At 74.3% G+C, this 55,625-nt stretch carries 53 protein-coding genes and 1 rRNA gene (1 of these 54 running past the window's edge); 31 read left to right on the top strand and 23 right to left on the bottom strand.

Annotated features, from left to right (window positions below; translation table 11 throughout):
* Both NUM_RS25470 and NUM_RS25465 read left to right on the top strand, forming a co-directional pair.
* Positions 1–311, top strand: the 3' portion of a protein-coding gene (locus NUM_RS25470) for a DUF4031 domain-containing protein (RefSeq protein ID WP_207127453.1). Its footprint begins 85 nt before the window's first position; only the last 311 of its 396 coding nucleotides appear in the window; its start codon lies off the left edge, out of view; it ends in the stop codon at positions 309–311.
* A gap of 42 nt (positions 312–353) precedes the next feature.
* Positions 354–902, top strand: coding sequence for a hypothetical protein (locus tag NUM_RS25465; RefSeq protein ID WP_207127452.1), 549 nt, complete (start codon positions 354–356; stop codon positions 900–902).
* Positions 903–1,069: 167 nt separating this feature from the next.
* Here the strand turns inward: NUM_RS25465 and NUM_RS25460 are convergent, their stop codons facing one another.
* From NUM_RS25460 to NUM_RS25450, 3 genes are all read right to left on the bottom strand, one after another.
* Complete coding sequence (locus NUM_RS25460) at positions 1,070–1,852, bottom strand: NlpC/P60 family protein (RefSeq protein ID WP_207127451.1); 783 nt, start codon at positions 1,850–1,852, stop codon at positions 1,070–1,072.
* A 140-nt stretch (positions 1,853–1,992) separates the two neighbouring features.
* Positions 1,993–3,642 (bottom strand): DNA repair helicase XPB, encoded by a 1,650-nt coding sequence (locus NUM_RS25455; RefSeq protein ID WP_207127450.1) that lies wholly within the window; start codon positions 3,640–3,642, stop codon positions 1,993–1,995.
* Positions 3,643–4,157: 515 nt separating this feature from the next.
* Positions 4,158–6,554: a M28 family peptidase gene (locus NUM_RS25450; protein ID WP_207127449.1), complete on the bottom strand. Its 2,397-nt coding sequence runs from the start codon at positions 6,552–6,554 to the stop codon at positions 4,158–4,160.
* 81 nt (positions 6,555–6,635) lie between these two features.
* On the opposite strand from NUM_RS25450, the gene NUM_RS25445 reads away from it, so the two are divergent.
* Positions 6,636–6,980 carry a hypothetical protein gene (locus tag NUM_RS25445; RefSeq protein WP_207127448.1) on the top strand — a complete coding sequence of 115 codons (345 nt, stop codon included), beginning with the start codon at positions 6,636–6,638 and terminating at the stop codon, positions 6,978–6,980.
* A 69-nt stretch (positions 6,981–7,049) separates the two neighbouring features.
* On the opposite strand, the gene NUM_RS25440 is transcribed toward NUM_RS25445, so the two are convergent.
* Entirely contained in the window at positions 7,050–9,350 is a 2,301-nt protein-coding gene (locus NUM_RS25440; protein WP_207127447.1) for a helicase-associated domain-containing protein, read from the bottom strand.
* Between the two features lie 106 nt (positions 9,351–9,456).
* Between NUM_RS25440 and NUM_RS25435 the strand changes: the two genes are divergently transcribed.
* The 5 genes from NUM_RS25435 to NUM_RS25415 all read left to right on the top strand — a co-directional run bounded on the left by NUM_RS25435 (position 9,457) and on the right by NUM_RS25415 (position 13,869).
* Positions 9,457–9,639, top strand: a complete 183-nt coding sequence (locus tag NUM_RS25435; RefSeq protein ID WP_207127446.1) for a hypothetical protein — start codon at positions 9,457–9,459, stop codon at positions 9,637–9,639.
* A 309-nt stretch (positions 9,640–9,948) separates the two neighbouring features.
* Positions 9,949–10,749, top strand: a complete 801-nt coding sequence (locus NUM_RS25430; protein WP_207127445.1) for a glycerophosphodiester phosphodiesterase — start codon at positions 9,949–9,951, stop codon at positions 10,747–10,749.
* 83 nt (positions 10,750–10,832) lie between these two features.
* Positions 10,833–12,278, top strand: a complete 1,446-nt coding sequence (gene larE, locus NUM_RS37855) for an ATP-dependent sacrificial sulfur transferase LarE (protein WP_207127444.1) — start codon at positions 10,833–10,835, stop codon at positions 12,276–12,278.
* Positions 12,279–12,720: 442 nt separating this feature from the next.
* Positions 12,721–13,107 (top strand): cold-shock protein, encoded by a 387-nt coding sequence (locus NUM_RS37725; protein ID WP_207127443.1) that lies wholly within the window; start codon positions 12,721–12,723, stop codon positions 13,105–13,107.
* Between the two features lie 111 nt (positions 13,108–13,218).
* Positions 13,219–13,869, top strand: coding sequence for a GNAT family N-acetyltransferase (locus NUM_RS25415; protein WP_225918847.1), 651 nt, complete (start codon positions 13,219–13,221; stop codon positions 13,867–13,869).
* Positions 13,870–13,896: 27 nt separating this feature from the next.
* On the opposite strand, the gene NUM_RS25410 is transcribed toward NUM_RS25415, so the two are convergent.
* The 3 genes from NUM_RS25410 to NUM_RS25400 all read right to left on the bottom strand — a co-directional run bounded on the left by NUM_RS25410 (position 13,897) and on the right by NUM_RS25400 (position 16,080).
* A complete protein-coding gene (locus NUM_RS25410; protein ID WP_207127441.1) occupies positions 13,897–14,724 on the bottom strand; it encodes a 1,4-dihydroxy-6-naphthoate synthase in 828 nt (275 codons plus the stop codon).
* Between the two features lie 66 nt (positions 14,725–14,790).
* Positions 14,791–15,453, bottom strand: a complete 663-nt coding sequence (locus NUM_RS25405; RefSeq protein ID WP_207127473.1) for a futalosine hydrolase — start codon at positions 15,451–15,453, stop codon at positions 14,791–14,793.
* Between the two features lie 153 nt (positions 15,454–15,606).
* Positions 15,607–16,080, bottom strand: coding sequence for an RrF2 family transcriptional regulator (locus tag NUM_RS25400; protein WP_207127440.1), 474 nt, complete (start codon positions 16,078–16,080; stop codon positions 15,607–15,609).
* 63 nt (positions 16,081–16,143) lie between these two features.
* Here NUM_RS25400 and NUM_RS25395 point away from each other — a divergent pair, with 63 nt between their 5' ends.
* A complete protein-coding gene (locus NUM_RS25395) occupies positions 16,144–16,893 on the top strand; it encodes an SDR family oxidoreductase (RefSeq protein ID WP_207127439.1) in 750 nt (249 codons plus the stop codon).
* A 79-nt stretch (positions 16,894–16,972) separates the two neighbouring features.
* On the opposite strand, the gene NUM_RS25390 is transcribed toward NUM_RS25395, so the two are convergent.
* The 4 genes from NUM_RS25390 to NUM_RS25375 all read right to left on the bottom strand — a co-directional run bounded on the left by NUM_RS25390 (position 16,973) and on the right by NUM_RS25375 (position 22,566).
* Positions 16,973–18,592, bottom strand: a complete 1,620-nt coding sequence (locus tag NUM_RS25390; protein WP_225918846.1) for an MFS transporter — start codon at positions 18,590–18,592, stop codon at positions 16,973–16,975.
* Between the two features lie 199 nt (positions 18,593–18,791).
* The gene (locus tag NUM_RS25385; RefSeq protein WP_207127437.1) at positions 18,792–20,408 is read right to left on the bottom strand and encodes a hypothetical protein; all 1,617 of its coding nucleotides are present in this window, start codon (positions 20,406–20,408) and stop codon (positions 18,792–18,794) included.
* A gap of 345 nt (positions 20,409–20,753) precedes the next feature.
* Positions 20,754–21,611, bottom strand: a complete 858-nt coding sequence (sigJ, locus tag NUM_RS25380) for an RNA polymerase sigma factor SigJ (RefSeq protein WP_225918845.1) — start codon at positions 21,609–21,611, stop codon at positions 20,754–20,756.
* Positions 21,612–21,618: 7 nt separating this feature from the next.
* Complete coding sequence (locus tag NUM_RS25375; protein WP_207127435.1) at positions 21,619–22,566, bottom strand: NAD-dependent epimerase/dehydratase family protein; 948 nt, start codon at positions 22,564–22,566, stop codon at positions 21,619–21,621.
* Positions 22,567–22,718: 152 nt separating this feature from the next.
* On the opposite strand from NUM_RS25375, the gene NUM_RS25370 reads away from it, so the two are divergent.
* Entirely contained in the window at positions 22,719–23,522 is an 804-nt protein-coding gene (locus tag NUM_RS25370; protein ID WP_370467054.1) for a DUF3027 domain-containing protein, read from the top strand.
* The gene (locus NUM_RS25365; protein ID WP_207127434.1) at positions 23,515–26,508 is read left to right on the top strand and encodes a sacsin N-terminal ATP-binding-like domain-containing protein; all 2,994 of its coding nucleotides are present in this window, start codon (positions 23,515–23,517) and stop codon (positions 26,506–26,508) included. The genes NUM_RS25370 and NUM_RS25365 overlap by 8 nt, the downstream gene beginning before the upstream one ends.
* Positions 26,509–26,636: 128 nt before the next feature.
* Here the strand turns inward: NUM_RS25365 and NUM_RS25360 are convergent, their stop codons facing one another.
* Both NUM_RS25360 and NUM_RS25355 read right to left on the bottom strand, forming a co-directional pair.
* A complete protein-coding gene (locus NUM_RS25360) occupies positions 26,637–26,903 on the bottom strand; it encodes a DUF2530 domain-containing protein (RefSeq protein WP_207127433.1) in 267 nt (88 codons plus the stop codon).
* 214 nt (positions 26,904–27,117) lie between these two features.
* A complete protein-coding gene (locus NUM_RS25355) occupies positions 27,118–27,276 on the bottom strand; it encodes a hypothetical protein (protein WP_207127432.1) in 159 nt (52 codons plus the stop codon).
* Between the two features lie 34 nt (positions 27,277–27,310).
* Between NUM_RS25355 and NUM_RS25350 the strand changes: the two genes are divergently transcribed.
* Entirely contained in the window at positions 27,311–27,994 is a 684-nt protein-coding gene (locus NUM_RS25350) for a response regulator transcription factor (protein ID WP_207127431.1), read from the top strand.
* A 59-nt stretch (positions 27,995–28,053) separates the two neighbouring features.
* On the opposite strand, the gene NUM_RS25345 is transcribed toward NUM_RS25350, so the two are convergent.
* Positions 28,054–29,340 carry a sensor histidine kinase gene (locus tag NUM_RS25345; RefSeq protein WP_207127430.1) on the bottom strand — a complete coding sequence of 429 codons (1,287 nt, stop codon included), beginning with the start codon at positions 29,338–29,340 and terminating at the stop codon, positions 28,054–28,056.
* Between the two features lie 269 nt (positions 29,341–29,609).
* On the opposite strand from NUM_RS25345, the gene NUM_RS25340 reads away from it, so the two are divergent.
* From NUM_RS25340 to NUM_RS25300, 9 genes are all read left to right on the top strand, one after another.
* Positions 29,610–31,058 (top strand): NCS2 family permease, encoded by a 1,449-nt coding sequence (locus NUM_RS25340; RefSeq protein ID WP_207127429.1) that lies wholly within the window; start codon positions 29,610–29,612, stop codon positions 31,056–31,058.
* Between the two features lie 41 nt (positions 31,059–31,099).
* Positions 31,100–31,555, top strand: a complete 456-nt coding sequence (locus NUM_RS25335; protein ID WP_207127428.1) for a GNAT family N-acetyltransferase — start codon at positions 31,100–31,102, stop codon at positions 31,553–31,555.
* Between the two features lie 164 nt (positions 31,556–31,719).
* A complete protein-coding gene (locus tag NUM_RS25330; RefSeq protein ID WP_030448800.1) occupies positions 31,720–32,175 on the top strand; it encodes a MarR family transcriptional regulator in 456 nt (151 codons plus the stop codon).
* 83 nt (positions 32,176–32,258) lie between these two features.
* A complete protein-coding gene (locus NUM_RS25325; protein WP_207127427.1) occupies positions 32,259–33,569 on the top strand; it encodes an MFS transporter in 1,311 nt (436 codons plus the stop codon).
* An 89-nt stretch (positions 33,570–33,658) separates the two neighbouring features.
* Positions 33,659–34,447, top strand: a complete 789-nt coding sequence (locus NUM_RS25320; protein ID WP_207127426.1) for a maleylpyruvate isomerase family mycothiol-dependent enzyme — start codon at positions 33,659–33,661, stop codon at positions 34,445–34,447.
* 74 nt (positions 34,448–34,521) lie between these two features.
* Entirely contained in the window at positions 34,522–35,088 is a 567-nt protein-coding gene (thpR, locus tag NUM_RS25315; protein ID WP_207127425.1) for an RNA 2',3'-cyclic phosphodiesterase, read from the top strand.
* A gap of 89 nt (positions 35,089–35,177) precedes the next feature.
* Entirely contained in the window at positions 35,178–35,543 is a 366-nt protein-coding gene (locus NUM_RS25310) for a PadR family transcriptional regulator (RefSeq protein WP_207127424.1), read from the top strand.
* Between the two features lie 224 nt (positions 35,544–35,767).
* Positions 35,768–36,592, top strand: coding sequence for an ATP-binding cassette domain-containing protein (locus NUM_RS25305; RefSeq protein WP_207127423.1), 825 nt, complete (start codon positions 35,768–35,770; stop codon positions 36,590–36,592).
* A 148-nt stretch (positions 36,593–36,740) separates the two neighbouring features.
* Positions 36,741–37,433 (top strand): ABC transporter permease, encoded by a 693-nt coding sequence (locus tag NUM_RS25300; RefSeq protein ID WP_207127422.1) that lies wholly within the window; start codon positions 36,741–36,743, stop codon positions 37,431–37,433.
* Positions 37,434–37,502: 69 nt separating this feature from the next.
* Here NUM_RS25300 and sepH read toward each other — a convergent pair whose 3' ends face one another.
* The 3 genes from sepH to NUM_RS25285 form a co-directional block, all read right to left on the bottom strand.
* Positions 37,503–38,732, bottom strand: coding sequence for a septation protein SepH (gene sepH / locus NUM_RS25295; RefSeq protein WP_207127421.1), 1,230 nt, complete (start codon positions 38,730–38,732; stop codon positions 37,503–37,505).
* A 183-nt stretch (positions 38,733–38,915) separates the two neighbouring features.
* Positions 38,916–40,043, bottom strand: coding sequence for a phosphoserine transaminase (serC, locus tag NUM_RS25290; protein WP_207127420.1), 1,128 nt, complete (start codon positions 40,041–40,043; stop codon positions 38,916–38,918).
* A gap of 137 nt (positions 40,044–40,180) precedes the next feature.
* Positions 40,181–41,284, bottom strand: a complete 1,104-nt coding sequence (locus tag NUM_RS25285; RefSeq protein ID WP_207127419.1) for a citrate synthase 2 — start codon at positions 41,282–41,284, stop codon at positions 40,181–40,183.
* 184 nt (positions 41,285–41,468) lie between these two features.
* Between NUM_RS25285 and pdxH the strand changes: the two genes are divergently transcribed.
* Together pdxH and NUM_RS25275 are read left to right on the top strand one after the other, a co-directional pair.
* A complete protein-coding gene (gene pdxH / locus NUM_RS25280) occupies positions 41,469–42,092 on the top strand; it encodes a pyridoxamine 5'-phosphate oxidase (RefSeq protein WP_207127471.1) in 624 nt (207 codons plus the stop codon).
* Positions 42,089–43,405, top strand: a complete 1,317-nt coding sequence (locus NUM_RS25275; RefSeq protein ID WP_370467053.1) for an MFS transporter — start codon at positions 42,089–42,091, stop codon at positions 43,403–43,405. Before pdxH ends, NUM_RS25275 begins: the two co-directional genes overlap by 4 nt.
* A gap of 222 nt (positions 43,406–43,627) precedes the next feature.
* Here the strand turns inward: NUM_RS25275 and NUM_RS25270 are convergent, their stop codons facing one another.
* Complete coding sequence (locus NUM_RS25270) at positions 43,628–44,569, bottom strand: NADP-dependent oxidoreductase (protein WP_207127418.1); 942 nt, start codon at positions 44,567–44,569, stop codon at positions 43,628–43,630.
* A 93-nt stretch (positions 44,570–44,662) separates the two neighbouring features.
* On the opposite strand from NUM_RS25270, the gene NUM_RS25265 reads away from it, so the two are divergent.
* Both NUM_RS25265 and NUM_RS25260 read left to right on the top strand, forming a co-directional pair.
* The gene (locus NUM_RS25265; RefSeq protein ID WP_207127417.1) at positions 44,663–45,100 is read left to right on the top strand and encodes a winged helix-turn-helix transcriptional regulator; all 438 of its coding nucleotides are present in this window, start codon (positions 44,663–44,665) and stop codon (positions 45,098–45,100) included.
* A 46-nt stretch (positions 45,101–45,146) separates the two neighbouring features.
* Positions 45,147–46,058 carry an aldose 1-epimerase family protein gene (locus tag NUM_RS25260; protein ID WP_207127416.1) on the top strand — a complete coding sequence of 304 codons (912 nt, stop codon included), beginning with the start codon at positions 45,147–45,149 and terminating at the stop codon, positions 46,056–46,058.
* 68 nt (positions 46,059–46,126) lie between these two features.
* Here the strand turns inward: NUM_RS25260 and NUM_RS25255 are convergent, their stop codons facing one another.
* Together NUM_RS25255 and NUM_RS25250 are read right to left on the bottom strand one after the other, a co-directional pair.
* Entirely contained in the window at positions 46,127–46,987 is an 861-nt protein-coding gene (locus NUM_RS25255) for a hypothetical protein (protein ID WP_207127415.1), read from the bottom strand.
* A gap of 37 nt (positions 46,988–47,024) precedes the next feature.
* Positions 47,025–47,519 (bottom strand): SigE family RNA polymerase sigma factor, encoded by a 495-nt coding sequence (locus NUM_RS25250; protein WP_207127414.1) that lies wholly within the window; start codon positions 47,517–47,519, stop codon positions 47,025–47,027.
* Between the two features lie 223 nt (positions 47,520–47,742).
* On the opposite strand from NUM_RS25250, the gene NUM_RS25245 reads away from it, so the two are divergent.
* Positions 47,743–48,033, top strand: coding sequence for a type II toxin-antitoxin system VapB family antitoxin (locus NUM_RS25245; protein ID WP_030449988.1), 291 nt, complete (start codon positions 47,743–47,745; stop codon positions 48,031–48,033).
* Positions 48,034–48,108: 75 nt separating this feature from the next.
* Here the strand turns inward: NUM_RS25245 and NUM_RS25240 are convergent, their stop codons facing one another.
* Entirely contained in the window at positions 48,109–48,999 is an 891-nt protein-coding gene (locus NUM_RS25240; RefSeq protein WP_207127413.1) for an alpha/beta fold hydrolase, read from the bottom strand.
* 189 nt (positions 49,000–49,188) lie between these two features.
* Between NUM_RS25240 and NUM_RS25235 the strand changes: the two genes are divergently transcribed.
* Positions 49,189–49,836: a DUF4230 domain-containing protein gene (locus NUM_RS25235; protein ID WP_207127412.1), complete on the top strand. Its 648-nt coding sequence runs from the start codon at positions 49,189–49,191 to the stop codon at positions 49,834–49,836.
* On the opposite strand, the gene NUM_RS25230 is transcribed toward NUM_RS25235, so the two are convergent.
* Complete coding sequence (locus NUM_RS25230; RefSeq protein ID WP_225918843.1) at positions 49,803–50,303, bottom strand: MarR family winged helix-turn-helix transcriptional regulator; 501 nt, start codon at positions 50,301–50,303, stop codon at positions 49,803–49,805. The two genes, NUM_RS25235 and NUM_RS25230, sit on opposite strands and share 34 nt — an antisense overlap.
* Before the next feature lie 45 nt (positions 50,304–50,348).
* On the bottom strand, positions 50,349–51,779 hold the full coding sequence (locus NUM_RS25225; protein WP_207127411.1) for an MFS transporter: 1,431 nt from the start codon (positions 51,777–51,779) through the stop codon (positions 50,349–50,351).
* 195 nt (positions 51,780–51,974) lie between these two features.
* Between NUM_RS25225 and NUM_RS25220 the strand changes: the two genes are divergently transcribed.
* From NUM_RS25220 to NUM_RS25205, 4 genes are all read left to right on the top strand, one after another.
* Positions 51,975–53,345 carry an L-serine ammonia-lyase gene (locus tag NUM_RS25220; RefSeq protein WP_207127410.1) on the top strand — a complete coding sequence of 457 codons (1,371 nt, stop codon included), beginning with the start codon at positions 51,975–51,977 and terminating at the stop codon, positions 53,343–53,345.
* 68 nt (positions 53,346–53,413) lie between these two features.
* Entirely contained in the window at positions 53,414–54,094 is a 681-nt protein-coding gene (gene trhA, locus NUM_RS25215; RefSeq protein ID WP_225918842.1) for a PAQR family membrane homeostasis protein TrhA, read from the top strand.
* Between the two features lie 115 nt (positions 54,095–54,209).
* Entirely contained in the window at positions 54,210–54,629 is a 420-nt protein-coding gene (locus NUM_RS25210) for a hypothetical protein (RefSeq protein ID WP_207127409.1), read from the top strand.
* A gap of 713 nt (positions 54,630–55,342) precedes the next feature.
* Positions 55,343–55,625 (top strand): 16S ribosomal RNA (locus NUM_RS25205); the annotation flags it as partial.

Genomic DNA, 55,625 nt, shown 5'->3' with positions numbered 1-55,625 from the left:
TGCACGCGTTCGCCGAGGCCTGCGGGGTGCCGCGGCGGGCGTTCGAGCGCGACCACTACGACCTGACCGTGGAGGCGCACCGGCTCGCCGTGACGCTCGGCGCCCGGGTGGTGCCGTCCCGCGAGCTGGTCCGGCTGCTGACCGCGGCCGGCCTGCGCCGCCCGAAGCGCCGCGGCCCGCCCCGGGTCGATACCGCGCCGGCGCCGCTCGGTGGCCTCCGGGCGCCGTCGGGTCCACCGCTCGCCGGCTCGCCGGCGCCGTTCGGGCCGCTGCTCGCCGGGGTGGCCGGTCCACCATCCGAGAAATCCTGAATCGTAGGGAACCACCCGCGCCGTCCGCCGCGTCCAACGGTCATGAACGCACGGGCAGCGGCACTGGGAGTGGTCGCGGTCGCCGCGCTCGCCGTGGCCGGCTGCGGGCCGACGGTCACCGGGAAGGTGGCGGACCGCGGGGAGCCGAGCGCGAGCGGTACCCCGTCGGCGAGCGCGACGCCGACGCGGTCCGGCTCGCCCACCGCGTCGCCATCGCCGCGCGAGGGGAGGTCGACGAGCCCGACGACGCCGGCCGGGTCGGTCCGCCTGCAGGTCACCGGCGGGTTCGTGGGCAAGAACGACGTGCTGACCGTCGACGGCGACGGGGCCTGGACCTACCAGGGTCGTTCCGGTACCAAGCACGGCACGCTGACCGCGGCCCAGCACGACCGGCTGACCGCGCTGGTCACCGACCCGAAGCTGGCCAACGAGGCGCGGCTGCGGATGCCGAAGAACATGTGCGCCGACGGCGTCTCGTACCGGCTGACTGTGGGGTCACTCACGCTGACCCGGGTGAACTGCGGTGGCTCGGCCCAGACACCAACCTTCAACGCGATCGTTGAGCTGCTGGGAAAGGCGACACCGATTTGAGGTACCGACACGGGAGATGTCCGATCGGTACCGGACAGACGTGACACCGGAGGTTTCCGGCTCTGAGGGGCGCCGGAAGCCAGCTGCGTCGCCCCGGCCCTGGCGCTGGGGCAAGGGCCGGGGCGACGCGGCACCAACCCGCCGGCTGTGCCGGCGGGCCGGGCGGATCAGTGGTTGGCCTGGAACCAGGGCTCGGTCCAGCCCAGGTACGGCTTGCCCCAGGTGTTCTTGATCTCGGAGATGGTGGTCTCGGTCAGGGTGCCGTTGCCGTGGATGTCGTTGGAGACGAACTTGCCGTCGCCGATGGAGATCATCACGTGCCCGGCGCCGCCGGAGAAGAACGCCAGCCCGCCCGGCGGCACGTTCGTGTCACCGGTGTGCTTGTACTGCGACGGCACCGCGAGCCAGTGGTCGTAGGCGGTGTACGAGCCGCTCGCGCTGAACCCGTAGGCCAGGCCGACGACGTGGTCGCACCGGTTGTAGTAGTCGGCCACGTACGAGGTGGTCTCGTGCGAGACCGCCCAGGAGACCGCCTGCGCGCAGGTACGCGGGTCGCCCAGGCCGGAGGTCGAGCAGGTGGTGGGGGTACCGGAGCACAGCGGCGCGACGAGGCCGTCCGAGCCGGTGTAGACGTACGTGTCGGTGAGGTAGCCGCCCTTGGCCGCCACGTGGTCCCAGACGTTGCTGGTGCCGTACTTGCCGGTGACGGTGTCGCCGTAGGTCTGGCAGTCGATCGAGATCGTCTCGCCGTTGGCGACCGAGCCGACGGCCGAGTCCGAGGTGTGCGGGCCGGACCGGACGGTCACGCTGACGCCGCTGTCGGTGTGCACGGTGCCGCTGGCCGCGGCCGACGCCGGCCCGGCGAACGAGACGAGGGCGAGCATGGCGCCGCCGGCGATGGCGACGGCCACCCGGGCCCATCTCCGGGTGATGACGGGAACTACGGACATCTCCGCTCCTCTCGTAGAAGAGAGCTATGTCGGAGATTGTCGTCGTCGTCCGCTCGCTACGCTAGAGAAACTTTCCGCCTTTTGGGTACTCGGCTGAAAAATCTTGCCAACAGTCGCGGGCGCAGCCAACGTTCCGCGGGTCAGGTCGCCGAGCCGAGCACGTCGTCGGCGTCCAGGATCGTGTACGCGTAGCCCTGCTCGGCGAGGAACCGCTGCCGGTGCGCCGCGTACTCGGCGTCCAGGGTGTCCCGGGTGACCACGGTGTAGAAGTGCGCCTGCCGGCCGTCGGCCTTCGGCCGTAGCACCCGGCCGAGCCGCTGCGCCTCCTCCTGCCGGGAGCCGAACGTGCCGGACACCTGGATCGCCACCGCCGCCTCCGGCAGGTCGATGGAGAAGTTCGCCACCTTGGAGACCGCCAGCACCCGCAGCTCACCGGACCGGAACGCGTCGAACAGCCGCTCCCGCTCCCGGGTCGTCGTCTTCCCCTCGATCACCGGCACCTCGAGGTCGGCGGCCAGCTCGTCGAGCTGGTCCAGGTACGCCCCGATCACCAGCACCTGCTCGCCCGGGTGCCGGGCCACCAGCGCCTCCACCACCGGCACCTTGGTGTGCACGGTCGCGGCGAACCGGTAGCGCTCGTCCGGCTCGGCCGTCGCGTACGCCATCCGCTCCGCGTCGGTGGGCGTCACCCGCACCTCGACGCACTCGGCCGGCGCGATCCAGCCCTGCGCCTCGATGTCCTTCCACGGCGCGTCGTACCGCTTCGGGCCGATCAGCGAGAACACGTCGGCCTCCCGGCCGTCCTCGCGGACCAGCGTCGCGGTCAGCCCGAGCCGCCGGCGCGCCTGCAGGTCGGCGGTGAACCGGAAGATCGGCGCCGGCAGCAGGTGCACCTCGTCGTAGATGATCAGGCCCCAGTCACGGGCGCCGAACAGGTCGAGGTGGGTGAACGCGCCCTTCCGACGCGCCGTCAGCACCTGGTACGTCGCGATCGTGACCGGTCGGATCTCCTTGCGCTCGCCGGAGTACTCCCCGATCTCGTCCTCGGTCAGCGTGGTCCGGGCGACCAGCTCGCGCTTCCACTGCCGGCCGGCGACCGTGTTCGTCACCAGGATCAACGTGGTCGCCTGGGCGTGCGCCATCGCGGCGACGCCGACCATCGTCTTGCCGGCGCCGCACGGCAGCACCACCACGCCGGAACCGCCGGCCCAGAACGAGTCGGCGGCCTGCACCTGGTACGCGCGCAGCTGCCAGTCGGTGTTGTCCAGCCCGATCTGGTGCTTCTCCCCGTCGACGTAGCCGGCCAGGTCCTCGGCCGGCCAGCCCAGCTTCAGCAGCGCCTGCTTGAGCCGGCCGCGCTCGGACGGATGCACCACCATGGTGTCGTCGGCGACGGTCGCGCCCAGCATGCCGGCCAGCTTCTTCGACTTCGACACCTCGACCAGCACCGCGCGGTCGAGCCCGCGCAGCACCAGGCCGTGCGCCGGGTCGTTCAGCAGCTGGAGCCGCCCGTACCGGTCCATCGTCTCGGCGATGTCGACCAGCAGCGCGTGCGGCACCGGGTAGCGGGAGAACTTGATCAGCGCGTCGATGACGCCCTCGGCGTCGTGCCCGGCGGCCCGCGCGTTCCACAGCCCGAGCGGGGTGATCCGGTACGTGTGGATGTGCTCGGGCGACCGCTCCAGCTCGGCGAACGGGGCGATCGCCATCCGGCACGCGGTCGCGTCCGGGTGCTCGACCTCCAGCAGCAGGGTCTTGTCGGACTGCACGATCAGCGGACCTTCGGGCACGGCACGGCCTCCAGCGAAAACGACGCGGACCCTCTAGTGTGCCTCGCTCCGATGCTGGAGTGCCGGGGCGTGCCTCGCCCGGTGGCGGACGGTCAGGTCCTGGTCACCCGGTGCCGGATGAGATCGGCGGCGTCGCGCGGTGGGCTCGATCGGCCCGGACCGCGGCAGCGCCGCCGGTTGGAATCCAGCCATTGGGAGGAAGGAACGGTCGAACCCGACCGGCGGCCACCGACCCCAGGCCGACCTTGTGGCCAGGCCGACCAGGATCATGCAGCCGGCTCGCCGGTGCCACCGCAATCCTCGCGCCCCTGCGGTGGCACCGGCCCTGCGCCCCTGGATCCCCATCAGGGACGCCGCCGTCACCGTGTCGGATCACTACCCCCAGCGATCCGGCCGGTCGTCGTGCCGGCTGGCTGACAACTGCCACTCTGCCGCCGCTACCTGCGGTGAAGCTGGCCCGAGCCTTGGAGCTTCCTGAAAACGGCAAGAGGAGGGTTAGAGCAGGTCGGAGGCCTTCAGCGGGGAGGTGTCGACACCGGTACGGTGCGTGCCACGACCGCCTCGTCCGCGTCGTGTGCGGGCGCCGGGCTCACGCCGGCCGGTCGCGGCAGGTACCCGGGCAGGCCGGTCAGGCCGTCGCTCTCGTCCAGGATCCGGGCCCGGACCGAGCCCTTCAGCGTCAGCTGCACGGTGATGCCGTTGCTCGGCGCGGCATAGAACGTCACCGCGAGGGCCCATCGCCCGCCGGCCAGCACGCGTACCGGCTTGCCCTGCACCCGGGCCGAGCGCACCGCGGCGCCGTGCGGCAGGTACAGGCCGAGGATCGGAGCGCCGCGCGCCGAACGCAACCGCAACCGCACCGTGGCGTACCCGTCGGCGTCGGGTCGGCCGGCCGCCAGCGCGGTGAGCGTGGGCGCGGGCACGTCCGCCGGCTGCGCCTGCCCGGTGCGCATCGTGCCGTCGGTACGGCCGCCCAGCACCGGGAAGCGGTCGCCGACCTGCTCGGTGCCGGTACCGACGAAGTGGCTCAGCCAGCGCTGCGCGGCACCGCGGCCCGGTGTGCCCGGCTGGGAGCTGGCCCAGATCGCCCGGCCGGTGTCGGCGTCCAGCGCGTACGTCAGGTGCGCCGGCTCCGGGTCGCTCCCGCCGAAGCCGGACCGTGCCACCCCGAGCACCCCCGCCACCAGCGTCAACACCAGCAACCCGGCCGGCAGCAGCACCGGCCGCCGCCATCCCCGCCGGGCCGCCGGGTCGGCGTCCGTTTCCCGGCTGGCGCGGCCGATCGTGTCCGCGACCGGGCCAGCGGTACGGCCGGGCAGCGTCGCCGTGAGCAGCGGGACCAGCGCGAACCCGGCGAGCACCACGAGCAGCGCGCCGGCCGCGCCGGTGGCCAGCCCCAGCGCCGGGAACAGCAGCGCCACCGTCGGCGCCAGGATCAGTACCGCCGGGACCGCGCCGAGCGGGAACGCCACCGGCGCGGCGGCCGGCCAGCGCAGCGCGACCAGCACGCCGGCGGCGGCGAACAGTGCGGGCAGCGCCGCCAGGTAGGACCCGCCCGGTACGAACGCGGCCAGCAGCAGGCCGAGCAGCGCCAGCCAGCACAGCCCGGCCAGCGCCAGCGCGACGCCGCCGATCCGCCGGCGCAGCAGCACGTACCACGACGCCAGCACGGTGACCGCCAGCAGCACGACGGCGAGCCGGAGCAGGCCCGGATGGTACGGATCGCCGGTCAGCATGCCCGCGTAGCCGGGCCGGATCCGGGCCAGCAACGCCCAGCCGAGCTGGGCCAGCACCGCCGACACCGCGATCGGCAGTACGGCCAGCCCGAACCCGCCGGCCAGCCGGGGCAGCGTGACCAGCCGCCGGCGCCGGGCCAGCGCGACCGCCGCGGCCACCGCCAGCGCGGCCAGCGCGGCGAGCGGCCACACCAGCGCGCCCGGGTAGCGCACCAGCAACCCGAGCACCGGGAAGTACGTGTCGTCGCCGGACGCGGTCTGCCGGCGCAGATCGACCGAGCCGAACGCGCGGGTCAGCGCCAGCGCGTTCGCGCCGTGCTGCTGCAGGCTGCCCCGGTCCATCGCGGCCGGCGTGTCCTGCGGTGTGTGGTACACCGCGGAATCGTCGATGTAGGCGGAGTTGAGGCCGACGAAACCGGCCTCGCGGAACAGGGTGAAGTCGGTGTCGTTCGGCAGCCGCCGGTAGATCTCCACCGCGAACGAGGTGCCCACCGGGTACGGCGCGTGCGACCCGAACCGCCGCACCAGCGCGGCGTTGTTCCGCGAGGTCTCGAACATCACCACCGGCCCGCCGCCGCCGCGCGCCTCCAGGTTCAGCACCACCGAGTCGCGCGCCTCGTCCCGGTGCGCGGCGACGTACGCGGCGGCGCCGCACAGGCAGGCCTCCTCGCCGTCGGTGAACACGAGGACCACGTCGTTGTCCGGCCGGGCGCCGTGCATCAGCGCGCGCGCCGTCTCCAGCAGCGCGGCGGTACCGGCACCGTCGTCCGAGCCGCCCGGCCCGACCCGCACCGAATCGGTGTGCGCCACCAGGATCACCTGGCCGGTGGGATGCCGGCCGGGGATGCGCGCCACCACGTTGGACACCTCGGCGAGCTGGCTGCCGTCACCCAGCGACGTACTGACCCCGACGGCCTGCTGCACCGTCGCGCCGATCCCGTCGGCGCGCAGCTGATCCAGGATGTACCGCCGGTTGGTGTCCTGCGCCGCCGAGCCGACCTGGTGCACGTGCGCACCGAGCACCCGCACGTGCCGGTCCGCCCTGGCGGCGCTGAACTGGTCGGCCGGTGCGTTCGCCGGCGCCGGTGCCGGCGTCGCCAGCTGCGCCACGGTACCGACGGTCAGTAGCAGAATCGCGGCCCAGCCGGGCAGCCAACGCAGCACTTTCGCCTCCATCGAGGGACCCAGGGTGGACATCCACGCCCCGGTCGGACCCCACCCGGCCCGCGTGCCGCCAGCGCGGACGATACTGCCAACGTGTCGGTTCCGGGAGAGGGCGAGGCGGTACCGGCGGCCTACGCGCAGGCCACGCCGGCGGCCACGGCTACCCAGCGCGACGAAACCGACGACCTGGTCTGGGCCGCGCCCCGCTGGGTCGTACCGCTCGGCGCGGTGTTCGTCGCCGTCCTGATCGTGCTCTGCTTCCTGGTCTTCTGGCGCGGCATGGGCACCTCGGTGCGGCAGTCCGCGGTCGAGGCGTTCGGCGTGGCGTTCGGTCTGCTGGTGGTGCTCTCCGTGATCGGCGCCTTCTGCCTGGCCGCCCGCCAGCCCCGCCCCGAACCCCGGCGCCAACCGCGTCGATCGGACGTCCTGCCGCGTTGATCATGGCGCGGTGGCGGCGGGTACCGACAGCCGCTCGCCACCAGCGCACGATCGACCGCCGGGTCGCGGTCAGACCTCGGCCGGGGTGGCGGAGACGATCCGGTGCAGCGAGAACGTGTGCAGCGTTTCGGTGCGGTCGTCGGCGGCGCGCAGGTAGCCCGCGCCGATCGACACCGGCCGTACCAGCCGGGACACGTTGCCGCCGTGCGCATCCACGTACCCGACCCAGATCCGCTGCCGGGTGGCGATCGCCTCGCGCAGCACGGTGATCGCGTCGGCGGTGGACCGCACGTCCGGGTTCGGCGCCCGGTTCGCCGCCCGGGCCGCCCGCTCGCCCCGGCGCAGCGCGGCGATCACCTGGTCGAGCTGGTCGCTGCGCAGCTGGGCGGGCAGCTCCCGCGGCGGCACCCGGGGCCGGGTGCGGGCCAGCGCCCGCGGCTGGTCCGGCCGCTGCGCCAGCACCACGCCGCCGGCGTCCTCGGCGACCGGCGCGTAGCCGGCGTCGCGCAGCATGTCCAGCAGCCGGTGCACCTGGAACGGGCTGATCAGCACCGTCGGCGCGACCTGCCGCAAGGCCAGCAGCCCGAGCCGTCGGTCGGCGACCAGCTGGGCCAGCAGCGCGGTGTCCTCACTGCGCAGGTACGCCGAGCAGGCGCCGACGCGCAGCCCGCCGTGCCGCCGGGCAACGTCGTCCACCAGGTAGGTCAGCGCCTGCGGCACCGGGGTACTCGACCGGCGGGCGAACAGCGTGTGCAGGTCGGCGGCGGTCAGCCCGGCGTCCAGCGCCCGCCGCACGCTCGCCGTGGTCACCCGGTACACGGCGGCCTGGCCGGCGGACTCGACGTCGGCGACCAGCTCCAGCTCGGCGGCGAGCGCCGGCTCCGGCGGCCCCGGTACGACCACGGTCAGGTCGGCCTGCAGCAGCACCGTGTCCACCGGCGCCGGCAGCAGCTCCGCCAGCGGTACCGCCGGGTCCGGCCCGGCCGGCGACGGCTCGATGCCGAGCGGGTCGGGCTCACCGTCCGGCGCCTCGACGAGCAGTTCCCGGCCGTACCCGGTGAGCGCGCCGCGGCCGGTCACGCCGAGCGTGGCCGCCTCGGCGAGCGCCCAGCGGGTCGCGTCGGCGGCCCGACCGGCACGCCGCGGTGAGCGCCAGGACAGCAGCGCCACCACGTCGTCGACCGCCGGTGCCGCCCCGGTCGGCAGCTCGGTCAGCACGCCCAGCGCGGCCCGCCGCAGCGACGGTGCGGACAGCCGGGCGGCCCCACCGGACAGCGGGGTGATCGCCTTGTCCTTGTCGTCCCGGGTACCGATCAGGCCCGGTTGCCGCGGCAGCTCCAGCCAGGCGTACGCGAGCCGCACCCAGCGCTGCGCCGGCGGCAGCGACCGCCAGTCGTCGTAGCCGGCGGTCGGCAGCCAGGCCGGTACCTCGCCGTCCGCCTCGGTGATCAGCGCCGCGGCGGCGGCCACCTCCAGCAGCAGCGCGCAGTCGCCCTCGCCGCAGGCCAGCGTCTCGGCCAGCCGGCGCAGGTCGCGCACCCCCAGCCCGCCGGACTTGAGTACCGGCGCCGGCCGGTCGGCGAGCGCGTCGCACAGCGCCGCGGTCAGCCGCAACACCTCCATCACCTGCCCGGCGCCGGCCGAGTCGACCGAACCGGCGGACCGTACCGGCGCGTCCGGCACCGGCGGGTCGGGATGCAGCTCGCCCAGCGGGCCGACCTCCCGCCGCAGCACCAGCCCCAGCTCCCGGGGGAGCTGCACGGTGTCGATCCGGTCCGGCGCGAGCAACCGGTGATCCAGCAGCCAGCGCACCGGGCCGTCGCTGTCCGGCTCCCGCACGGTGCCGACCGGCGGACCGGCGGCGAGCCGGTCCAGTACCGCCCGGGCGGCCGGCGGCGCGGCCAGCAGCTCCCGGCGCAGCGCGCCCGGATCGGCGGCGAGCGCGGCGACCTGCGGGTCGAGCTCGGCCGCCGGCCGGCCCAGCCCGGCCGGATAGGGCGGGCACAGCTCGTCCACGCTGTGCACGACGTGCAGCTCGGTGTCCGGCCCGTACACGATCGCGAGCTCGCGCAGGGACGCCAGCGCGGCCCGGACCCGGCCCTCCGGTACCGATGTGGCCAATGCCACGACGTCACCGACGGTGGTCGCGCCGGTCGGTTCGGCGGCCAGCCGGACCGCGTCCAGGATCTCCAGGGTGAACCGGTCCAGCCTCTCCAGGGCGCGCGCCAGCGACAACCGCGACTGGGCACGCGAGGACAGAGCCGACAGGTCGGCAGGTACCGGCACGGCCAGATCGGGGCGTGCGGCCAGCAGCGCGGCGAGCTGCGGATCGGACAGCTCGCGCAGCGCATCGACGAGACGTGTGGGCATCGTCTGCCAACGTTAGAGCCTCGACCGCGGCACGGTCCCTCCGGCGGGCGCACCGGCCCGGCGGTGTGTCAGACTTGCCGAAGTTGCCTGGCGCCAAGGAGGAGATATGTCGGCGCACACGGGTCCGGAAGCGGTCGAGGGCCGCCCGGTCAAGCCGGGTCACCTGCCGATCAGCGAGATGTTCTCGGACCGGGCCGGCGCGGGATCGCCGTTCGGCGAGGAGCTGACCTTCCCGCTGCCGACCGACCAGATCGTCTATCACCTGCCCGCCGAGCACGACGCGCACTGAGTTCAGCGCAGCGCAGCAATGCGTGCCGTCGTGCCGGGCATCAGCTCGCCAACGTCCACCCGGTCGCGCACCGTCGCGCCCGGTGACCGGGCCTTCCCTCCCCGTCCGACCCGCTCCGCCGGGTTCGTGGCGGGGATTGCCGTGCCCGGGTTCCAGGGTTCTCCCGGCGTCGACCGACGCGTCGAGTCGCCGTCACTGTCCGTACACCCCACTGTCTGAGGCTTCGGCACAGAAAAGGCCCTGTCCCCGGCGCTGAGTTCGGCAGTCGACGGCGCTCACGCAGGACGCCATGTGTCGCGAGGAGTGACCATGCCAACCGATACCGCGGTGCCTCCTGCCCTCCGGGTCGTCAACTACGCGCACCGGGGCGCCTCCGGGCTCGCACCGGAGAACACCCTCGCGGCGTTCGCCGCGGCCGCGACGCACCACGCCGCCGCCGTCGAGCTGGACGTACGGCGCACCCTGGACGGCCACCTGGTCGTCATGCACGACCCGACCCCGGCCCGTACCACCGACGTGGCCCGGGTGTTCCCGGACCGCGCGGACGCACCGGTACACGCGTTCACGCTGGCCGAACTGCGGCAGCTGGACGCCGGCAGCTGGTTCGACGCGCGGTTCGCCGGCGAGCGGGTGCCCACCCTGGACGAGGCGATGGACGTGCTGGCCGGACACCGTCTGCGGCTGCTGCTGGAGGCGAAGACGCCCAGCATCTACCCCGGCATGGCCGGTCAGATCGCGCACATCCTGCGCGACCAGCGGGCCCAGTGGCTCGCCGCGCCGGGCCAGGTCATCGTGGAGAGCTTCGAGGAGGAGTTCATCCGCGAGCTGCGCGCGGTGCTGCCGCGGGTGCCGGTCGGTTTCCTGGGTGCGCCGAGCCCGGAACAGCTGGTCGGGTTCGCCACCTTCTGCGACCAGATCAACCCGCACGCGGTGGGGCTGACCGCCGAGTACATCGAGCGGGTGCACCAGTTCGGCATGGCGGTCAACGTCTGGACGGTGGACGAACCGGACGACATGCTCGCCGCCGTGGCGGCCGGCGTCGACGGGATCATCTCCAACCGCCCGGACCGGTTCACCGCGACGTTCGGCGCCAACCCGCAGCTGAACTGAGCAGTTCCGGGCCGCTGACCGGGCTTGGGCGGGGTGGCATCGGCAACAGCGGTGACGGCCGGCACGTGCGTAGTCTCGGTGGTATGACCGCCGCCGAACTTCCCCCTCTGGTCGTCGGGTTCGACCTGGACATGACGCTGCTGGACACCCGACCGGTGATCGGCGCCGTCTACCACCTGCTGGCCGCGGAGACCGGTACCCACATCGACGTGGACGCCGTCGTCGGGCGGCTCGGCCCGCCGCTGGCCGACGAACTCGCCAACTGGTTCCCGGCCGAGCAGGTGCCGGCGATGGTCGACCGGTACCGGGAGATCTACCACGAACACATCGGCGCGCAGCAGGTGCTGCCCGGCGTCCCCGACGCGCTCGCCGCGGTCCGGGCCCAGCACGGCAGCGCCGTGGTGATCACCGCCAAACACCCGGACGGCGCCCGCCGGCACCTGGACGCGGCCGGGTTCGAGGTGGCCGAGCTGGTCGGCTCGGCCTGGGCGGACGGCAAGCGGGCCGCGCTCGCCGAACGGTCCGCCGCGGTCTACGTCGGCGACCACACCGCCGACATGGCCGCCGGTCGCGCCGCCGGGGTGTACTCGGTCGGCGTCACCACCGGTGGCTGCACCGCCGAGGAGCTCACCGCGGCCGGCGCCGACGTCGTACTGCCCGACCTGACCGGCTTCCCGGCCGTGCTGGACGAGTTCCTGCGGGAGCGCCGGCTCGCCGCGCTGCGGGCCCGGCTGGCCGAGCTGGGCCGGCTGGTCGTCGCGTTCTCCGGCGGCGCCGACTCGGCGTTCCTGCTGGCCGAGGCGGTGCGGGTGCTCGGCACCGAGAACGTCGTCGCGGCCACCGCGATCTCGCCGAGCCTGCCCGCCGCCGAGCTCGCCGCGGCCCGCGAGTTCGCCGCCGGGCTCGGCGTGACGCACCTGACCCCCGGTACCCACGAGATGCGCCGGGAGGGCTACCGCGCCAACGCGGGCGACCGGTGCTACTTCTGCAAGGCCGAACTGCTCGACACCGTCGGCCCGCTCGCCGCCGAGCTGGGCATCGACCACGTGGCCACCGGTACCAACGCCGACGACGTGGTGGCCGGGTTCCGGCCGGGCATCCGGGCCGCGTTCGAGCGGGGCGCGGTCACGCCGCTGCGCGACGCCGGCCTGACCAAGTCGCAGATCCGGTACGCCTCGCGCGAGCTCGGGCTGTCCACCTGGGACAAGCCCGCCGCGGCCTGCCTGTCCAGCCGGATCGCGTACGGGATTCAGATCAGCCCGGCGAAGCTGCGCCGGGTGGAGCGCGCCGAGACCACGCTGCGCGCGGCGCTGGTCGGTGCCGGCATCCCGGTCCAGAACCTGCGGGTGCGTGACCTCGGGGACGACGGCGCCCGGGTCGAGGTGGACGCCGATCTGGTCGCCGCGGTCAGCGCCCGGCCCGACCTGCTGGCCGACCTGACCGACTTCGACACCGTCACCGTCGACCCGCGCGGCTTCCGCTCCGGGGCCATGAACGAGCTTCTCCCCAACCCCGAGGTGTTTCGGTAGCAGTCGCGGGGCGCGTTTCGGTAGCAGTCGCGGGGCGGGCCCAGTTGTCCGCTGGCGGCGTTGTCGTCGGGCCCGAGTGCGTTCGCACACGGACCCTCCTCCGCCTTGCCAGCGAACAACTGGACCTCGCCCCGCTGCTGTCCCCACGGGGCTGGGGTTTACTGCTTCACCGGGATTCTCCAGGTGCGGCGGTGCGGCGGTGCGGCGGTGCGGCGGTGCGGCGGTGCGGCGGTGCGGCTCGGGCGATCGGTGGTGGGCGGGGCGAAAAGCTCGGTCGCCGGAGGCGGGCCGGGGCGGATAATCTTGGTACGGGCGGCGCGGTACGGCCGCCCGCTCGTGTGTCGCCCCCTGGTGCGGCGGTGCGCGAGATCACGCGCGGCAGCCGCCGCGGGGACAGCCACGCGCGGCCGGGGTGCCGGGCGGACGAGATACGAGGTGCGCGGTGCCCACCGGGCGAGTCAAGTGGTACGACGCGGAGAAGGGCTTCGGCTTCCTGACCCAGGACGAGGGCGGTGACGTGTTCGTCCACAAGGCCGCGCTGCCGGCCGGCGCGACCACGCTGAAGCCGGGGCAGAAGGTCGAGTTCGGCGTCGTCGAGGGCCGCAAGGGCAACCAGGCCCTGTCGCTTCGGCTGCTGGACGCCCCACCGTCGCTGTCCGAGCTGCGTCGCCGCCCGCCGGAGGAGCTGCACGGCCTGATCGAGGACATGATCAAGGTGCTGGAGGCGAAGGTCCAGCCGGGCCTGCGGCACGGCCGCTACCCCGACCGCAAGTCCGCCGCCAAGATCGCCGAACTCGTGCACGCCGTCGCCCGCGAACTGGAGGGTTGAGGTCGCTGCGCCGCTCGCGTCCCCACCCGTCACCGGAGTCCGACGAGGTCCTGGCGGGAAAGGCGACCGGCGGTCGGAATGCGCTGGCGTGACCGTGGCGGGGTCGGCAGGATGGCCGGCGTGCTGACGGATGTGTGGCCGCTGTTCGGTCTCGTCGTGCGTACCGGTCGGATCGAGCTGCGGCTGCCCCGGGACGAGGAGCTCGCGGCGCTGGCCGAGCTGGCCGGTCGCGGCGTGCACCGGCCGGGCGAGCAGCCGTTCCTGACCCCGTGGACGGCCGGCGGCCCGACCGACCGGGCCCGCCGGGTGCTGCAGGGTTTCTGGTCCGGCCTGGCCGAGTGGCGGCCGACGTCGTGGAGCCTCGACCTCGCCGTCTTCCGGGACGGCGAACCGCTCGGCTCGGTCTCGCTGAACGGCACCGACTTCCGGGTCGTCCGCGAGGTGACCACGTCGTCCTGGCTCGGCCTGGCCCACCACCGCCAGGGGTACGGGACGGAGGCCAGGATCGGCCTGCTCGCCCTGGCGTTCGACCACCTCGGCGCGAGCGCCGCCCGTACCGAGGTGTTTCCGGACAACGCGGCGTCGCAGGGCGTCTCCCGCAAGCTCGGGTACCAGCCGGACGGCATCAGCGTGGACGCGCGCGGCGACGAGGCGCTCGTCTCGCACCGCCTCCGCCTGCCCCGAGCCGCGTGGCTCGGCGGTACGCACCCGCCGGTGACCGTCGAGGGCCTCGCCCCCTGCCTCCCGCTTTTCGGACTCTGACGGCGTAGCGCGGCGGGCACCGGCCGGTCAGCGGAGGGGGCGGGGGAGGGGCGGGACGATCTCGGCGGCGACGGCACGGGAGAGCAGCCCGTCGATGGCGGCGTAGCCCTCGTCGCCGAGGTCGGCGGTGAACTGGTTGACGTACAGGTCGATGTGCTGCTGCGCCACCGACGGGTCCATCTCCTGCGCGTGCGCGAGCACGAAGTCGCGGCTCGCCTCGGGACGCTCCCAGGCGTACCGGACCGAGGCGCGGATCCACTCGGTCGCCGCGGCGGCGTCGACGGTGTCCCGGCGGGCCAGGATCGCACCGAGCGGGATCGGCAGCCCGGTCGTCCGCTCCCACCACTCGCCCAGGTCGGCGAGCTTGGTCAGGCCGTGGTCCTGGTAGGTGAACCGGGCCTCGTGGATCACCAGGCCGGCGTCCCACCTGCCGGCGGCCACGCCCGGCATGATCGTGTCGAACGGCACCACCTCGACCCGGGCCGGCGCGAAGTCCGCCGCCCACAGCCGGAACAGCAGGTACGCGGTGGACCGGTCGCTCGGCACCGCGACGGTGGCGCCGCGCAGCGCGGTCGGGTCGGCGCCGGCGCCCGCGGTCAGCACCAGCGGGCCGCAGCCGCGGCCGAGCGCGCCGCCGCACGGCAGCAGCCGGTAGGAGTCCAGCAGCCACGGCAGCGCCGCGTAGCTCACCTTGACCAGGTCGTACGCGCCGCGCTCGGCGGCGTTGTTCGTCACGTCGATGTCCGCGTACGTGACGTCGAACGTCGGTGCGCCCGGCACCAGCCCGTGCACCAGCGCGTGGAACACGAACGTGTCGTTCGGGCACGGCGAGAACGCCAGCGAATAGCTGCTCATGAACGCCCCTCCTTCGTCGGAGCCCTCAGGAGGCGCCGAGCCGCGCGATGCCCACGATGCGCTGGCTCATGCGACCCCCTGGATGGAGAAAGTCCTGGTGAGGGCGGCCAGGGCGAGGTCGAACCGCCAGCTCGCGGTGTCGCGCGGGCCGACCAGGTTGGAGATCGCCCGCACCTCCGCGAACGGCAGGCCCTGCTGCGCCGCGGCCGTCGCGACCCCGAATCCTTCCATGGCCTCGGCGACCGCCCCCGGGTACCGGGTGGTCAGTGCGGCGCAGGTCTCCGCGGTGCCGGTGGCGGTACTGACGGAGAGGATCTCGCCGCTGATCGCCCCGGCCTGCGGGGGGAACAGCGTCGGGTCGGCGGCGAACCGGCTGACGCCGAAGCCGAGCTCGTCGACCGGGATGAAGCCGCCCGGTGACTCGGCGCCGAGATCGGCGGCGACGCTCGCGGTCGCCACCACGATGTCGCCGATCCGCGCCCGGCCGGGGTAGGCGCCGGCGATCCCGGCGCAGATCACCGCCTGGTACGGGGCGCTGTCGGCGATGGCCACGGCGATCTCCCGGGAGGTACCGGCGGCGGCCTGGGTGGGCCCGACGCCCACCTCGACGACGGTGACCTCGGCGGCGTTCGGCGCGAGCGGGTCCGGCAGTACGGTGGCGCCGCCGAGGCCGGCCAGCACCGCGTCGCGTTCGGCGGCCACCGCGGTGGCGATCAGCAGGCGAGGCAGCATCCGCCCATTCAAACACCGCCGCAGCACCGCCCCCGCAGCCGCCACGACCCGGCGGGCAGCCGGCCCCGCGCGGTCCGCGCGTCGCGGCGCGCACCGCGCAGTGCTCGCCACGGCCTGTCCGGCCTCGGCGACGGTCCCGGTCCGGGTGGATCAGCGGGGGCGGGAGAGCAGCCGGCGGGTGCGCTCCGGGATCTCGGCCGGGAGCGTACCGACGATGTCGGCGAGGCTGACGGCGGCCAGGCTGGCCCGCCAGGCGTCGTGCGCGGCGCGCATGGTGGCGGCCAGCGCGCAGGGTTCGGTGCACTCCTCGGCGGGTGCCGCCCCGCGGCCCTGCTGCCGCAGCTCGCGGCACTGGTACGGGTCGGTGCCGCCGTCGACCGCCTCGACCACGTCGAGCACGGTGATGCGCTCCGCCGGCCGGGCGAGCCGGAACCCGCCGCGCGGTCCGGTCGACGCGGCCAGCACGCCGGCGCGGACCAGGTGCGCCAGCTGCTTGGCCAGGTAGGGCGCGGGCACGCCGAAGTGTTCGGCGAGCTGGCCGGTGCTCGCGGTGTCCGCGGGGGGCAGTTGGGCCAGCGCGGCGGCGCAGTGCAGCACCCATTCGCAGCTTTCCGGCAGCTTCACCCGGCCAGCATAGCCGTGCTCTACTATTATGGATCTACGATATCCATGATTGGGAGTGGGCAGATGCGGATCGCCGTTGCCGGAGCCTCCGGCCACATCGGCACCCTGGTGCAGGATGCGCTGACCCGGGCCGGCCACCAGGTCGTCCCGATGAGCCGCACGCACGGCGTCGACGTACGCACCGGGGACGGGCTGGACGCCGCCCTCGCCGGTGCCGACGCGGTGCTCGACGTGACGAGCAACGAGTCCACCGAGGAGGCCGAGACAGTCGGGTTCTTCACCACCGCGAGCACCACCCTGCTCGCCGCCGAGCAGCGGGCGGGGGTCGGCCACCACGTCGTGCTGTCCATCGCCGGGGTGCACGACGTGCCCGGCAACGCGCACTACGCGGGCAAGCGCGCGCAGGAGGACGTCGTCGCGGCCGGCCCGGTCCCGTACAGCATCGTGCCGGCGACCCAGTTCCACGACTTCGCGGCGATGGTCGCGGGCTGGCTCGCGGTGGACGGGGTGGCGCCGATCGCGCCGCTGCTGCTGCAGCCGGTCGACCCGGCCGACGTCTCCGCGGTCCTGGCCCGGGTCGCCACCGGCGCGCCGGTCGGGCGGTACCGCAACCTCGCCGGGCCGACGACCGAGGACATGGTCGACATGGCGCGGCGCACGTTCGCGGCCCGCGGTGAGTCGATCCGGCTGGTACCGACCTGGCAGAACGGGATCTTCGACGCCTCCATGGCCGGCGAGGTGCTGCTGCCCGGCCCGGACGCCGAGATCGCGCCGACCTCCTTCGACGACTGGCTCGCCACCCAGCAGCGCTGAACCGGCCGCGAGCAGCCCGCCGCGCGGCGACCGCGGTGCGCTGCGGCACGCCGGGCACGTCACGTGCCCGGCGTGGTGGTCAGCTTTCCGGCGGGGTGTCGCGGTGCGGGCGGTAGAGGTGGTAGCCGGGTGGGACGAGCGGCTCGGTGTCCGACTCGTCGGCGGCCGAGGTGGTCGCGCCCGGCATCCGCCGGGTCGCCCCGGCCGCCGAACCCTGATCGGTGTCACCGCGCCGCGCGCCACCCCGCTCGGCCCCGGCCCGCTCGGTACCCGGACGCGGCCCGGCGCGGTCGGCCCGCGGCGACGGCTCGACCCGTTCGGTCGGGATCTCGTCTTCCGGAGTCCGGTGCGGGACCCCGCGCAGCCGCTCGGCCCGCAGCGACCGGGCCCACCAGCCGACCCGCACCGCGGCGGCCAGCACGCCGGCGGCGAGGATCGCGACCCCGGTGGTACCACCGAGCGGGATCAGACCGATCGCGCCACCGAACACGAACGCCAGCATCAGCAGCGTCTCCGAGTGCGAGAACGCCGAGGCCCGCAGCTTCTCGCCGATGCGCTCCTGGATGATCGCGTCCACCGACAGCTTCGCCACCCCCGAGCAGAACGCGGTGAGCAGGCACAAGGCCGCCGCCGTCCAGGCGGTGTACCAGAGCGTGGCGGCGACGCCGGCCAGGCCGGTCAGCGCCAGCCCGACCGCCTGCAACAGCAGCGGACGGCGGATGGTCAGCCGGGTGCACACCGCGGTGGCGAGGAACGAGCCGACGCCCAGACCGCCGACGACCACGGCGAGCAGCGCGGTCTGCGGCAGCCGGTACCCGGCGACGCGCAGCGCGAAGTCGCCCTCCCGGATCCGGAACGCGAAGAACAGGGTGAGGAAGCCGTACCCGGCGCGCAGGGTGGCGCTGCCGGCGAGCGCGGCCCACACCAGCCGGCCGGTCAGCACCTTGACCCCGACCGAGCGGAACACCTGGAAGATGCGCGGCGGCGTCTCCGGCGGCTCGGAGTCGGCCTTCGGTGGCAGCCGCAGCGCCACCACCATGCCGAACACGAACACCACCGTTGCCAGCCGCAGCGGCCACTGCGGCCCGAACCAGGCCAACGCCACCCCGATCGCGCCGATGACCCCGCCGGCGACCGTACCGAACAGGGACGCGCGGGCGCCGGCCTCGACCAGGCCGAGCCGGCGGGGCAGCAGCCGGGGCACCGCCGCCGACCGGGCCACCCCGTACGAGCGGGACAGCACCAGCACGCCGAACGCGGCCGGGTAGAGCGCGATCGTGTTCATCTGGTCGGAGATCACCCAGGCCAGGAACGCCCGGCCGAGGAACGTCACCGCGAGCGCGTACCGCCGGCCGTGCCGGAACCGGTCGAGCAGCGGGCCGACCACCGGTGCCAGCACCGCGAACGGCGCCATCGTGACGAGCAGGTACAGCGCGACCTTGGTGCGGGCGTCGCTGGTGGCACCGGCGAAGAAGATCGTGCCGGCCAGGCCGATCGCGACCAGCGCGTCGCCCGCGCAGGAGGCGGCGTGCAGGTCGAGCAGCCGGATCATCCCGGTGTCGCCGGCGCCGCCGCGGTCGCGCGCGGACCGCACCCGGCCCGCCGTCTTGCGGGTCAGCCACTCGACCCCGCCGACGACTCCGGTCACACCGCGCACGATCAACCGCAGTACGACGGCAACCGGACGCAGCCAGGACATGCCCCCCATCCTGACGCACGGAGGGCAGCCGGGCCATCTCTGCGGTCGAACGGGACCGGGCCGGGCCAGCTCTGCGGCCGAACGGGAGCGGCCGACCGGCTGCCGGGCCCGGCCTGGGCCGGCGGCCGGCCCGCGAGGGCACGGGAAGGCGTGCCGGCGTCGTGCGGTGGCGGGTCGGCCATCGCCCGAGTGCGAGAGGTCAGTTGGTGTCACCGAGGATGCGCGCCGCCAGCCGCTCCTGCGCGTCGGTGGACAGCGGGTACTGCGACGGGGTCGGCTTCCCGGGCCCCGGCGAGTCGGGGCCGACTCCGGTCCACGGCCCGAACAGGAGCAGGCCGGCCACCCGCGGGTGCGCCTCGGCGATCCGCCGGTACCGGTCGAGTCCGGCGGCCACGGACTGGTCGGTCTGGCCGGCGCAGATCGGGGTCGCCTCGGCGAACAGGAACAGCTCCCGTCCGGGCCGGTCCGGCACCTGCCGTTCGAGGGTGTCGAGGGTCGCGTCGATGCGGGTCGGGGACTGGCAGTACCAGTCGAACGCGACCCAGTCCACCTGGTCGGGTACCCGGAACGTGTCGGTGACGGCGGGTCCGGCCTCGTTGAGCAGCACCGGGAGGTCCGGGTAGGTCTTCTTGACCAGGCTCGCCGAGGTGGCGACGTCGTCGTAGCTCGCGTGCCGCCAGTACGGCTCGTCGAGGACGGAGAACGCGGCGATCCGGTCCAGGTACGGGCGGACCTGCTCGGCGAGCGTGGCCCAGCGGTCCGCCGCGTTCGGGTACAGCGGGCAGGCGGTGGACGAGCACTGGAAGAACTCGTTGCCGGTGTAGACCACGCAGGACTTCGGCGCGCAGTGTTCCAGTTCCTCCGGCCGGTACTTGTCGGCGTCGCTGATGGTGACGAAGTCGAGGTTCGAGCGCCCGGCGACCTCGTCCAGGTGGTTGCCGCCGTCGCGGGTCTGGCGCGCCGCGAAGTAGCCGGTGTAGCGCAGGTGCGAGCCGGCCGGCCGGCGCAGCGCGGTGCTGTCGACCGCCCCGGCCGCCAGGTCGTCGACCGTGGAGACGTCCGTCTCGTTGCTGCCGTACCGGCCGAGGTACAGCCAGGTCCGGTCCGGCACCGCCGCCGGCAGCGGCACCGTCGTGGTGGCGTCGTCGACGCTGAGGTGGAGCGTCTGCCCGGCCACCGAGAGCCTCACCCGGTAGGTGCCACCGGACGCGAAGTCGGGGAGGTTGCGCACCAGGGTGCCGGCCTGGAACACCTGGACGCTCCCGTCGGACCGCACGAGTACCGACAGGTCCACGTCGGCGTTGCTGACGTAGCCCCAGCTCCTCGCGTCGTGGCTGAGCACGATCGAGGACCAGGCACCCGAGGTGGTGCTGCCCACCACGGGCGTCAGGGTCGCCGACACCGACGTGGCGTCGTCGGTGGCGACCACCGGCGCGTCCATCCGGACCGCCGAGGTGCCCTGGAAGAACGACAGGGTGTCGGCGTGCTCGGGGTGGTTGACCTGCGAGTACCACGGTCGCGGTGCGGTGCCGGTGTTCCACAGACCGGACACCCGGGTGTACGTCACGCCGCCGGTGCCCTGCCGGTCGGCCAGGCCGTCGTTCAACCCGTACCCCGGGTCGGCGTCGTGGGCGCCGTCGAACGAGTCGTGGAACGTCGGGGTGTCGCCCGCCGTAGCGCCCGCGGTCGCGCTGGCCGGTACGGTCGCCGTCGCGCCCGCCGGCACGGTCGCTGTCGCGCCCGCCGGCACGGTCGCGGCCAGGGCGGCGGTGATCGCCACCACCGCCGCCATCGCGAACTGGATCCGTTTGCGCATGAACTCTCCCCGTGGCGTGTCGTGGTCTCGAACGTGGTGGGACACCTGGCGCCGGCGTGCGGCGCTCGACGCGACGGCTCGCGCCGTCGGTCCCGGCGACCGGTCCCGGACGTTCGGTGCGGCCCATCCCCGTCTGTCCACTGTGGATGTTCCGGAGGCGTGCCGGTCGGCCGGCACCGTGCTCGCCCGCACCGGACGGTAGCCGCGGACCGTCCGCCCGGACCACGATCGAAACCGGCACGTGACCCGCCTGTCAGCGCGAACGACGCTGACAGCGTCCGGCGCTGCGCCCGGCCGAGCGGCGCCACCGCGCCGTCGCGGCACCGCGCGAAGCCCCCGGCCCGATCAGCCGGTGCCCGGGTCGACGTGCCGCAACTTGTCGGGGTTGAGCACCGCGAACAGGTCGTGGATCCGCCCGTCCCGTACGGACGCCGTGACGACCTGGTGGCCGCCGTCGATGGCCAGCCGCAATGCCACCGAGCCGTTCACCTCGACGATCTCCGTCGTCTCGATCGGGTACCGGGCGACCAGCCCGGCCACGAACGCGAGCACGTTGTCCCGGCCGAACACTGGCCGGAGCGCGGCGCGTACCTTCCCGCCGCCGTCGTTCCAGGCGGTGACGTCCTCGGCGAGCAGCGCGGTCAGCTCGGTCGTGTCGCCGCTGCGGGCGGCGGCGAGGAACCTGGTCAGGATCTCCCGGTGCTCGTCCGCCGACGGCTGGAACCGGTCCGGGCCGTCGGCGAGCCGCCGGGTGGCCCGGTGGTGCATCTGCCGGCAGGCACCGGCGGTCAGGTCGAGCATCCCGGCGATCTGGTCGTACGGCAGGGCGAACGCCTCGCGCAGCAGGAACACCGCGCGCTCCGGCGGGGACAGCCGCTCCAGCAGGTGCATCGTCGCGTACGAGACGGTGTCGCGCAGCTCGGCGGTGTCCAGCGGGTCGAGCGCGTCGGTGGCGACCGGCTCCGGCAGCCACGGCCCGGGGTAGGTCTCCCGCTTCGCCCGCGCGGAGCGCAGCTGGTCCAGCGCGAGCCGGGACACCACGGTCAGCAGGAACGCGCGCACGTCCCGTACCTGGCCGCGATCGGTGCGGCGCCACCGCAGGTACGCCTCCTGCACCAGGTCCTCGGCGTCCCACATGCTGCCGGTCATCCGGTACCCGAGGCCGAGCAGCAGCCGGCGGTGGTCCTCGAACTCGTCGCTCACCACCCCATCATGCGGAGACATCGGCGGTCCTGGTCAACTCGGCGGCGAAGCCGTCCCGCCACGACGCGTACCGCGGGCGCCAGTCCAGCGACAGCCGGGCGCGGGCGTTGTCGGCGCCGCGCAGCCGGGTCATGAACGCCACGCCCCACCCGCCGATCGCCGGCCGGGCCAGCGCGGCGGGCAGTCGCATCGGTGTGCGGCCGCCGACGATCCGGGCCAGCGCCGGGATCCACTCGCGGGCCGGCGCGGGGTCGTCGTCGACCACGTTCAGCACGCCGCGTACCGGCCGGTCGAGCGCGGCGACGATCGCGCTGGCGGCGTCCGCGCCGTGCAGGAACGAGAACGTGGCCGTACCGCCGCCGACGACCGGCAGCTTGCCGGCGCGCACCTGCTGGGTGAACTGGCCGTCCGCGGCGAACGCCGACCCCGGCCCGTACAGGTGGCCGAGCCGCAGCACCAGGCCGCCGGCCGCAGTGGTCTGCCGTTCCAGCTCGCGCAGCGCGGCGAGGATCGGGACGAACTGCGCCGGCGGGTTCGCCCACAGCGGCGCGTCCTCGTTCGCCACCCCGTCCGCCGGTTCGTACGCGTAGGCCAGCCCCTGCGCGATCACCCGCGCCACCCCGGTGCGCTCGGCCGCCGCGAGCAGATTCCGGGTCCCCTCGGTACGCAGCCGGTTGGTGGCGGCGAAATCTCGCGCCGTGTGCCGGACGTCCAGCTTCGCCGGGATCGCGGTCAGCATGTTGACGATGGCGTCCGGTGCGGTGGTCCGGACGGCCTGGGCGACCCCGTCCGGGTCCAGCGCGTCGGCCCGTACCGGCCGGCCGCCGAGCTCCCGGACCCGGTCGGCCGCCGCGGCCGTACGCGCCATCCCGATCGGCTCGTGACCCACCTCGGCCAGCAACGGCAGCAGCTGGCGACCGACCACGCCGGTCGCTCCGGCGACGAATACCCGCATGGTTCCTCCTTCGGTGGTGCGCCGGAGTCCCGGCGCGTTCGTGGGGAAGACGGGCGACCGGCCGCGGATGTCACGGCTGCCGCTGTGAGCCCGGTCGCAGCCGGGCCGGCCGGACCGCCCGGTACCGGGGTGCGGGGTACGGCGGGCGGCGGTTGGGCGACAATGGGGGTGTGACCACTCAGCCCGCGGAACCCGCGCCGACCCCCCGCCGCCGGTCGATCCGGCTCGACGCCGCCTGCGCCGAGGCGGTCGAGCTGGCCCGGGCGGCGCTGGCCGAGACCGATCCGGCCGGCGGCGCCAACGTCGGCGAGCACCTGGGTGCCCGGGCCGAGGGCGAGCGGTTGGTGATGCACCTGTTCGAGTGCCTGCTGCCCGGCTACCGCGGCTGGCGCTACGCGGCGACCGTGACCCGGGTGATCCGCAGCAAGCACGTGACCGTCTGCGAGACGGCGCTGCTGCCCGGCCCGGACGCGATCATGGCGCCGACCTGGGTGCCGTGGCAGGAGCGGCTGCAGCCCGGCGACCTCGGCGTCGGTGACGTGATGACCACGGTGCCCGACGACGACCGGCTCGCCCCCGGCTACCTGGAGTCGGACGACCCGGCGGTCGAGGAGACCGCGTACGAGCTGGGGCTGGGCCGCAGCCGGGTGATGAGCCGGGAGGGCCGGCTGGAGGCCGCCGAGCGGTGGTACGAGTCGGACCACGGCCCGACCGCCCCGATCGCCGAGGCCGCGCCGCGGCACGCCCGCTGCGGTACCTGCGGGTTCTACCTGCCGGTCGCCGGCTCGCTGCGGGCGATGTTCGGGGTGTGCGGCAACCTGTTCGCGCCGGACGACGGCCGCGCCGTCAGCGCCGACCACGGTTGCGGCGCGCACTCCGAGGTGGTGCCCGACCAGGTGCCCACCGTCGAGGCGTTGACCACCGTGTACGACGACGCGTCCGTGGAACGTGTCTGACCCGTCCGGCGCCGACGGCTCCGGCCCCACCGACCCTGTTGGTGCGGCCGACCCATCCGGTGCGGTCGCGGCGCGCGGCGATGCGGGGTCGTCCGGAGGCGGGGCCGATCCGTTCGGGACGGCAGCGCGGCGGGACGCGATCCGGGCCGCCTGGGCCGCTTCGCCGACCCGGTTCCGGGAGGACGCGAACGCCGAGGAGGACCTCTACCTCGGCGGCTACGCCGACCGGCTGCTGGTGGAGCTGGCGCAGAACGCCGCCGACGCCGCGGCCCGCGCCGGCGTGCCGGGCCGGCTCCGGCTCCGACTGGTGTCCACAGTGGACGGTGGTGTCGCGCTGTCCGCGGCGAACACCGGCGAGCCGCTGACCGCGGCCGGGATCGACGCGCTGACCTCGCTGCGCGCCTCGGCGAAGCGCGACGGCGCCGGGATCGGCCGGTTCGGCGTCGGTTTCGCCGCGGTACTGGCGGTCAGCGACGAGCCGCAACTGCGCTCGACGCGCGGCGGGGTGCGGTTCTCCGCCGTCGACACCACCGCGGTCGTCGCCGACGTGCCGCACCTGGCCGAGGAGGCGCGGCACCGCGGCGGCCGGGTACCGGTGCTGCGGCTGGCCTGGCCGGTCGACGCCGCGCCGCCGGACGGGTACGCGACCGAGGTGCTGCTGCCGCTGCGCGACGACGCGGCGCTCGCCGAGGTGCGCACCCGGCTCGCCGACTTCGATCCCGCGCTGCTGCTCGGGCTGCCTCAACTGTCCACAGTAGACATGGATGGTCGGGTGGTGACCCGCGCGGCCGAGGGCACCGACGTGCTGCTCACCGACGACGGCCGCGCGCAGCGCTGGCGCACCGCGACCGCGGCCGGCATCGTACCGGCCGAACTGCTCGCCGACCGCCCGGTCGAGGAGCGGGCCCGCACCGACTGGTCGGTCCTGGCCGCCGTCCCGATCCGCCCCGCCGAGCCGGTGGACGGCTCGCCCGGCGGTACCGGCGGGCCCGGCGAGCGCACCGACCGCGGCCCCTCGGCGGCCGCCGACGCCGGCGGGTGGCTGCCGGTGCCGGTGAGCGGGCAGGTGGTGCACGCGCCGACGCCGACCGACGAGCCGGTCGGCCTGCCGGTACGGCTGATCGCGTCGTTCCCGCTGACCGCGTCCCGGCGGACGATCCCGGCCGGGCCGCTGACCGACTTCGTGCTCGATCGTTGCGCCGCCGTCTACGCCGAGCTGGTGGCCGGCCTGGCCGGCACCCCGGCGGTACGGGGGCTGCTGCCACCGGCCGGATTCCCGCCCGGGCCGCTCGCCGACGCGCTGCGCACCGCCGGCCTGGCCGCGCTGCGCGAGCGCGACCTGCTGCCGACCGCCGACGGTGGCCGGACCCGCCCGGACCGGGCGGTCGCGGTACCGGATCCGTTGGTGCCGGCGCTCACCGGGCTGCTGGCGGACCTGCTGCCGGCCGGCTGGTGGCACCGCGACCTGGCCGCGCTCGGTACCCGGCGGCTGGAGACCGCGGAGATCGTCGCGGTCGTCACCGGGCTGCACCGGCCGGCCGGGTGGTGGCACGACCTGTACGCCGGGTTCGGTGCGCTGACGCTGGAGACCGCCGACCGGGAGGCGCTCGCCGCGCTGCCGGTACCGCTGGCCGACGGCCGCACGGTGACCGGCCCGGCCCGGGTACTGCTGCCCGACGACACCCCGCCACCGGCCGGCCTCGACCTGAACCCGCTCGGGCTGCTGGTCGCCGACCCGGACGCGGCCCACCCGCTGCTGGCCCGGCTCGGTGCCCGCCCGGCCACCCCGTCCGACCTGCTGCGGGACGAGCGGGTCCGGGCCGCCGTGGACGACTCGCTGGACGCCGAGGAGCCGGCACCGGTCGCCGCCGCGGTACTGGCGCTGGTCGAGGCGGCCGGCACGGCGCCGGGCGAGCTGCCCTGGCTGTCCGACCTGGCGCTGCCCGGCCGGCCGCTGGACGACCCGGACGCCGAGCCGGACTGGTACCCGGCCGGGGAACTGCTGTCGCCCGCCGGCCCGCTGCCCGACCTGTTCGTCCCGGACGCACCGTTCGGGGTGCTCGACGGTGACCTCGCCGACCGGTACCGGCCCGGCACGCTCGCCGCCGTCGGCGTCCTGACCAGCTTCGAGGTCGTCGACGAGCACGACGTCGACCTGGTCGACCTGACCCGCGCGGCCGACCTGGCCGGCGCGGCCGATCTGGTCGGCGCGGCCGACGGCGACGCGGTCGGTGCGGACCTGGTCGAGGTGGACCGCTGGGCGGCGGCGGTCGAACGGATCGCGGCCGACGTCGACCCGGTCGGGCTGCGGATCGACCGGCTGCGCGGCATCCGCGACCTGGACCTGGTCCGGCCGGACCGGTGGCCGGCGGCACTGGCGCTGCTGACCGCGCCGCCGCTGGCCGCGGTGCTGGCCGCCGACGGCACGCTGCGCACCGCGGCCGGCGAGGCGATCCCGGTCCCCGGCTACCAGCGGTGGTGGCTGGCCCGGCAACCGGTGCTCGACGGGCGGCGGCCGATCGACACCCGGCTGCCCGGCGACTCCGAACTGGCCGGGCTGTACGACCCGGCGCCCGGGCCCGCGGAGACCGCCGCGCTGCTCGGCGCGTACGGCGGGCTGGCGGAGCTGCTCGACGCCGCCGAGGCCGATCCGGACGTCGCCGCCGATCTGCTGGACCGGCTCGGCGACCCGGACCGCTCGGTCGCGCCCGAGCTGCTCGCGGTGCTCTACCCGCGGCTCGCCGCGGTGCTCGACCCCGAGCAGGTGCCGCCGCCGGCGCGGATCCGCGTCGCGCCGGACCGGACCGTACCGGCGGCCGACGCGGTGGTGCTGGACCGGCCCTGGCTGCTGGACCGGCTCGCCGGCCGACACCCGGTGCCGGGCGGCGGTGACCCGGTCGCGGTCGCCGACCTGCTCGACCTTCCGCTGCTCAGCGAGCTCCCCGAACCGAACGGGTCGGCATCGTCCCGGACCGATCCGGAGTAACCGACAGCTCGGACGATCCGGGCCAGCTCACTCGCCGTCGGCGCCCGGCCGGAACGCCGCCGGAAGCCGGCCGGCCGAGGTGTCGATCACGGGGGCCGAGGTGTCGGTCAGGGGAGCCGAGGTGTCGGTCAGGCGGGGGTGGTGTCGTCGGTGCGGCGGGCGGTGACGGCACGACGCCAGCGGCGGTGCCACTCGTAGCCCAGCAGCACGATGCCGATGATCAGCCCGGCCACGCAGGTCCACAGCCACCAGCCGTGGTGGGCGTGGCCGAGGGCGGCCCGCAGGAAGACCAGGACCAGGCCGGCCGCCAGCCACAGGGCCATGCCGATCAGCACCACCGGCACCGCGTTGGTGTCGAGCGGCTCGGGGACCGGGCGTGGTGGGTATCGGCGCACGTCGCAAGCCTACGACCCGAACGCCCGTGGGCGAGCCCCTCCGGCCGGCGGAGGAGACAGCCGTTACAGGGGGTGGGGCGGCGCGGGCCCGCCGCCCCACCCGGGTACCGCACAGTGACGGCACCCATCAGCAACGTCGACGAAAGAACCCTAGGGAACCAACGGCAACCAGGACAAGTGGTTCCGCGACAACGCTCGGCGACCGGCGCAGCTCTCAGCGACCGGAACTGCCGCCCGGCGGTACCGGTGGCTCCTGAACGGTGGGGTCGACGACGGAGGTCAGCCCGTACCACATCGCCGCGGCGCCGATCAGGACCGCGACGAACAGCGCGGCCAGACCGGTCAACAGCCTCAGGCGGGGGCGGCGGGGCATGCGGTCATTCTCCCGGTCCCGGTACCGTGTCGCCATGGCACGGGTGCTGCTGGTCGAGGACGACACCACGATCAGGGCTGCCCTGGTGCGGGCGATGTCGTCGTTCGGCCACCACGTGACCGAGTCCGCCGACGCGCGCGGCGCGCTGACCGCCCTGGCCGAGCACGCGCCCGACGTCGTGGTGCTCGACCTGGGCCTGCCCGACCTGGACGGCACCGCGGCGCTGCGGATGATCCGGGCCCGCTCGACGGTGCCGGTGCTGATCGCCACCGCGCGCGACCGGGAGGCCGACATCGTCCGGCTGCTCAACGCCGGCGCGGACGACTACCTGACCAAGCCGTACTCGGCGGCGCACCTCGCGGCGCGCATCTCCGCGGTGCTGCGCCGGGCGGCGCCCACGGTCGCCGGGGCGATCGCGGTCGGCGGGCTGCGGCTGGACGCGGCGGCCCGGGAGGCGGCGCTGGACGGCCGGCCGCTGTCGCTGGCCCGCCGCGAGTTCGACCTGCTCGCCTACCTCGCGGCCCGGCCCGGCGCGGTGGTGTCCCGGCGGGAGGTGCTGGCCGAGGTGTGGGGGCAGCCGGACGGCGGCGACGACGCCACCATCGACGTGCACATCTCCTGGCTGCGCCGCAAGCTCGGCGAGACCGCCGCGGCGCCGCGCTACCTGCACACCGTCCGCGGCGTCGGCATCAAACTGCTCGCCCCCACCCCGAACTGACCCGGCGCCGCCGGGGGTCGATCGTGGCGGTCGGCCGGCAGGCGTTTGCCCCCACCTGGTCAACCGCGCTGGGCGGCCGTGGTGGTGAAGGCGAGCACGACGCGGGCGCCGCCGAGCGGCGAGGTACCGATGGTGAGCTCGCCGCCGCCGGCCTCGGCGACCCGGCGGGCGATGGACAACCCGAGCCCGGTGGACGAGTCGGACCGGCCGCGTCGCGGCGCCGCCGGGATGCCCGGGCCGGCGTCGTCGATCGTCACCGTCGCCCGGCCCGGCTCGGTCGCCACCCGTACCGCGAAGCCGGTGCCCTCCGGGGTGTGCCGGAAGACGTTGCCCAGCAGGGAGTCCAGCGCGTCGCACAGCTCGGCGTCGGGTACCGGCACCATCACCGGTGCCGGGATCGGCCCGAGCGTGAACGACCGGTCCTGGTCCTCGGCCAGCGCGGCCCAGTACGCGACCCGCTCGCCGACCACCGCGCGCAGATCGCAGTGCCCGGCCGGGCTCGCCGCGAGCGGCTCCCGGGCCCGCGCGATGACCGCGTCGACCTGCTGCTCGACCGCCTCGGCGGCGCCGGACAGCCGGTCCTTGTCGGCGCCGTCCGGCAGCGCCTCGACGCCGAGCCGCAGCGCGGTCAGCGGGGTACGCAGCCGGTGCGACAGGTCGGCGACCAGCTCCCGTTCGGCCGCGAGCAGCGCCGCGACCCGGCCGGCCAGGTCGTTGAACGCGGCGCCGGCCGAGGCGATCTCCGGCGGCCCGTCCGGCACCACCCGTACGGTCAGATCGCCGTCACCGAGCGCGCCGGCGGCCCGGGCCAGCTGCCGGGTGGCCCGCACCGGCCCGGCGGCGAGCCGGTCGGCGAGCACCGCGGCGCCCACCACCAGCAGCAGGCTCACCGACGCCAGGCCGGCCCACGCCAGGTGGACGCCACGGTGCAGCAGCCCGTCCGGTACCAGGATCTCCACCACCGCGACGCCGCCCGTTGCGGTCGGGGTCGGATGCAGGTGCACCACCCCGTCGCCGACCGGCAGCGTCTCGCCCCGACCGGTACGCAGCACCCGCCGGGTCACCGCGCGCGGGGCCCACCCGGACGGGCCGGCGACCGTACCGTCCGGCAGGTGCACGGTGAGCCGGTTCGCCTGCCCGGCCGACGTACTGGCCACCGCGTGCAGGATCTCGCCGCGGTCGCCGTCGACCGCGAGCACCGTACCGACGGCGACGACCTCGCGTTCGGCGCCGGACATCGCCCGGTCGTACGCGTACTGGTAGGCGAGCCAGGCGAGCGGCACCGCGAAGACGGCCACGACCAACACCGTGACCACGGCGGACACCAGCACGAACCTGCGTCGCATCGCGTCGCCCGCCTCCTTCCCGGCTCGACCGACCGTCGCGCCTCGGTGGCGCACCGCGACGTCCGGTGGCGCACCGCGACCACGCGACCGACCTCGCCGCACCGGCGCGTCCGGGGCCGCGGCCGGTCGGCCGAGTCGGTAACGTGCCGGACGTCGGTGTCTGGCACGCTACGGCAGGCGGACCAGGTCGGCGCGCCCGCCGAGCCGGCCGACAGAGGGCCCCGACGGTCACCGGGTCGGGGCTCCGCAGGATCCTCGGAAGGACAGCGATGGCGCAGGACGCGGCCGTGACCGGCATCCCACCCCGGGCGCCCCGGAACCCGATCGACCGGTACTTCAGGATCAGCCAGCGCGGGTCGACGATGCCGCGGGAGATCCGCGGCGGGCTCGCCACGTTCTTCACGATGGCCTACATCCTGGTGCTCAACCCGCTGATCCTGGGCGGCGCGACCGACAAGCTCGGCCACCACCTGAACAACGCGCAGCTGGTCACCTCGACCGCGCTGGTCGCCGCGGTGATGACGATCATCATGGGCGTCGGCGGCAACCTGCCGCTGGCGATCGCCGCCGGGCTGGGCCTCAACGGGGTCGTCGCGTTCCAGCTGGCGCCGCAGATGACCTGGCCGCAGGCGATGGGGCTGGTCGTCATCGAGGGCGCGGTGATCTGCGTCCTGGTGGTCACCGGCCTGCGGCAGGCCATCATGGCGGCGATCCCGCTGCCGCTCAAGCAGGCGATCAGCGTCGGTATCGGGCTGTTCGTGGCGTTCATCGGGTTCGTCGACGCCGGCTTCGTCACCCGCATCAAGACGCCCGACGCCACCACGCCCGTCCAGCTGGGCATCGACAACGTGCTGCGCGGCTGGCCGACCATCATCTTCTGCTTCGGCGTGCTGCTGACCCTGGTACTGCTGATCCGCAAGGTGCGCGGCGCGATCCTGATCAGCATCGTCGTCTCGACGGTGCTCGCGATGATCCTGAACGCGATCGTCACCGTGCCGAAGCACGGCTGGGGGCTGACCACCCCGACGCTGCCGGACAAGATCGTGGCGCTGCCGGACTTCGGGCTGGTCGGCAAGGTGGACCTGATCGGCGGGTTCGCCTCGGCCGGCGCGGTGACCGCGGTGCTGTTCGTGTTCACCCTGGTGCTGTCGGACTTCTTCGACGCGATGGGCACCATCATCGGCGTCAGCAACGAGGCCGGCCTGGTGGACGAGAAGGGCCACCTGCCGGGCATCGGGCGGGTGCTGTTCATCGACGGGTTGGCCGCGATGGCCGGCGGCGCCGCGTCCGCCTCCTCGAACACCTGCTTCGTCGAGTCGACCGCCGGGGTCGGCGAGGGCGCCCGGACCGGGTTCTCGAACCTGGTCACCGGGGTGCTGTTCGCGCTGGCGATGTTCTTCTCCCCGCTGGTGGGCATCGTGCCGTCGCAGGCCGCGGCGCCGGCCCTGGTGGTCGTCGGGTTCCTGCTGATGACGCAGGTCAAGGACATCCCGTGGACGAAGTTCGAGATCGCCATCCCGGCGTTCCTGACGATCATCCTGATGCCCTTCACGTACTCGATCACCAACGGCATCGGCGCCGGCTTCCTCGCCTACGTGGTGCTGCAGGTCGCGGTCGGCAAGGTACGGCGGATCCACTGGCTGCTGTGGGTCGTCGCGGCGTTCTTCGCGGTGTACTTCGCGATCCACCCGATCGAGGCCTGGCTCGGCGTGCACTGAATCCGGTTGCCGACGGTGGCGGACCGCGGTCTGCTGGCGGCATGCGCATCGTCGCCATGACCCCCGGGTACGCCGCGGACATCGCCACCTGGCGCTATCGGCCGCCGTACCAGCGGTACGACCTGACCGAGGCGGCACCGCTGCTGGACCCGGCGAACGGGTTCGTCGCGCTGGTGGACGGCGGCGAGCTGATCGGGTTCCGGTCGTTCGGCCCGGACGGCCGGGTCCCCGGCTGGCGGTACGACGACGCCGCGCTCGACACCGGCGGTGGCCTGCGCCCGTCGCGTACCGGGCAGGGCCTGGGGCGGCGCGCGCTGGCCGTGGGCCTGGCGTACGGGCGGGAGCGGTTCGCGCCCCCGGCGTTCCGGGTGACGGTCGCGGCGGACAACGCGCGGGCGCTGCGGGTGGTCGGCTCGTCGGGTTTCGTCCGGGTCGACGAGTTCGCGGCGAGCACCACCGGGCTGCGCTACGTCGTCCTGGTCCGTCCCGAAGGATGATCGTTACCGCGGTCACGGTGCGGGTGACGGCCGGCACGAATCGTGTTCGTTAGCGAAGGTAATGAGCTAGGCTAACGATCGGGGCCGGCGCCGACCGTGGTGCCGGCTTCGTGACGGCCCGACCGTTCACGCCACCCCCGGCGGCCACGTGTCATCCTGGTGCCATGACACGTGGGGGCACCGGCTCCACCAGGAGGGTCAGCTCGGCGCAACTCGCCGCGACCCTGCGGACCGCGATCACCCGGCTCAACCGCCGGTTGCGTCGCGCCCGCCCGGTCAGCGAGCTCACCCAGAGCCAGCTGTCCGCACTGACCAGCCTCGAGCTGGCCGGCGCGCTGTCGCCGAAGGAGCTGGCCGACGCCGAACGGGTGCAGCCGCCGTCCGTGACCCGGACGGTGGCGGCGCTGGAGGGGCGCGGGCTGGTGCAACGCACGCCACACCCGACCGACGGGCGGCAGGTCATCCTCGCCCCCACCGAGCAGGGGCGACAGATCGTCGTGGCGGACCGGAAGGCGCGGGACGCGTGGCTGGCCCAACGGCTGGCCGAGCTGACCGGCGAGGAGCGCGAGACGCTCCGTCGCGCCGCCGAGCTGCTGGCCCGCATCGCCCAGGCGGAGTAGCCGGGCACGCGCGCGGGGCGCCGGGTCGGACCGTCGGCAACACCGACGTACCGACCGCTTCGAGGAGGCGACCCGCCCGCCACATGAACGCTTCCGTGGCCCACACGTTCCGTTCGCTGAAGGTCCGCAACTACCGCCTGTTCGCCACCGGCCAGGTGGTCTCGCTCATCGGCAACTGGATGCAGTTCACCGCCCAGGACTGGACGGTGCTGCACCTGTCGCACAACTCCGGCGCCGCCCTCGGCTGGGTCACCGCGCTGCAGTTCCTGCCCGTCGTCGCGCTCACCCTCTACGGCGGGAAGCTCGCCGACCGGTACGACAAGCGCAAGCTGCTGATGTTCACCAACATCGGCGCCGGGATGGTCGCCGTCGCGCTCGGCGTACTGACGCTCACCGGCGCCATCCAGCTGTGGCACGTGCTGCTGCTCGCCGCCTGCCTCGGCACCGCGAACGCCATCGACAACCCGGCCCGGCAGTCGTTCGTGTCCGAGATGGTCGGCGGCGCGCTGCTGCCGAACGCGATCTCGCTCAACTCCGCGGTGTTCAACGCCGCCCGCATCGTCGGCCCGGCGATCGCCGGCGTGGCCATCTCGCTGATCGATACCGGACCGGTCTTCCTGCTCAACTCGCTGACCTACGCGGCCACGCTGACCGCGCTGGCCCTGATGCGCCCGGCCGACCTGTACCGCTCCGCCCGCCGGAAGGTGCCCGCCGCCCGCATCGCCGACGGCATCCGGTACGCGGCGCGACGGCCCGACCTGCTGCTGCCGATGGCGCTGATGCTGGTGATCGGCGCGCTCGGGTTCAACTTCCAGCTCACCCTGGCGCTGCTGTCGAAGACCGTGTTCCACCGGGGCGCCGCCTCGTTCGGGCTGCTCACCACGGCGCTCGCCGCCGGCGCGCTGGTCGGCGCCCTCGCGTCGAGCCGGCGCAGCTCGCGGCCCTCCTCGTACACGGTGATCGGGGCGGCGTTCGGGTTCGGCGTGTTCGAGACGCTCGCCGGGTTCGCCCCGGGTTACCTGGCCGCGACCGGCCTGCTGTTCTGCACCGGGTTCTTCATGATCTACCTGGCCCAGGCGGCGAACCAGCGGATCCAGCTCGGCGTCGGCGAGCAGTTCCGCGGCCGGGTGATGGCCCTCTACGTACTGGTCTTCCAGGGGTCCACGCCGGTGTTCGCGCCGATCGTCGGCTGGCTCGCCGGTACGCTCGGCGCCCGCTCCACGCTGTGGGTCGGCGGCGTCGCGTCGATCCTCGCCGCCGCCGTCGTCCTCGGGTACCGGTCGCACCGGCGGGGTGCGCGCCTGGCCATGCGGGTACGTCCCGTGCCGCACCCGCGGCTGGTCTCGCCGCAGCCCGTGTTTGGCCGCCATGCGGCGGCCAAACACGTGACGTGATCTCGGAGTGCGGCCGCTTCGGTCGGTGCCGGGTGGACGGGTTCCGCGTTGGCGGTGGAACTGTCGGTGGGGTGTGCCAGGGTGGCGCCATGGACTCTGTCAACTCGAACGACGCCGCGGCCGGCGCGCCGTTGACGGCGGCGCGGTACCGGGAGTGTCTGGCCGCCGATGCCGCGCGGCTGCGGGCGGTGGCCGCCGACCAGCTGGCCGCGCCGGTGCCGAGCTGCCCCGACTGGTCGGTCGACGACCTGGTCCGGCACGTCGCTCAGGTCTACCTGCACAAGGTCGCCGCGATGCGGCAGGGCGCACAGCCGGCGAACTGGCCGCCGGACCTCGACGCCGAGCCGACCCTGGCGCTGTTCGATCGGTCGTTCGCCGAGCTGTCCGCCGAGTTCGACCGGCGCTCGCCGACCGACCCGACCTGGACGTTCTATCCGGACGACCAGACCGTCGCGTTCTGGCTGCGGCGGATGGCGCAGGAGACGGCGATCCACCGCACCGATGCGGAACTCGCCGCCGGCGCGGTCACCCCGATCCCGGACGACCTGGCGCTGGACGGCGTCGACGAGGTGCTGCGCGTGATGCTCACCTGGGGGACGAACGCGTTCCCGGACGACCCGGACACCGCCGCGCTGCTGCGGGCCGGTGACGGCCGGACGGTCTGCCTGGACGCCGGTGCCGCCCGGTTCGCGGTGCGGGTCACCGCGGCGGGCATCGAGCTGACCCCGGGTGGCGCGGGGGAGGTCACGGTCCGGGCCGACCCGCCGACGATGCTGCGCTGGCTGTGGAACCGGGCGCCGGCCGACGCCGCCGCCATCGACGGCGACCGGGCCCCGGTCGACCACCTGCGCCGGTTGCTCGCCGACGCGACGCTGTGACCCCGGCGGACCGGCGGCATCCGGCGCCCCGCCGCCCGCGGCGACCGGGCCGGTCGGCCGCGGAGGGGCCGAGCGTGCGGCTGTTCGTCGCGGTGCGGCCGCCGGCCGAGGCGCTTGCCGAGCTCGGTGAACTGGTCGATCGCCTCGCCACGTTCCGGGCCGGCGTCCGGCTCGCCGACCGGGCCCGCTGGCACCTGACCGTCGCGTTCCTCGGTGACGTGCCGGAGACCCGGGTGCCGGACGTGTCCGCGGCCTTGACCGCCGCGGCCGGCCCGGCCGCCCCGCTGCGGCTGCGACTGGCCGGCGGCGGCCGGTTCGGTCGGGGCCGGTTCGCGGTGCTGTGGGCGGGTGTCGACGGCGCCGACGAGGGCGCGCTGGGCGCGTTCGCCGGGTTGGCCCGCGGCGTGCGCCGGCAGCTGCGCCGGGCCCGCCTGCCGTACGACGACAAGCCGTTCCGGCCGCACCTGACCCTGGCCCGGCCCGGCGACAAGGTCGGCCCGGCCGAGCTGTCCGCCGACCTCGACCTGCTGCGCGGGTTCACCGGCGCCCCGTTCCGGGTCGACCGGCTGCTGCTGTTCCGCAGCGAGCTCGGCCCGCATCCCGTCCACCAGCTGCTCAGCGAGCATCTCCTCGGCGCCTGACCGTACCGCCGGGCGGGCTCGCGGCGCCGCTCGCGACCAGTAAGTAGTGCGGCTATCTAGCTGGCCGCGGTACGTGCTAGGTTGCCCCGGTGGAACAGGATCGGCGGGCGCAGTGGCTGCGCGGGGTGCTCGACCTGTGCGTGCTGGGTACGCTCGCCGCCGGCGAGTCGTACGGTTACCAGCTCGCGCAGGCGCTCGACGCCGCCGGCCTCGGCCCGATCCAGGGCGGCACGCTCTACCCGGTGCTGTTGCGGCTGCAGCGGGCCGGGCTGATCGCCGCCCGCTGGCGGGGCGGCGAGTCGGGCCCCGCTCGGAAGTACTACCGGCTCACCGCGGCGGGTGAGACCACGCTGCGGCAGGCGGCCACCGACTGGTCCGGCTTCGCCGGTCGGGTCGGCGCGATCCTGTCGACCGGGGGCACCGCGGTGCGCACGGCTGCCGGCGGCGCCCAGTGACCGCGGATGCGGCGCCCGATGGCAGGGATGCCGGCGGCGCCCGATGGCCAGGGATGCCGGGAGGCGCCGGGGTGAGCGCGGATGCCGGAGGTGCTCGATGCGATACCGGAGGCGGCCGATGACCACGGATACCGGAGGCGGCCGATGAGCAGGGATGCCGGAGGGGCCCGATGAGCAGGGATGCCGGCGGCGCGCCCGGCGCGCACGGATACCGGAGGGGGCCGATGAGGACGGACGGATGGCTGGCTGCGCTGGCCGCCGAACTGCACCGGCACGGGCTCGGGTCGGACCTGACCGGGCACGTGGTGGCCGAGGCGGCGGCGCACCTGCGGGACAGCGGTGAGTCGCCGCTCGCCGCGTTCGGACCGCCGGACACGTACGCGGCGGCGGTCGCCGCGAGCGTCGGCGGCCCGGCGCCCGCACCGCGCGGCCGTGTCGTCGGCCCGGTGCGGCTCGCGGCCCGCGGCATCACCAAGCGGTACCGGCGGCGCACCGTGCTCGCCGACGTGGACCTGACCGTACGGGCCGGCGAGGTCGCCGCGATCATCGGCGCCAACGGCTCCGGCAAGAGCACCCTGCTGCGCATCTGCGCCGGGCTGGCCCGGCCGGACCGTGGCACGGTACGGATCGACGGCCGCCTCGGGTACTGCCCGCAGGACGGCGGGGTCAGCGACTTCCTCACCGCCGACGAACACTTCGTGCTGATCGGCGCGGGCCGCGGCCTGGACCGCTCCGCCGCCCGCCGCGCCGGCCTCGGCGACGCCGCGGCGCTGGACTGGGCGCCGAAGCCGGGCGTGCAGGCGCGGCACCTGTCCGGCGGTACCCGGCAGAAGCTGAACCTGGCGCTGGCCCGGCTCGGCACCCCGGACGTGCTGCTGCTGGACGAGCCGTACCAGGGCTTCGACCGTGGCTCGTACCTCGACTTCTGGCACCAGGTGTGGCGCTGGCGGGACGGCGGTACGGCGATCGTGGTGGTCACCCACCTGCTCAACCAGCTGGACCGGGTCGACACGGTGCTGGACCTGACCCGGGCGGAGGCCGCGGCATGACCGGGCGAGGCCACGGCAGGTACCGACCGGGCGGTGGCCCGGCCGGGCAGCACAGGTACCGGTCGGACAGGGTCGCGGCAGGGCAGCGCAGGTACCGGTCGGACGACGGTGCGGCCGGGTGTCGGACGCGGCGAAGCGGAGGGCGGCCATGACGAAGACCCTGGTGGTGGCGGAGATGGCGGTGCGTGAGATGGCGCGGCGCCGAGTGGTGCTGATCATCCTGCTGCTGTTGCCGCTGGCGTTCTACCTCAGCCGCCGCGGCGACCAGCTCGGCCAGTCGATCCGGTTCGTCTGCCTCGGGCTCGGGTGGGCGCTGTCCACGGCGGCGCTGTTCGCCGGCAGCGCGGCACGGACGATCGAGCCGCGGCTGCGGCTGTCCGGGTACTCCGCACGGCATCTGATCGCCGGTCGGCTGGCCGCGCTGTGGGCGGTCGGCGTGCTGCTGAGCGCCCCGTACTTCCTGCTCGTCCGGCTGGACCAGCACGACGTCCGGTACGGGGCGATCGCCGCGATCATGGCGCTGACCGTACTGGTGTCGGCGTCGTTCGGGCTGGCCCTGAGCGTGGTGCTGCCGCGCGAGCTGGAGGGCACCCTGGTGCTGCTCGCGGTGGTCGGGCTGCAGATGATGCTCGACCCGGACGACACCTCGGCGCGGGTGCTGCCGTTCTGGTTCAGCCGGGAACTCGCCACCTACGCCGTCGACCACACCGGCGGCGGCTACCTGGACCGCGGGCTGCTGCACGGTGTACTGGCGGTGGCGGTGCTCACCGCGCTGGTCGCGGTCGCGTTCCGGGTCCGGCAGGGCCGCCGACCGCACCTGCGTTTCGAACCCCTCCGCTGACCGGCGCCCGACGAGAAAGCCCGCCCCGGTCGTCCGGGGCGGGCTTTCTGTCGTGGAGCGGGGCCGCGGTCAGCGGCCGCCCTGCTGGGTGTTGCCGTCGCCGAACAGCACGTCGTCCCAGCTGGGCAGCCGGGACCGGGCGCCGGTGGCACCCTGCTCGTTGCGCCGCGGGCGCAGCACCGCGAGCGACGGCACCGCCGGCAGCTCGCGCCCGTCCGCCTCGTCCTCGGTGAAGCCGGGGCTGCGGGTGTCGGTGGTGGACCGGCGTGGCTCGCCGAGACCGGCGGGCCGGACCGGCTCGCTGCGCGCGGCCGGCCGGGCCGACTCGGTCTGGCCGGTGGGACGCAGCGGCTCGGCGTTCGGCCGCCGCTCACCGGTCGGCCGCAACGGCTCGGCCGCCCGACGCGCGGGCGCCTCGGTCGGGCCGGTGTCGGCGCTGCGCCGCTCCGGCGCCGGGAACAGCGGCTCGGCGGCGGGACGGCTCGGCGCCGGCTCGGCCGGCCGGCTCGGTGCCGACAGCGGCCGATCCAGCGTGGTCCGGGCGGTCTCGGGCAGCCGGCGCACCTCGCGCCGGGTGGTCTTGGTCGGCAGGCCGTGCCCGCCACCCGGCTCCGGCCGGGTCTGCTCCGGGCGGGACCGACCGGCGTCCGGCCTGGTCAGCGCGTGCCCAGAGCGGGCCGCCGGCTCCGGCTCGGGCTCCTGCCCGAGCAGCGGTGCCGGCCGCTCGGCGGACAGGAACTGGGCCATGTCGTCGTCCGGCGTGACCACCTGACGCGCCTTGTCCAGCGCCCACACCGCCTGCGCGGTCGCCTTGCCGGACGCCCAGCTCGCGGTGACCCGCCAGGTGCCGTCGTCACGCCGGTACGCGTCCCAGGAGACGCCCTCGGCGTCGACGCCGTGCTGGGTGAGCCGGGTGTCGACGATCTCGGCCAGGGTCGCGCCGCGCTCGGAGGAACGCAGCCGGGTGCGCCGGGCGTGCTGCGCCAGCATGGCGCGCTCCTGCAGCACCGGGCCGGCGTAGCGGAGGACCCGGTCGACCGGGACACCGGCGATGCGGGCGACCTCCTCGGCCGACTCGCCGGACCGGATCCGGGACTGGATGTCGCGCGGCGACAGCGCCGCCTCGGCGGTCGCCGGGTCGGCGGCGGAACCGAACTGGTTTCGCTGGGTGGTCGGCTCGTGCCGGACCGCCGCACCGACCCGATCGTCGATCGGCAGTGTCAGCAGGCGTCCGACCTCGTCCGCGAGGACGAGAGCCTGACCGTCCTCGGAGAGGGCGACGAAGCGTACCGGCCGCATCGCTGTCCTCCGTCCCTCGACACCCGTCACGTCACGGTACGCCGAACCCTAGCGGGTCGATGCCAGGCCACGCCGACACTCATCGAGATAATCGTCGATCCGACAGTCCGGTACCGATCGGCGTCGGTGCCGGTCAGCGGCCTGTACCGAGGGTCGGTCGCGCGTCCCGGTGGCCGATCCGGGTCAGGCGAGCTGGCCGACGACGTGGTCCACGCAACGGGTCAGCGCCGCCACGTCGGCCGGCTCGATCGACGGGAACAGCGCCACCCGCAGCTGGTTGCGGCCGAGCTTGCGGTACGGCTCCGTGTCGCGCACCCCGTTCGCCCGCAGCACCGCGGACACCGTCGGCGCGTCGATCCCGTCCGCCAGGTCGACGGTGCCGACCACGGTCGAGCGCAGCCCCGGGTCGGTCACGAACGGCGTCGTGTAGTCGGTGCGTTCGGCCCAGTCGTACAGGATCGCGGCGGACTCGGCGCAGCGCCGCACCGACCAGTCCAGGCCGCCGTTGGCCAGGATCCAGTCGACCTGCTCGGCGGCCAGCAGGATCGTCGACAGCGACGGCGTGTTGTACGTCTGGTCCTTGCGCGAGTTGTCGATCGCCACGGTCAGGTCGAGGAACGCCGGCACGTACCGGCCGGACGCGTGCACCTGCTCGGCCCGCTCCAGCGCCGCCGGGGACAGGATCGCGAGCCACAGCCCGCCCTCCGAGCCGAGGCACTTCTGCGGCGCGAAGTAGTAGCAGTCGGTCTCGGTCAGGTCGACCGGCAGCCCGCCGGCCCCGCTGGTCGCGTCGTGCAGCATCAGCCCGCCGTCGACCCGGCGTACCGGCACCGCGGCGCCGGTGGACGTCTCGTTCTGCGGCGTGCCGTACACGTCGACGCCGTCCTCGGGCGCCAGCGCGACCGCCTCGCCGGGCGGGGCGGTCCGCACGCTCGGGTCGGTCAGGAACGGCGCCGCGGTCATCGCGTCCACCAGCTTCTGGCCGAACTCGCCGAAGCTCGCCAGCTGTGCCCGCTCGCGCACCAGGCCGAACGTCGCGACCTCCCAGAACGCGGTGGTGCCACCGTTGCCGAGCACCACCTCGTACCCGTCCGGGGCGCCGAACAGCGCAGCGACGCCGCGCCGCAGCCGCGCCACCTGGTCGCGGACGGTGCGCTGGCGGTGCGAGGTACCCAGGTAGTCGCCGGCGACCGCGGCCAGCGCGGCGACCTGCTCGGGCCGGATCTTGCTCGGGCCGCAGTTGAACCGGCCGTCGGCGGGCAGCAGCTCGGCCGGAATCCTGATGTCGGGCAGACCCACGTCACGCTCCATGGTCGGCGGACTTCTCACGGCGACGCTGCCGCCCACCATCCTGCCAACCACGCCGCCGCTGCCGGCACCGGGTACCGCCGTGGCCCTCGCCGCGGGACCGCGCCGCCGGCAGCCGGTACGGCCCCGCGGCGCGGGCGTCAGAGGGTGTGCACGGTGGGGTAGCCGGGGATGTCGGCGGGGCGGCGCGGCGGCGGGCCGACGTAGCGGGCCGACGGGCGGACCAGCCGGCCCAGCTTCTTCTGCTCCAGGATGTGCGCCGACCAGCCGCCCACCCGGGCGCAGGTGAACATCGAGGTGAACATCTCGGCCGGTACCTCGGCGAAGTCGAGCACCACGGCGGACCAGAACTCGACGTTGGTGGCGAGCACCCGATCGGGTTTGCGCGCCGCGAGCTCCGCCAGCGCGGCCCGCTCCAGCGCCTCGGCCACCTCGTACCGGGGTGCGTCCAGCTCGCGCGCGACCCGGCGCAGCGCGGCGGCCCGCGGGTCCTCCGCCCGGTACACCCGGTGCCCGAAGCCCATCAGCCGCTCGCCCCGGTCGAGCACGCCGCGCACGTACGACTCGGCGTCGCCGGTCTCCTCCACCTGCTCGATCATGTGCAGTACCCGGCTGGGCGCGCCGCCGTGCAGCGGCCCGGACAGCGCGCCGATCGCGCCGGACATCGCCGCCGCCACGTCCGCCCCGGTCGAGGCGATCACCCGGGCGGTGAACGTGGACGCGTTCATGCCGTGCTCGGCGGCGGAGGTGAAGTACGCGTCGACCGCCTTGACGTGTCGCGGATCCGGCTCGCCGCGCCAGCGGATCATGAACCGCTCGACGATCGTGCCGGCCCGGTCGATGATCTTCTGCGGTACCGCCGGCAGCCCGACGCCGCGGGCCGACTGCGCGATGAACGACAGCGCCGTCACCGACACCCGGGACAGGTCGCTGCGCGCCCGCGCGTCGTCGATGTCGAGCAGCTGCCGCAGCCCCCAGTGCGGCGCCAGCTGGGCCACCGCGCTCTGCACGTCGACCCGGACGTCGCCGGTGTGCACCGGCACCGGGAACGGCTCGGCCGGCGGCAGCCCGTGCCCGAACTCACCGTCCACCAGCAGGCCCCACACGTCCCCGTACGAGACGCGGCCGATCAGGTCCTCGATGTCGACGCCGCGGTACCGCAGCGAACCGCCGGCCTTGTCGGGCTCGCTGATCTCGGTCTCGAAGGCGACCACGCCCTCCAGCCCCGGTGTGAAGTCGGCCATCCCGCAGTCTCCAGATCTCGTCGTCTCGCCGCCGATGTCGGGTATCCCTACCGAGTCAACCTGTCAGCCAGCGGCGAACGGTGCCCGCTGTGTCGCATTCGACACCTGGACCGGTCGGGGTGCGGGAGAAGATGTGCTGGTGCCCGACACGCCAGCGCCGATCGACTCCGCCCGACTCGCCACGATGCGTGCGGAGTATGCCAGCGTCGGCATCGCCCCGGCCGGACTCGCCGCCGACTGGCACGTCCAACTCGGCCGCTGGCTCACCGACGCCACCGACGCCGGCCTGCCCGAGCCGAACGCGATGGTGCTCGCCACCGTCGACCCCGCCGGCCACCCGGCCAGCCGCACCGTGCTGCTCAAGGGGTACGACGCGGCCGGGCTGGTGTTCTACACCAACTACACGTCGGCGAAGGGTGCGCAGCTCGCGGCCAACCCGTACGCCTCGGTCACCTTCCCCTGGTACGGGCTGCACCGGCAGGTGCAGGTCCGCGGCCCGGTGACCCGGGTCGACCCGGCCGAGTCGGACGGGTACTTCGCGACCCGGCCGCGCGGCTCCCAGCTCGGCGCCTGGTCCAGCCCGCAGTCGCAGGTGATCGACTCGCGGGACGTGCTGGACGCCGCGTTCGCCTCGTACGCGGCGCGGTGGCCCGAGGGCACCCCGGTACCGCGCCCGCCGCACTGGGGCGGCTTCCGGCTGGCACCCGACACCGTCGAGTTCTGGCAGGGCCGCGAGAACCGGGTGCACGACCGGCTGCGGTATCGCCGGGACGGCGCGGCGTGGCGGCTGGAGCGGCTCGCCCCGTGACCCGCACCCCCGCCTCGAACACCACCCCGTCCGACACCCCCGACACCGGTACCGCCGCGCGCCGCGGGCTGCTCGGCCGCATCGCCGTGGACACCCGGCCGCTGCGCTACCCCGCGTACCGGCGGATGTGGATCGGCAACGGCGTCTCGTTCGTCGGCTTCCAGGTCACCGCGGTGGCGGTACCGGTGCAGATGGACGCCATCACCCACCAGCCGGCGTGGAACGGCTACCTCGGCCTCGCCGGGCTGGTACCGCTGGTGGTGTTCGCGATCTGGGGCGGCGCCATCGCCGACGTGCTGGACCGGCGCCGGCTGATCCTGGTCGGCTCGCTGTTCACCTGGGGCGTCACCCTCGCGCTGCTGGCCCAGGCGCTGCTCGGGCTGAACAGTCCGGTGCTGCTGCTGGTGCTGACCGCGCTGCAGGCGATCGGCTTCGCGGTCGTGTCGCCGACCCGCGGCGCCATCGTGCCCCGGCTGGTACCGACCGGGCTGGTGCCCTCGGCGAACACGCTCAACTTCACCGTGTCCAGCGTGGCCACCGTGATCGGTCCGCTGTTCGCCGGCGCGGTGCTCGGCACCGGCCACTACGCCGCCGCGTACGGGGTGGACGCGGTGCTGTTCACGGTGTCGCTGTGGGCGAGCTTCCGGCTGCCGGCGATGCCGCCGCTCGGCCGGCAGAACCGGCCGGACCTGCGCGCCGTGCTGTCCGGGCTGGCGTTCATCGCCGCCACCCCGCTGCTGTGGCTGTCGTTCGCCGCCGATCTGACCGCGAACGTGCTGGCGATGCCGCGGGCGCTGTTTCCCGCCGTGGCCCGGCTGCAGTTCGGCGGCGAGGGCGCGGCCGGCTGGCTGTACTCGGCGATCGCCATCGGCGCCGTCGTCGGCGGGCTGTTCTCCGGCTGGATCGGCCGGATCCGCCGGCAGGGCCTGGCGCTGGTCGGCGCGGTCGCCTGTTGGGGTCTGGCGGTCGCCGCCGCCGGGCTGGCGCGCTCGCTGTGGCTCGCCGTTCTGTTCCTCGCCGCCGCGGGCTGCGCTGATCTGGTCAGCTCCGTCTACCGGCAGACGATCCTGCAACTGCACGCGCCGGACGAGCTGCGCGGCCGGCTGCAGGGCGTGTTCACCGCGGTGGTCGCCGGCGGGCCCCGGCTCGGCGACGTGCGCGCCGGGCTGACCGCGCAGGCGTTCGGGCCGACCGCCGCATGGACGGTCGGCGGCCTTGCCGCGACTGCGGTGATCGTGGTGCTGGCGCTGGTGTTCCCGGCGCTGCGCCGCTACGACGGGCGCGGCCCGGCGCCAGCGACCGAGGGTTCCTGACCAGCGCCGAGCGGGTGGGGTGGGTGTTCGTCGCGGGGGAGAGACACCCCCACCCACCCTGGGGGGCACCCCGGCGTCCACGCTAGCCGTCGAAACGGTCATCCGCCGCCTGTCGTCGCGTGGCTGTGGACAACCACCACCCCTGTGGACAACCACCATTCCTGTGGACAACCGCCGTCCCTGCGCAGCCACCGACCGAGAACCGATCCGCCATCCCGGCGGTCACGACACGGTGAGGACGATCTTGCCGAGGGTGCGGCCCTGTTCCCCCAGCCGGTGCGCCTCGGCCGCCTCGGCCAGCGGGAACGTCGCGGCGACCCGTACCCCGAGGTGCCCGTCGTCGACCAGCCGGGACAGCTCGGTCAGCGCCGCGCCGTCCGGCTCGACGAGGACGGTCGCCGCGCGGACCCCGGCGGCCGTGGCGGCGGCGACCGTGGCGTCGCTCGCCCCGCCGGCGATCGGGATCAGGATGCCGCCGGGTCGCAGCACCCGCAGCAGCGACGGGCCGGCGGCGCCGCCGACGAGGTCGAGGACCACGTCGACGTCTCGTACCGTGTCCGCCACGTCGACGCGGGTGTAGTCGATCGGCTCGTCCACGCCGAGCGAGCGCAGCTCGTCGTGCTTGCCGGCGCTGGCGGTGCCCAGCACGTACCCGCCGCGGGCCTTGGCGATCTGCACGGCGAGGTGGCCGACGCCGCCGGCCGCGGCGGTCACCAGGACCCGCTGCCCGGGCCGTACGTCGGCGGTGTCGACGAGCGCCTGCCAGGCGGTGAGCCCGGCGAGCGGCAGGCCGGCCGCCGCGACGTGGTCGAGCCCGGCCGGCTTGCGGGCGAACTGCCGGGACGGCGCCGTCACGTACTCGGCGTAACCGCCCGCCGGGCGCGGGAACCACGGCATGCCGAACACCTCGTCGCCGACCGCGAACCGGGTCACGCCGACGCCGACCTGCTCGACCACCCCGGACACGTCCCAGCCGAGCACGTACGGGTCGGGGCCGACCGGCGCCGGCGTCTGGCCGTCGGCGCGGGTCTTCCAGTCGACCGGGTTGACCCCGGCGGCGTGCACCCGGACCAGTACCTCGGTGCCGAGCGGCTCGGGTCGCGGCAGCTCGGCCGCCTTCAGTACCTCCGGACCGCCGAAGCCGTCGCACACGATCGCCCGCATCACTGTTCTCCCGTCTGCCGATGGCGTCGCCACGATCATCGAACGACCGGTGCTGGTTGGCCAGTAGGCACAATCTTGTAGCCTAGGTACCCGATGGAAACCACCAATGACCAGCAAGAACACCGCTACGATGCCTACCTGGCGCAATGCCCCTGCCGGTCGCTGCTCGACGTGATCGCGAACAAGTGGACCGCGCTGATCGTCGGCGCGCTGCTGACCGGCGAGCACCGGTTCGGCGAGCTGCGCCGGCAGATCGAGGGGGTCAGCCAGAAGGTGCTGACCGCGAACCTGCGGGCGCTGGAGCGCAACGGCTTCGTGACCCGCCGGGTGTACCCGACCTCGCCGCCGTCGGTCGGCTACGCGCTCACCGACCTCGGCCGCAGCCTCGCCCCGCCGCTGGTCGCGGTACGGGAGTGGACCGAGCGGCACCTGGACGACGTGGAGGCCGCCCGCGCCCGGTACGACACCGACCCCACGCGTTCGGGTCCGGCCGGGGTGGATCGTGCCGCCGAGCCGGCCGCGGCTCGGTAGATTCCTGTCCGGGATCCACCGGTACGGCACAGGAAGGCTGCGCGGCATGGCGCTCTCGGGCGAACAGTGGGACATCGAGGCCGGCACGCACCGCGCCACCGTGGTCGAGGTCGGCGGCGGCATCCGCGCGTACGGGGTGCGCGACGTCCCGGTCCTCGACGGGTACGGCACCGACGAGATCTGTCCCGGTGGCGCCGGCGCCCAGCTCGCCCCGTGGCCGAACCGCCTGCGGGACGGGCGCTACGAGTTCGGTGGCGGCGAGTACCAGCTGGCGTTGAGCGAGCCGGCCAGGCACAACGCGATCCACGGCCTGGTGCGCTGGATGCCGTGGCGCCGCCTCGCCGGTACCCCGGACTCCGTCACGGTCGGCTGCGCGGTGCCGGCCCAGCCGGGGTACCCGTGGTCGCTGGCGCTGACGACCCGGTGGACGGTGTCCGAGCACGGGCTGCGGGCCGAGCACAGCGTGCGCAACCTGGCCGACGCGCCGGCGCCGTTCGGCCTCGGCTGCCACCCGTACCTGCGGCTGCCCGGCCCGCTCGACGAGTGGCTGCTGCGGGTGCCGGCCCGCACCCTGCTGCGCACCGACGAGCGCGGCCTGCCGGTGCGGACCGAGCCGGTCGCCGGCACCGGGTACGACTTCGGTACCTCCCGGCCGATCGGCGACACAGTGCTGGACACCGCGTTCACCAACCTGTCCCGCGGCGACGCCGGGACCATGGAGGTGACGCTGACCAGCCCGGGCGGGCACATGGTGACGCTGTGGGCGGACGAGTCGTTCGGCTGGGTGCAGCTGTTCACCGCGGACACCGCGAAGCCGCCGCGGACCCGCCGGTCGCTCGCGGTGGAGCCGATGACCTGCCCGCCGGACGCGCTGCGCACCGGCCAGGACCTGATCGTGCTGGCACCGGGGGAGACGTGGCGGGGTGCCTGGGGCATCCGCGCCACCATCGCCGGCTGACCCGCCCGGGCCTGGTGCGGCACCTTCGGCCGGGCGAGGAGCCCCGGCGCTGGCGATGATCAGGTCGTTCAGCCCAGCGTGAGGCTCGGGTCGGTGGCGACGGCGACGGCCTGGTCGTCGGACACGACGGGCTCGGCCGCCATCGGGTCCGGCGCCGGCGGCAGCCGTTCGGCCGGCGCGTCGTTCGGATCGATGTTGGACACCTCGACCGAGACGACGGTGGCGGCGTCCAGCCGGGTCGCGACGCGCACGATGCGGGCACCGTTCGGGTTGCGTTCGGTCCGCACCGACACCGCCAGCCCGTTGTAGTACCGGGTCGTGCACGCGAACGTGCCCTTCCGGTACCGGGGCGGCTCGTCGGGCGTGCCGCAGCCGGCGACCTGCGCCGCGTCGGTGCCGTCCGCCGGCATGATGCCGATGTCGACCGAGCCGCTGCCGGCCGCGGTGGTCAGCAACGCCTTCCCCTCGTACCAGGTGTGTTGCCGCTGGATCAGCTGCAGCGGCGGGTACTCGTCGGTCGGCGCCGGGTAGCTGCGCACGCTGTACGAGGCGCCCGGGACGAGCTTGCCGAGCACGCTCTTGACCGCGCTGGTGAGCCGGACGACGCGCTGCTGGTCGGTCTCCAGCCGCTGCTGCTTCGACGGGCTGGGCAGCGCGGTGTCGGTGCGGCTCGGCGTCGCCCGCACGCTGGCCCGGGGCCCGGCCGGTACCGACCGGTGGGCGTCCGGCCCGGTCTGGGTCGCGGCGACGCCGACGGCCACCGCGACGGCGGCGACCGCGGCCGCACCGGTACCGCCAAGCCCGACGGCACGCCGCCGGCGCCGCAGCCGGCGACCGTCGCGCAGCAGCCGGGACCGGTCCAGTTCGCCGGGCGGCAACTCGTCCGGCAGGGCCCGCCGCAGTACGTCCTTGATGTCGTCTTCGTCCATCTCGCTCAGTGCTCCACGATGTCGGTACGGCGGCGGGTCAGGCGGTCGCGGTCAGCTGCGCACGCAGGGTGGCGAGGCCCCGGGCGCACTGGCTCTTCACGGTGCCGGTCGAGCAGCCGAGCAGTCGGGCGGTCTGCTCGATGGACTGGTCCTCCCAGTACCGCAGCACGATCGCGGCGCGCTGCCGTGGCGGGAGGCTGGCGAGGGCCTGCTCGGCGGCGAGCCGGTCGGTGGTGCCCGCCGCGTGGTCGGCGACGAACCGGTCCGGGGTGCGTTCGGACGGCCGCTCGCGGCGGGCGAACCCGCGCCGCCGCTCGTCGGCGAGGCAGGTCACCACGATCCGCCGCACGTACGCGTCGGCGTTGCCGCCCCGGATCAGCCGGGGCCAGCGCAGGTACAGCTTGGTCAGCGCGGCGGCGACCACGTCCTCGGTGAGGTGCCAGTCGCCGCAGAGCAGGTACCCGAACCGGCGGAGCGCGTCGTAGCGCGCCTCGACGAACTCCCCGTACTCTTCGTCGTCAGTACGTTGCACGCGGTGCCTCCCCGCCGGGGCCGATGCCCGTCATCGGTACGTACGTGTCCCGGCGCACAAAAGGTTGCCTGCCCCGAGGCCGTTGGGGAACCTTCGAGTGGCCCGGCGGCCGGTCGCCGGCTCGCCGGGCGGATCAGCCGCCGCGGTGTCGACGCGCAGGGCGCGTCCCGGCCCGACCGCTACTCTGTTGAGCGGACGAGGCGGGGAGAAGGGTCGTGAGGTCGTGATCTTCAAGGCGGTGCGGGAAGGCAAGCCGTACCCCGAGCACGGCATGTCCACGAAGCAGTGGGCCGACATCCCGCCCCGGCCGGTCCGCCTCGACCAGCTCGTCACCACCAAGCGCAACCTGGCCCTCGACCGGCTGCTGGCCGAGGACTCCACCTTCTACGGTGACCTGTTCCCGCACGTCGTCGAGTGGTCCGGCGCCCTCTACCTGGAAGACGGCCTGCACCGGGCGCTGCGCGCCGCGCTGCAGCAGCGCACCTCGATCCACGCCCGCGTCCTGGTCCTCTGACCGGCGTCCTGGTCCTCTGACCGGCGTCCTCGTCCGCTGACCGCGGGCCTGGTCCGCTGAGCGGACCTGCCCGCGTCAGCGGGCGTGCGCGGTGACGAACGCCTGCACCGTCGCCTGGTAGAGCTCCGGCTCCTCCAGCTGCGGGTAGTGCGCCGAGCGCGGGAACAGCTCGACCCGCCCGCCCGGCACCTCGGCCCGGAACGCCGCCAGCTGGGACGGCCCGGTCACCAGGTCGTAGCGCCCCTTCATCAGCAACGCCGGTACGGCCAGCCCCGGCAGCAGGCCGACCATCGAGGCGAGCACGTCCGGCGCGGCGAGCAGCCGGCGGGCGGCGGCGTCGCCGCGGTCGCGCAGCTCGGCCGGGAACGCGTTCGCCAGCGTCGCGGCGAGCTGGGACCGCGCCTCCGGCCGGTGCACGTACAGCTCCAGGTGCCGTTCGCCGAGGCCGGCCAGCAGGTCGACGACCTCCCAGCGCTCGAACCGGGGTGCCGCGGCGAGGTTGCGGCACCGGGTCGCCGACACCGGATCCCCCAGCTCGGCGAACAGCGGCGCGGCCGCGAGCAGCTTCGCCCGGTCCGCCTCGGCCAGGTCCCAGCCGGGATTCTCGAACAGCACCGCGGAGATCCGTTCCGGGTGCCGGTGCGCGTACCGCAGCGCCATCCGGCCGCCGAACGAGTGGCCGAGCACCGCCCACCGCTGGATGCCCATCGACTCGCGCAGCGCCTCGCAGTCGGCGATCACGTCGGACTCGGCGAGCGTCTCGCCGTCGGCCAGCGGCGCCGAGCGCAGCGTGCCGCGCTGGTCCAGCCCGATCACGTGCAGCCGCTGGCTGAGCCGGTCGCCCTGCCACTGCATGAACTCGTAGCAGCCCATCCCCGGGCCGCCGTGCAGGTACAGCAGCGGCGGCGCACCCGGCTTGCCCCGTACGTCCAGGAACAGCCGACCGTCCGAGGTCGCTGAGTGCATGGTCGCCCCCTCGCTCGGGCAGCCGCGCGCGGCTCGCCCGAACAGACCCTAGTCGCGGCGGCCGGCGCGACAGACGGTTTTCGCGGACGGCGAAGCACGAGCGGTCGAGTGGCGGGCGGGGTCGGCACCTCCTAGGCTCGACAGTGCCGGACAAAGCACGCAGTCGACGCGACGGCGGAGGAGCCGGAGATGGACGAGACACATCGGTCCAGACGCTGGCCGCTCGTGGTGATCGTCCTGCTGGTCGTGCTCCTGGCGGCGACGGTGGTACGGGCGCTGCACGTGGTGTCGTGGCCGCCGAACCCGTTCGCCGAGCGCACCGTCGACCGCAGCCAGCCGGTGCTGCTCCAGTCGATTCGTGGCCTGTCCCGCTACGAGGCGTCGGTCGGCACCTTCCAGGTCATCATCGACCTGCAGCACGAGGCGAAGTTCCTGTCCCCGGTGATCAAGGGCGACCGGACGCTGTTCGTCGCCGCTGGCACGGTCGACGCGTACGTCGACTTCGACCGGGTCGGCAAGGACGCCATCAGGGTCGACCGGTCCGGGCACGCCGCCACGGTCCGGTTGCCGCACGCCGCGCTGGAGCGGGCGAACCTCGACGAAAAGGCCAGCCACGTCGTCGCCGAGCAGCGCGGCCTGCTGGACCGCATCGGCGCGTTCCTCGGCGACGACCCGGATCGCCAGCACGAGCTGTACGCGCTGGCGCAGCGCAAGATCGGCGCCGCGGCGAGCCACAGCGTGCTGCGCACCCAGGCCGAACGCAACACCCGGGCGATGTTGACCGGCATGCTGCGCTCGCTCGGCTACACGTCGGTGACGGTCTCGTTCGGCTCCTGATCGGCGCCCGCCGCGGTGTACGTGTCGATCTCGCCGATCAGCTCGACCAGCGCCGGCAGCGCGGTGCGCAGTGCCTGCCGCTGCGCCTGGTCGAGCCGTGCCTGGGCGGTCCGCAGGATGCGACTGTTGACGTCCTCGGACCGCGCCAGTGCCTCGGCGCCGATCGGGGTGAGCGTCAGCCGAACCGTACGCCGGTCGTCCGGGTCGTGTTCGCGTCCCACCATGCCGATCCGGTCCAGCGCGTTGACCAGCGTCGTCACCGTGTTCGGGGCCAGTCGCAGCAGCCGGGCGACGTCGCTCGGTCGGATTCCCGGCGCCGCCGCGAGGCAGTTCATCAGTTCCAGCTGGGCGACCGACAGCGGGTTGTCGGGGGCGCTCGCGCGGGCGGCGCGGCGCATCGACCGGCGCAGCCGGGCCACGGTGTCGGCGAGCTGCCGGCCCACCTGATCGTCGTTGTCCTCGGGCACCACGGGTCCTCACTGAACGACGGCTGGCGCCGACCGCCGGCGCGGTCATTTCCCGGTCGGCACCCCCGCGCCGGGCCGGCCCGCGCCCGGTCGGTCCGCGCTGACCAGCGTGACGATACCGGCGGCCGCCGCGACAATTCCCAGCAGCCCGCTGGACAATTGCACCCCGGTACCGCCGCCGACGTGCAGCACCAGCGTGACCAGCGCGACCCCGAGTGCGGTGCCCATCGCGCGGGCCGTGTTGACCAGCCCGCCGGCGCTCCCGGCCGCCCGGTGCGGTACGGCCGCCATCACCGCGGCGTTGTTGGCCGGGGTGAAGATCCCCAACCCGAACCCGGTCGCGAACAGCGCCGGCACCAGCACCGGCGGCGCGGCGCCGAGCAGCGCCGGTACCGCCATGCCGGCCGCCGCGAGCCCGAGCCCGAGCACGCCGCGGGCCCGGTTGCCCATCCCCGCCGGCAGCAGCCGGCCGCCGAGCACCGCGGCCAGGGCGAACCCCAGCGGCAGCGCGGTCAGGTACGGCCCGGTCGCGGCGCCGGAGACCCCGACGGCGGCGAGCGCGTACGGCCCGAGTACCAGCGGGCCGAACAGCACCAGGTAGCCGAGCAACGCCGCGACCAGCCCGCCGCCGAGTACCGGCCGGCGCAGCTGGTCCAGCGCGAGCAGCGGTTCGGCCGCGCGCCGTTCCCGCCCGACGAACGCGACGGCCGCGGCGGCGGCCAGGACCGCGGCCGCGATCGGTATCACTGCCGGTACGGACAGCCCGGAGCCGGCGGAGATGGCGAGCAGCGCGGCGGTGGTCGCGGTGCCCAGCAGCACCACGCCGCCGGTGTCGAACCGGCCGATCGGCCGGGCGTGCCGGGTGCGCGGCAGTAGGTACCGGCCGGCGATCAGGCCGGCGATCCCGACCGGCAGGTTGATCATGAAGACCCAGCGCCAGCCGGCCCCGTGCACCAGCAGCCCGCCGACCGTCGGCCCGAGCGCGAGCCCGATCGCCTGCGCGGCGGCCTGGGTACCCAGGGCCGACCGGAGCCGGTTGCCCGGCACGCTGGTGGTGATCAGCGCGACGGAGTTGGCCTGCAGCATCGCCGCGCCGACGGCCTGCGCGACCCGCGCCGCGACCAGTACCGGCAGGGTTGGTGCCAGCCCGCAGCCGACCGAGGCGGCGGTGAACACCGCGAACCCGAGCAGGTACATCGCCTTGCGTCCGGCGGCGTCGGAGATCCGGCCGGCCGGTACCAGCAGGGCGGCGAGGGTGACCAGGTAGCCGAGCGACACCCACTCGATCGCGGCGAGCGAGGTGTGGAACTGGTGGCCGAGTGCCGGGAACGTGAGCGTCACGATGCTCGCGTCCAGTTGGCCCATGAACGCGCCGAGGCACACGGTCGCGACCGCGAACCAGGGTGCGTGCGGCGAGCCGCGTACCGCCTCGGGGCGAGGCCGTTCCGCCAGGAGCACTCCTGCTTCGTTCTGCATCAGAACTATTCTGCAACGGAAGTACCTGGGTTTGGCAACCCGACGGGAGCGTTGCGTCCACCACGTCGCAACCCCCTGACGTGGGCAGTAGGCTCACAATCGGCCTGCAACGTTGCGGCCACCTTGAGCCGGGGTCTGCGCCCGGTCCGGTCGCGGCAGCGGGGCGTTCGCGGCGACCGTGGGGGAGAGTGCCCGGTGATCAGCGTCTTCGATCTGTTCAAGATCGGCATTGGCCCGTCCAGCTCACACACCGTCGGCCCGATGCGCGCCGCGGCCCGGTTCGCGCACGGCCTCAAGGCCGACGGCGTGCTCGCCGGCACCACCCGCATCCGCTCCGAGCTGTACGGGTCGCTCGGCGCCACCGGCCACGGCCACGGCAGCGAGGCCGCGGTACTGCTCGGGCTGGCCGGCGAGGACCCGGAGACGGTCGACACCGACACCGTTGCCGACCGGACCGCGGCGATCCGGGCGGCCGGCCGGCTGACCGTCCTCGGTACCCACGAGGTGTCCTTCGACGACCGCGACGACCTGGTGTTGCACCGGCGCCGCTCGCTGCCGTTCCACCCGAACGGGATGATCTTCACGGCGTACGGCGCGACCGGCGAGGTGCTGCGCACCCGCACGTACTACTCGGTCGGCGGCGGGTTCGTGGTGGACGAGACGGCCAGCGGCGCCGACCGGATCAAGCCGGACGACACCCCGGTGCGCTACCCGTTCGCGACCGGTGCCGAGCTGCTCGGCCAGACTGCGGCGGCCGGCCTGTCGGTCAGCGAGGTGATGCTCGCCAACGAGCTGTCCTGGCGCACCGAGCCGGCGATCCGGGCCGAGTTGCTGCACGTCTGGGCGGTCATGCAGGAGTGCGTCCGGCACGGCTGCGAGACCGAGGGCACCCTGCCCGGCAGCCTGAAGGTGCACCGCCGCGCCGCCGAGATGCACCGCACCCTGACCGGCGAGCACTTCACCACCGACCCGCTGCGGGTGATGGACTGGGTGACGCTGTTCGCCCTCGCCGTCAACGAGGAGAACGCCTCCGGCGGTCGGGTGGTCACCGCACCGACCAACGGCGCGGCCGGCATCGTCCCGGCGGTCCTGCACTACTACTGGCGGTTCGTCCCCGGTTCCGACGACGCCGGCGTGGTCCGGTTCCTGCTCACCGCCGGGGCGATCGGCGCGCTGTTCAAGCAGAACGCGTCGATCTCCGGCGCCGAGGTCGGCTGCCAGGGCGAGGTCGGGTCGGCGTGCTCGATGGCCGCCGGCGGCCTCGCCGAGGTGCTCGGCGGTACGCCCGAGCAGGTGGAGAACGCCGCCGAGATCGCGATGGAGCACAACCTGGGCCTGACCTGCGACCCGGTCGGCGGGCTGGTGCAGATCCCGTGCATCGAGCGCAACGCGGTCGCCTCGATCAAGGCGATCACGGCGGCCCGGATGGCGTTGCGCGGCGACGGGCGGCACCACGTCTCGCTGGACAAGGTCATCAAGACCATGCGGGAGACCGGCGCCGACATGAAGGTCAAGTACAAGGAGACCGCGCGCGGCGGCCTCGCGGTCAACGTGATCGAGTGCTGACCTGCGAACCAGGTGAGTTTCGCCTCCTGGTTACGCCATCGTAGGCTACTAGTGGGTAGCATCGCTGGATGACCGCCACCACGCTCGGCGCGCCCGCCGGCAAGGATCCGTACGCCCGGCCGCGGATGCGCGGCCGGCTGCACGCCTACGCCGTCGGCGTCGCCGCGGTCTGCGGCGTCGTCCTCTGCTCGGTGGCCGCGAGCCGGCCCGGCTGGCTCGCCTTCGCCAGCTGCCTGGTCTACTCGGTGACCACCTGCGGGCTGTTCGGCATCAGCGCGCTCTACCACCGGCACGTGTGGGGGCCGCGCGGCTACGCCGTGATGAAGCGGCTCGACCACTCGATGATCTTCCTGTTCATCGCGGGCACGTACACCCCGTTCAGCCTGCTGCTGATGCCCCGGCGTACCGCGCTGATCGTGCTGTCGGTGGTCTGGGGCGGCGCGCTGCTCGGAGTGGCGCTCAAGATGGCCTGGCCGCGCGCGCCACGCTGGCTGTCGGTCCCGCTGTACATCGCGCTCGGCTGGGTCGCCGCGTTCGTGTTCCCGGACATCGTGCACGGCGGCGGCTGGGCGCCGTTCGCGCTGCTGCTCGCCGGCGGCGTGGTCTACAGCCTCGGCGCGCTCTGCTACGCGCTGAAGCGGCCGAACCCGTGGCCCCGCACGTTCGGACACCACGAGTTCTTCCATGCCGCGACGCTGATCGCCGCCGCCTGTCACCACGTCGCCGTCTACTTCGCCGTCCTCGCCTAGCAAGCGGCCGTCCCGGCCAGCGACGGGTGTCCGGTCGGCAAACGCACGGCTACGGCCGCCGGGACGGCCCGGCAGCGGTCTTTCGCCACTGGACCGCATCGGTTAGCGTCCCGGCGTGCAACCGAACCCGCAGCCGCCGCAGGCCGGCGCCGTCCTCAACATCACGACCACGAAGCCGTTCCTCGCCTGGATGATGGCGTTCACGCCGCCCCGGGTGAGCCTGAACGGCCAGGAGATCAAGCTCCGCTGGGGGCAGAACCAGGTACCGGTCCAGCCCGGCCGGTACGACCTCCAGATGTACGTGCCCTACCTCTGGCGCATCGGCCAGGCCGGCATGCCCGTCGACGTGTACCCGGGTGCCCAGGTCCCGGTGTTCTACGCGGCGCCGTGGTGGGCGTACATGGGTGGGGCCATCGGCCACCAGCAGGTGGAGTCGCCCGGCAAGACCGTCGCGATCGCCATCAACGTCGGCGCCCTGGCGTTGCTGCTGTTGATCGTCATCTGCGGCTGTGCCGGCGTACTGACCGGCAACTGAGCGGCCCGGGTCGGCGCACCGCACCGGTTGTGAGCGCCGACACGGGACCCCGGTTTGACGCCCGGATCTGCCATCGCGTAACTTTCTCTCTGCCCGCGGGGCACCGGACGAAACCGGGGCCGCCGAGGCGGCCGGGTTGGACGGCTCGCGGGACATCCCAAGGTAAGGACGATCTGATCGGCCTGCGTGGGGTGCGCTGACCGAGTCGGTCGCGGAGGTTCCGCCCGAGGGTTACGACCCCGGTGGCAGCCCCCGGGAGCGGCCAGGTAAGCTTGGACGAGCAGGGCGCCGGACACGGCAGCCGAGCAAAGCCTCCAGGAGAAATCGACCGGGAGATTCTGCGCGGCAAAATGGCCGGCCTGCAAATCCTTCTCTTGGAAATTCAGAGCCACTCGGCACTGAACGACCAAGGGTGCCCGAAAAGATCCGCCGGGGCCGAATTTGACCGCGGAAGATCAGCCGGGTAAGCTAAACGAGCAAGACGGAAACGGCAACAAAACAAAGCCCCTGAGGCGGACGGCGAAAGCCGGATGGTTCGGATGTGCGTTTGTTTCTTGAGAACTCAACAGGGTGTTGAAAAGCCAGTGCATTAGTTTTGCCCCGTTGCCATGGCTGGCCGTTGTGGTTGGTTGTGGTGGGGTTCCTTTGATGCAGTTCGCCTGGCCCTTGTTTTTTTGGGGGTTGGGTGTGTTGCTGGGATTTTCTTCAAGTTTTTGGTGGAGAGTTTGATCCTGGCTCAGGACGAACGCTGGCGGCGTGCTTAACACATGCAAGTCGAGCGGAAAGGCCCTTTCGGGGGTACTCGAGCGGCGAACGGGTGAGTAACACGTGAGTAACCTGCCTTCAGCTTCGGGATAACCCCGGGAAACCGGGGCTAATACCGGGTATTCACATTGTCTCGCATGGGATGGTGTGGAAAGGGTTTTACCGGCTGGGGATGGACTCGCGGCCTATCAGCTTGTTGGTGGGGTAGTGGCCTACCAAGGCGACGACGGG

Source organism: Actinocatenispora comari (assembly GCF_017312725.1).
Classification (GTDB): domain Bacteria; phylum Actinomycetota; class Actinomycetes; order Mycobacteriales; family Micromonosporaceae; genus Actinocatenispora; species Actinocatenispora comari.
The sequence above is the reverse complement of the archived record's forward strand: the minus strand, read 5'-3'. Positions and strand labels throughout refer to the sequence as shown.

What these genes read in the sequence shown, in the direction of transcription:
- NUM_RS25465 (WP_207127452.1), top strand. Translation starts at nt 354, where the DNA reads ATGAACGCACGGGCAGCGGCACTGGGAGTGGTCGCGGTCGCCGCGCTC.
- NUM_RS25460 (WP_207127451.1), bottom strand. Translation starts at nt 1,852, where the DNA reads ATGTCCGTAGTTCCCGTCATCACCCGGAGATGGGCCCGGGTGGCCGTC.
- NUM_RS25450 (WP_207127449.1), bottom strand. Translation starts at nt 6,554, where the DNA reads ATGGAGGCGAAAGTGCTGCGTTGGCTGCCCGGCTGGGCCGCGATTCTG.
- NUM_RS25440 (WP_207127447.1), bottom strand. Translation starts at nt 9,350, where the DNA reads ATGCCCACACGTCTCGTCGATGCGCTGCGCGAGCTGTCCGATCCGCAG.
- NUM_RS25435 (WP_207127446.1), top strand. Translation starts at nt 9,457, where the DNA reads ATGTCGGCGCACACGGGTCCGGAAGCGGTCGAGGGCCGCCCGGTCAAG.
- NUM_RS25430 (WP_207127445.1), top strand. Translation starts at nt 9,949, where the DNA reads ATGCCAACCGATACCGCGGTGCCTCCTGCCCTCCGGGTCGTCAACTAC.
- larE (WP_207127444.1), top strand. Translation starts at nt 10,833, where the DNA reads ATGACCGCCGCCGAACTTCCCCCTCTGGTCGTCGGGTTCGACCTGGAC.
- NUM_RS25415 (WP_225918847.1), top strand. Translation starts at nt 13,219, where the DNA reads ATGGCCGGCGTGCTGACGGATGTGTGGCCGCTGTTCGGTCTCGTCGTG.
- NUM_RS25410 (WP_207127441.1), bottom strand. Translation starts at nt 14,724, where the DNA reads ATGAGCAGCTATTCGCTGGCGTTCTCGCCGTGCCCGAACGACACGTTC.
- NUM_RS25395 (WP_207127439.1), top strand. Translation starts at nt 16,144, where the DNA reads ATGCGGATCGCCGTTGCCGGAGCCTCCGGCCACATCGGCACCCTGGTG.
- NUM_RS25390 (WP_225918846.1), bottom strand. Translation starts at nt 18,592, where the DNA reads ATGTCCTGGCTGCGTCCGGTTGCCGTCGTACTGCGGTTGATCGTGCGC.
- NUM_RS25385 (WP_207127437.1), bottom strand. Translation starts at nt 20,408, where the DNA reads ATGCGCAAACGGATCCAGTTCGCGATGGCGGCGGTGGTGGCGATCACC.
- NUM_RS25375 (WP_207127435.1), bottom strand. Translation starts at nt 22,566, where the DNA reads ATGCGGGTATTCGTCGCCGGAGCGACCGGCGTGGTCGGTCGCCAGCTG.
- NUM_RS25355 (WP_207127432.1), bottom strand. Translation starts at nt 27,276, where the DNA reads ATGCCCCGCCGCCCCCGCCTGAGGCTGTTGACCGGTCTGGCCGCGCTG.
- NUM_RS25350 (WP_207127431.1), top strand. Translation starts at nt 27,311, where the DNA reads ATGGCACGGGTGCTGCTGGTCGAGGACGACACCACGATCAGGGCTGCC.
- NUM_RS25345 (WP_207127430.1), bottom strand. Translation starts at nt 29,340, where the DNA reads ATGCGACGCAGGTTCGTGCTGGTGTCCGCCGTGGTCACGGTGTTGGTC.
- NUM_RS25340 (WP_207127429.1), top strand. Translation starts at nt 29,610, where the DNA reads ATGGCGCAGGACGCGGCCGTGACCGGCATCCCACCCCGGGCGCCCCGG.
- NUM_RS25335 (WP_207127428.1), top strand. Translation starts at nt 31,100, where the DNA reads ATGCGCATCGTCGCCATGACCCCCGGGTACGCCGCGGACATCGCCACC.
- NUM_RS25330 (WP_030448800.1), top strand. Translation starts at nt 31,720, where the DNA reads ATGACACGTGGGGGCACCGGCTCCACCAGGAGGGTCAGCTCGGCGCAA.
- NUM_RS25325 (WP_207127427.1), top strand. Translation starts at nt 32,259, where the DNA reads ATGAACGCTTCCGTGGCCCACACGTTCCGTTCGCTGAAGGTCCGCAAC.
- NUM_RS25320 (WP_207127426.1), top strand. Translation starts at nt 33,659, where the DNA reads ATGGACTCTGTCAACTCGAACGACGCCGCGGCCGGCGCGCCGTTGACG.
- NUM_RS25305 (WP_207127423.1), top strand. Translation starts at nt 35,768, where the DNA reads ATGAGGACGGACGGATGGCTGGCTGCGCTGGCCGCCGAACTGCACCGG.
- NUM_RS25300 (WP_207127422.1), top strand. Translation starts at nt 36,741, where the DNA reads ATGACGAAGACCCTGGTGGTGGCGGAGATGGCGGTGCGTGAGATGGCG.
- sepH (WP_207127421.1), bottom strand. Translation starts at nt 38,732, where the DNA reads ATGCGGCCGGTACGCTTCGTCGCCCTCTCCGAGGACGGTCAGGCTCTC.
- serC (WP_207127420.1), bottom strand. Translation starts at nt 40,043, where the DNA reads ATGGAGCGTGACGTGGGTCTGCCCGACATCAGGATTCCGGCCGAGCTG.
- NUM_RS25285 (WP_207127419.1), bottom strand. Translation starts at nt 41,284, where the DNA reads ATGGCCGACTTCACACCGGGGCTGGAGGGCGTGGTCGCCTTCGAGACC.
- pdxH (WP_207127471.1), top strand. Translation starts at nt 41,469, where the DNA reads ATGCGTGCGGAGTATGCCAGCGTCGGCATCGCCCCGGCCGGACTCGCC.
- NUM_RS25270 (WP_207127418.1), bottom strand. Translation starts at nt 44,569, where the DNA reads ATGCGGGCGATCGTGTGCGACGGCTTCGGCGGTCCGGAGGTACTGAAG.
- NUM_RS25265 (WP_207127417.1), top strand. Translation starts at nt 44,663, where the DNA reads ATGGAAACCACCAATGACCAGCAAGAACACCGCTACGATGCCTACCTG.
- NUM_RS25260 (WP_207127416.1), top strand. Translation starts at nt 45,147, where the DNA reads ATGGCGCTCTCGGGCGAACAGTGGGACATCGAGGCCGGCACGCACCGC.
- NUM_RS25255 (WP_207127415.1), bottom strand. Translation starts at nt 46,987, where the DNA reads ATGGACGAAGACGACATCAAGGACGTACTGCGGCGGGCCCTGCCGGAC.
- NUM_RS25240 (WP_207127413.1), bottom strand. Translation starts at nt 48,999, where the DNA reads ATGCACTCAGCGACCTCGGACGGTCGGCTGTTCCTGGACGTACGGGGC.
- NUM_RS25235 (WP_207127412.1), top strand. Translation starts at nt 49,189, where the DNA reads ATGGACGAGACACATCGGTCCAGACGCTGGCCGCTCGTGGTGATCGTC.
- NUM_RS25225 (WP_207127411.1), bottom strand. Translation starts at nt 51,779, where the DNA reads ATGCAGAACGAAGCAGGAGTGCTCCTGGCGGAACGGCCTCGCCCCGAG.
- trhA (WP_225918842.1), top strand. Translation starts at nt 53,414, where the DNA reads ATGACCGCCACCACGCTCGGCGCGCCCGCCGGCAAGGATCCGTACGCC.